General features: G+C 69.3%; 53 protein-coding genes and 2 pseudogenes (2 of these 55 only partly in view). 25 read left to right on the plus strand and 30 right to left on the minus strand.

All coding sequences use genetic code 11. The features are described 5' to 3' along the window. Nucleotides 1–187, plus strand: partial view of a DUF58 domain-containing protein gene (locus AAEX57_RS04330; protein ID WP_342090970.1) — the end only. 1,076 nt of this gene lie to the left of the window's left edge; the window shows 187 of its 1,263 coding nt (coding positions 1,077–1,263); the start codon falls outside the window, past its left edge; it ends in the stop codon at nt 185–187. Beyond that, a complete protein-coding gene (locus AAEX57_RS04335) occupies nt 187–2,442 on the plus strand; it encodes a transglutaminase family protein (protein WP_342090969.1) in 2,256 nt (751 codons plus the stop codon). The genes AAEX57_RS04330 and AAEX57_RS04335 overlap by 1 nt, the downstream gene beginning before the upstream one ends. Before the next feature lie 68 nt (nt 2,443–2,510). Here the strand turns inward: AAEX57_RS04335 and AAEX57_RS04340 are convergent, their stop codons facing one another. The 4 genes from AAEX57_RS04340 to AAEX57_RS04355 all read right to left on the minus strand — a co-directional run bounded on the left by AAEX57_RS04340 (nt 2,511) and on the right by AAEX57_RS04355 (nt 8,432). Next, nucleotides 2,511–2,873 (minus strand): DUF3040 domain-containing protein, encoded by a 363-nt coding sequence (locus AAEX57_RS04340; RefSeq protein ID WP_342090968.1) that lies wholly within the window; start codon nt 2,871–2,873, stop codon nt 2,511–2,513. Between the two features lie 103 nt (nt 2,874–2,976). Then, a complete protein-coding gene (gene dinB / locus AAEX57_RS04345) occupies nt 2,977–4,170 on the minus strand; it encodes a DNA polymerase IV (RefSeq protein WP_342091026.1) in 1,194 nt (397 codons plus the stop codon). 59 nt (nt 4,171–4,229) lie between these two features. Continuing rightward, entirely contained in the window at nt 4,230–8,135 is a 3,906-nt protein-coding gene (locus tag AAEX57_RS04350; protein WP_342090967.1) for a DNA polymerase III subunit alpha, read from the minus strand. 3 nt (nt 8,136–8,138) lie between these two features. Next, nucleotides 8,139–8,432: a DUF6504 family protein gene (locus tag AAEX57_RS04355; protein ID WP_342090966.1), complete on the minus strand. Its 294-nt coding sequence runs from the start codon at nt 8,430–8,432 to the stop codon at nt 8,139–8,141. Between the two features lie 171 nt (nt 8,433–8,603). Here AAEX57_RS04355 and AAEX57_RS04360 point away from each other — a divergent pair, with 171 nt between their 5' ends. From AAEX57_RS04360 to AAEX57_RS04375, 4 genes are read left to right on the plus strand one after another with little or no spacing between them, the layout of a single operon-like run. Next, entirely contained in the window at nt 8,604–9,497 is an 894-nt protein-coding gene (locus AAEX57_RS04360) for a helix-turn-helix domain-containing protein (RefSeq protein WP_342090965.1), read from the plus strand. A gap of 33 nt (nt 9,498–9,530) precedes the next feature. Next, complete coding sequence (locus tag AAEX57_RS04365; RefSeq protein ID WP_342090964.1) at nt 9,531–10,151, plus strand: DUF4126 domain-containing protein; 621 nt, start codon at nt 9,531–9,533, stop codon at nt 10,149–10,151. Beyond that, nucleotides 10,148–11,503 carry a hypothetical protein gene (locus tag AAEX57_RS04370; protein WP_342090963.1) on the plus strand — a complete coding sequence of 452 codons (1,356 nt, stop codon included), beginning with the start codon at nt 10,148–10,150 and terminating at the stop codon, nt 11,501–11,503. The genes AAEX57_RS04365 and AAEX57_RS04370 overlap by 4 nt, the downstream gene beginning before the upstream one ends. A gap of 40 nt (nt 11,504–11,543) precedes the next feature. Beyond that, nucleotides 11,544–13,778 carry a HelD family protein gene (locus AAEX57_RS04375; protein WP_342090962.1) on the plus strand — a complete coding sequence of 745 codons (2,235 nt, stop codon included), beginning with the start codon at nt 11,544–11,546 and terminating at the stop codon, nt 13,776–13,778. An 18-nt stretch (nt 13,779–13,796) separates the two neighbouring features. Here AAEX57_RS04375 and AAEX57_RS04380 read toward each other — a convergent pair whose 3' ends face one another. The 3 genes and pseudogenes from AAEX57_RS04380 to AAEX57_RS04390 form a co-directional block, all read right to left on the minus strand. Further along, nucleotides 13,797–14,771, minus strand: coding sequence for a DUF979 domain-containing protein (locus AAEX57_RS04380; RefSeq protein WP_342090961.1), 975 nt, complete (start codon nt 14,769–14,771; stop codon nt 13,797–13,799). After that, nucleotides 14,761–15,511 (minus strand): annotated as a pseudogene (locus AAEX57_RS04385) (DUF969 domain-containing protein); the annotation flags it as partial. The gene AAEX57_RS04380 and the pseudogene AAEX57_RS04385, both read right to left, overlap by 11 nt. 101 nt (nt 15,512–15,612) lie before the next feature. Further along, on the minus strand, nt 15,613–16,272 hold the full coding sequence (locus AAEX57_RS04390) for a GntR family transcriptional regulator (RefSeq protein WP_342090959.1): 660 nt from the start codon (nt 16,270–16,272) through the stop codon (nt 15,613–15,615). A 132-nt stretch (nt 16,273–16,404) separates the two neighbouring features. Between AAEX57_RS04390 and AAEX57_RS04395 the strand changes: the two genes are divergently transcribed. Genes AAEX57_RS04395 through AAEX57_RS04405 form a run of 3 tightly spaced genes read left to right on the plus strand, consistent with a single transcriptional unit; the run spans nt 16,405 to nt 18,682 of the window. Further along, nucleotides 16,405–17,175, plus strand: coding sequence for a LamB/YcsF family protein (locus tag AAEX57_RS04395; protein WP_342091025.1), 771 nt, complete (start codon nt 16,405–16,407; stop codon nt 17,173–17,175). Next, the gene (locus tag AAEX57_RS04400; RefSeq protein WP_342090958.1) at nt 17,172–17,801 is read left to right on the plus strand and encodes a 5-oxoprolinase subunit B family protein; all 630 of its coding nucleotides are present in this window, start codon (nt 17,172–17,174) and stop codon (nt 17,799–17,801) included. The genes AAEX57_RS04395 and AAEX57_RS04400 overlap by 4 nt, the downstream gene beginning before the upstream one ends. Then, nucleotides 17,801–18,682, plus strand: a complete 882-nt coding sequence (locus AAEX57_RS04405) for a 5-oxoprolinase subunit C family protein (RefSeq protein WP_342090957.1) — start codon at nt 17,801–17,803, stop codon at nt 18,680–18,682. The genes AAEX57_RS04400 and AAEX57_RS04405 overlap by 1 nt, the downstream gene beginning before the upstream one ends. Before the next feature lie 26 nt (nt 18,683–18,708). On the opposite strand, the gene AAEX57_RS04410 is transcribed toward AAEX57_RS04405, so the two are convergent. After that, nucleotides 18,709–19,602: a methylenetetrahydrofolate reductase gene (locus AAEX57_RS04410; RefSeq protein WP_342090956.1), complete on the minus strand. Its 894-nt coding sequence runs from the start codon at nt 19,600–19,602 to the stop codon at nt 18,709–18,711. Between the two features lie 84 nt (nt 19,603–19,686). Here AAEX57_RS04410 and AAEX57_RS04415 point away from each other — a divergent pair, with 84 nt between their 5' ends. Then, nucleotides 19,687–20,796: a polyprenyl synthetase family protein gene (locus AAEX57_RS04415; RefSeq protein ID WP_342090955.1), complete on the plus strand. Its 1,110-nt coding sequence runs from the start codon at nt 19,687–19,689 to the stop codon at nt 20,794–20,796. Nucleotides 20,797–20,812: 16 nt separating this feature from the next. On the opposite strand, the gene AAEX57_RS04420 is transcribed toward AAEX57_RS04415, so the two are convergent. Further along, nucleotides 20,813–21,142 (minus strand): barstar family protein, encoded by a 330-nt coding sequence (locus tag AAEX57_RS04420; protein ID WP_342090954.1) that lies wholly within the window; start codon nt 21,140–21,142, stop codon nt 20,813–20,815. 4 nt (nt 21,143–21,146) lie between these two features. After that, nucleotides 21,147–21,914, minus strand: coding sequence for a thiamine phosphate synthase (locus AAEX57_RS04425; protein WP_342090953.1), 768 nt, complete (start codon nt 21,912–21,914; stop codon nt 21,147–21,149). 140 nt (nt 21,915–22,054) lie between these two features. On the opposite strand from AAEX57_RS04425, the gene pknB reads away from it, so the two are divergent. Further along, on the plus strand, nt 22,055–24,193 hold the full coding sequence (pknB, locus tag AAEX57_RS04430) for a Stk1 family PASTA domain-containing Ser/Thr kinase (protein ID WP_342091024.1): 2,139 nt from the start codon (nt 22,055–22,057) through the stop codon (nt 24,191–24,193). A 15-nt stretch (nt 24,194–24,208) separates the two neighbouring features. Here pknB and AAEX57_RS04435 read toward each other — a convergent pair whose 3' ends face one another. Further along, nucleotides 24,209–24,850 (minus strand): MBL fold metallo-hydrolase, encoded by a 642-nt coding sequence (locus AAEX57_RS04435; protein WP_342090952.1) that lies wholly within the window; start codon nt 24,848–24,850, stop codon nt 24,209–24,211. Between the two features lie 104 nt (nt 24,851–24,954). On the opposite strand from AAEX57_RS04435, the gene AAEX57_RS04440 reads away from it, so the two are divergent. From AAEX57_RS04440 to AAEX57_RS04450, 3 genes are all read left to right on the plus strand, one after another. Next, a complete protein-coding gene (locus AAEX57_RS04440) occupies nt 24,955–25,611 on the plus strand; it encodes a hypothetical protein (protein ID WP_342090951.1) in 657 nt (218 codons plus the stop codon). Further along, nucleotides 25,608–25,847 (plus strand): helix-turn-helix domain-containing protein, encoded by a 240-nt coding sequence (locus AAEX57_RS04445; RefSeq protein WP_342090950.1) that lies wholly within the window; start codon nt 25,608–25,610, stop codon nt 25,845–25,847. Before AAEX57_RS04440 ends, AAEX57_RS04445 begins: the two co-directional genes overlap by 4 nt. Before the next feature lie 219 nt (nt 25,848–26,066). Further along, a complete protein-coding gene (locus AAEX57_RS04450; RefSeq protein WP_342090949.1) occupies nt 26,067–26,237 on the plus strand; it encodes a hypothetical protein in 171 nt (56 codons plus the stop codon). On the opposite strand, the gene AAEX57_RS04455 is transcribed toward AAEX57_RS04450, so the two are convergent. Next, on the minus strand, nt 26,209–26,793 hold the full coding sequence (locus AAEX57_RS04455) for a hypothetical protein (RefSeq protein ID WP_342090948.1): 585 nt from the start codon (nt 26,791–26,793) through the stop codon (nt 26,209–26,211). The two genes, AAEX57_RS04450 and AAEX57_RS04455, sit on opposite strands and share 29 nt — an antisense overlap. A 156-nt stretch (nt 26,794–26,949) precedes the next feature. On the opposite strand from AAEX57_RS04455, the pseudogene AAEX57_RS16215 reads away from it, so the two are divergent. Continuing rightward, nucleotides 26,950–27,571, plus strand: a pseudogene (locus tag AAEX57_RS16215) (DUF3885 domain-containing protein). Nucleotides 27,572–27,574: 3 nt separating this feature from the next. On the opposite strand, the gene AAEX57_RS04460 reads toward AAEX57_RS16215, so the two are convergent. Both AAEX57_RS04460 and AAEX57_RS04465 read right to left on the minus strand, forming a co-directional pair. Next, nucleotides 27,575–28,597, minus strand: a complete 1,023-nt coding sequence (locus AAEX57_RS04460; RefSeq protein WP_342090947.1) for a threonine aldolase family protein — start codon at nt 28,595–28,597, stop codon at nt 27,575–27,577. A 62-nt stretch (nt 28,598–28,659) separates the two neighbouring features. Next, nucleotides 28,660–30,075 (minus strand): class II 3-deoxy-7-phosphoheptulonate synthase, encoded by a 1,416-nt coding sequence (locus tag AAEX57_RS04465; protein ID WP_342090946.1) that lies wholly within the window; start codon nt 30,073–30,075, stop codon nt 28,660–28,662. A gap of 98 nt (nt 30,076–30,173) precedes the next feature. On the opposite strand from AAEX57_RS04465, the gene AAEX57_RS04470 reads away from it, so the two are divergent. Next, the gene (locus AAEX57_RS04470) at nt 30,174–31,214 is read left to right on the plus strand and encodes a hypothetical protein (protein ID WP_342090945.1); all 1,041 of its coding nucleotides are present in this window, start codon (nt 30,174–30,176) and stop codon (nt 31,212–31,214) included. 9 nt (nt 31,215–31,223) lie between these two features. Here the strand turns inward: AAEX57_RS04470 and AAEX57_RS04475 are convergent, their stop codons facing one another. The 3 genes from AAEX57_RS04475 to AAEX57_RS04485 are packed head-to-tail and all read right to left on the minus strand — an operon-like array spanning nt 31,224 to nt 34,032. Then, on the minus strand, nt 31,224–31,886 hold the full coding sequence (locus AAEX57_RS04475; protein ID WP_446721067.1) for a response regulator: 663 nt from the start codon (nt 31,884–31,886) through the stop codon (nt 31,224–31,226). Continuing rightward, nucleotides 31,883–33,028 (minus strand): MacS family sensor histidine kinase, encoded by a 1,146-nt coding sequence (gene macS / locus AAEX57_RS04480; RefSeq protein WP_342090944.1) that lies wholly within the window; start codon nt 33,026–33,028, stop codon nt 31,883–31,885. Before macS ends, AAEX57_RS04475 begins: the two co-directional genes overlap by 4 nt. After that, nucleotides 33,025–34,032 carry a lysophospholipid acyltransferase family protein gene (locus AAEX57_RS04485; protein WP_342090943.1) on the minus strand — a complete coding sequence of 336 codons (1,008 nt, stop codon included), beginning with the start codon at nt 34,030–34,032 and terminating at the stop codon, nt 33,025–33,027. Before AAEX57_RS04485 ends, macS begins: the two co-directional genes overlap by 4 nt. A 110-nt stretch (nt 34,033–34,142) precedes the next feature. Between AAEX57_RS04485 and AAEX57_RS04490 the strand changes: the two genes are divergently transcribed. Beyond that, nucleotides 34,143–34,913 carry an alpha/beta hydrolase gene (locus tag AAEX57_RS04490; protein WP_342090942.1) on the plus strand — a complete coding sequence of 257 codons (771 nt, stop codon included), beginning with the start codon at nt 34,143–34,145 and terminating at the stop codon, nt 34,911–34,913. Next, complete coding sequence (locus tag AAEX57_RS04495; RefSeq protein ID WP_342090941.1) at nt 34,910–35,281, plus strand: hypothetical protein; 372 nt, start codon at nt 34,910–34,912, stop codon at nt 35,279–35,281. The genes AAEX57_RS04490 and AAEX57_RS04495 overlap by 4 nt, the downstream gene beginning before the upstream one ends. Nucleotides 35,282–35,290: 9 nt before the next feature. Here the strand turns inward: AAEX57_RS04495 and AAEX57_RS04500 are convergent, their stop codons facing one another. Further along, a complete protein-coding gene (locus tag AAEX57_RS04500) occupies nt 35,291–36,337 on the minus strand; it encodes an ROK family glucokinase (protein ID WP_342090940.1) in 1,047 nt (348 codons plus the stop codon). Nucleotides 36,338–36,341: 4 nt separating this feature from the next. Continuing rightward, on the minus strand, nt 36,342–37,517 hold the full coding sequence (locus tag AAEX57_RS04505; RefSeq protein WP_342090939.1) for a C40 family peptidase: 1,176 nt from the start codon (nt 37,515–37,517) through the stop codon (nt 36,342–36,344). Nucleotides 37,518–37,693: 176 nt separating this feature from the next. On the opposite strand from AAEX57_RS04505, the gene AAEX57_RS04510 reads away from it, so the two are divergent. After that, nucleotides 37,694–39,478, plus strand: a complete 1,785-nt coding sequence (locus tag AAEX57_RS04510) for a DEDD exonuclease domain-containing protein (protein WP_342090938.1) — start codon at nt 37,694–37,696, stop codon at nt 39,476–39,478. Here AAEX57_RS04510 and AAEX57_RS04515 read toward each other — a convergent pair. Together AAEX57_RS04515 and AAEX57_RS04520 are read right to left on the minus strand one after the other, a co-directional pair. Continuing rightward, entirely contained in the window at nt 39,437–39,712 is a 276-nt protein-coding gene (locus AAEX57_RS04515) for an Lrp/AsnC family transcriptional regulator (RefSeq protein ID WP_342090937.1), read from the minus strand. The genes AAEX57_RS04510 and AAEX57_RS04515 overlap by 42 nt on opposite strands. A gap of 89 nt (nt 39,713–39,801) precedes the next feature. Further along, complete coding sequence (locus tag AAEX57_RS04520) at nt 39,802–40,314, minus strand: peptidylprolyl isomerase (RefSeq protein WP_342090936.1); 513 nt, start codon at nt 40,312–40,314, stop codon at nt 39,802–39,804. 191 nt (nt 40,315–40,505) lie between these two features. On the opposite strand from AAEX57_RS04520, the gene AAEX57_RS04525 reads away from it, so the two are divergent. The 3 genes from AAEX57_RS04525 (at nt 40,506) to AAEX57_RS04535 (ending at nt 42,881) form a co-directional block, all read left to right on the plus strand. Next, complete coding sequence (locus tag AAEX57_RS04525; protein WP_342090935.1) at nt 40,506–41,459, plus strand: sunset domain-containing protein; 954 nt, start codon at nt 40,506–40,508, stop codon at nt 41,457–41,459. A gap of 253 nt (nt 41,460–41,712) precedes the next feature. Then, entirely contained in the window at nt 41,713–42,198 is a 486-nt protein-coding gene (locus AAEX57_RS04530; protein WP_342090934.1) for a hypothetical protein, read from the plus strand. Beyond that, nucleotides 42,195–42,881 (plus strand): leader peptidase (prepilin peptidase)/N-methyltransferase, encoded by a 687-nt coding sequence (locus AAEX57_RS04535; RefSeq protein WP_342090933.1) that lies wholly within the window; start codon nt 42,195–42,197, stop codon nt 42,879–42,881. The genes AAEX57_RS04530 and AAEX57_RS04535 overlap by 4 nt, the downstream gene beginning before the upstream one ends. A 107-nt stretch (nt 42,882–42,988) precedes the next feature. Here the strand turns inward: AAEX57_RS04535 and qcrB are convergent, their stop codons facing one another. The 4 genes from qcrB to ctaE are packed head-to-tail and all read right to left on the minus strand — an operon-like array spanning nt 42,989 to nt 47,260. Next, complete coding sequence (gene qcrB, locus AAEX57_RS04540; protein ID WP_342090932.1) at nt 42,989–44,647, minus strand: cytochrome bc1 complex cytochrome b subunit; 1,659 nt, start codon at nt 44,645–44,647, stop codon at nt 42,989–42,991. Beyond that, nucleotides 44,647–45,750, minus strand: coding sequence for a cytochrome bc1 complex Rieske iron-sulfur subunit (qcrA, locus tag AAEX57_RS04545; protein ID WP_446721066.1), 1,104 nt, complete (start codon nt 45,748–45,750; stop codon nt 44,647–44,649). The genes qcrB and qcrA overlap by 1 nt, the downstream gene beginning before the upstream one ends. Next, nucleotides 45,717–46,523 carry a cytochrome bc1 complex diheme cytochrome c subunit gene (gene qcrC / locus AAEX57_RS04550; protein WP_342090930.1) on the minus strand — a complete coding sequence of 269 codons (807 nt, stop codon included), beginning with the start codon at nt 46,521–46,523 and terminating at the stop codon, nt 45,717–45,719. The genes qcrA and qcrC overlap by 34 nt, the downstream gene beginning before the upstream one ends. 26 nt (nt 46,524–46,549) lie before the next feature. Then, a complete protein-coding gene (gene ctaE / locus AAEX57_RS04555) occupies nt 46,550–47,260 on the minus strand; it encodes an aa3-type cytochrome oxidase subunit III (RefSeq protein ID WP_446721376.1) in 711 nt (236 codons plus the stop codon). 181 nt (nt 47,261–47,441) lie between these two features. On the opposite strand from ctaE, the gene AAEX57_RS04560 reads away from it, so the two are divergent. Genes AAEX57_RS04560 through AAEX57_RS04570 form a run of 3 tightly spaced genes read left to right on the plus strand, consistent with a single transcriptional unit; the run spans nt 47,442 to nt 50,386 of the window. Further along, a complete protein-coding gene (locus tag AAEX57_RS04560; protein WP_342090928.1) occupies nt 47,442–47,861 on the plus strand; it encodes a response regulator in 420 nt (139 codons plus the stop codon). Next, a complete protein-coding gene (gene trpD / locus AAEX57_RS04565; protein ID WP_342090927.1) occupies nt 47,861–48,898 on the plus strand; it encodes an anthranilate phosphoribosyltransferase in 1,038 nt (345 codons plus the stop codon). Before AAEX57_RS04560 ends, trpD begins: the two co-directional genes overlap by 1 nt. Nucleotides 48,899–48,925: 27 nt before the next feature. After that, the gene (locus AAEX57_RS04570) at nt 48,926–50,386 is read left to right on the plus strand and encodes a GuaB1 family IMP dehydrogenase-related protein (protein ID WP_342090926.1); all 1,461 of its coding nucleotides are present in this window, start codon (nt 48,926–48,928) and stop codon (nt 50,384–50,386) included. 85 nt (nt 50,387–50,471) lie between these two features. On the opposite strand, the gene AAEX57_RS04575 is transcribed toward AAEX57_RS04570, so the two are convergent. The 5 genes from AAEX57_RS04575 to AAEX57_RS04595 all read right to left on the minus strand — a co-directional run. Further along, nucleotides 50,472–50,873: a cytochrome c oxidase subunit 4 gene (locus tag AAEX57_RS04575; protein ID WP_342090925.1), complete on the minus strand. Its 402-nt coding sequence runs from the start codon at nt 50,871–50,873 to the stop codon at nt 50,472–50,474. Beyond that, nucleotides 50,870–52,534 (minus strand): aa3-type cytochrome oxidase subunit I, encoded by a 1,665-nt coding sequence (gene ctaD / locus AAEX57_RS04580; RefSeq protein ID WP_342091022.1) that lies wholly within the window; start codon nt 52,532–52,534, stop codon nt 50,870–50,872. The genes AAEX57_RS04575 and ctaD overlap by 4 nt, the downstream gene beginning before the upstream one ends. Before the next feature lie 59 nt (nt 52,535–52,593). Beyond that, nucleotides 52,594–53,460, minus strand: a complete 867-nt coding sequence (gene ctaC, locus AAEX57_RS04585) for an aa3-type cytochrome oxidase subunit II (protein WP_446721065.1) — start codon at nt 53,458–53,460, stop codon at nt 52,594–52,596. 206 nt (nt 53,461–53,666) lie between these two features. Beyond that, nucleotides 53,667–54,020 carry a HesB/IscA family protein gene (locus AAEX57_RS04590; protein ID WP_342090924.1) on the minus strand — a complete coding sequence of 118 codons (354 nt, stop codon included), beginning with the start codon at nt 54,018–54,020 and terminating at the stop codon, nt 53,667–53,669. A 135-nt stretch (nt 54,021–54,155) separates the two neighbouring features. After that, on the minus strand, nt 54,156–54,825 hold the 3' portion of the coding sequence (locus AAEX57_RS04595; protein WP_342090923.1) for a glycerate kinase. 311 nt of this gene lie beyond the right edge of the window; 670 of the gene's 981 nt are visible here — the last part of the coding sequence; its start codon lies off the right edge, out of view — the gene reads right to left on this strand; it ends in the stop codon at nt 54,156–54,158.

Consider the following 54,825-nt stretch of genomic DNA (forward strand, 5'->3'; position numbering starts at 1 on the left):
GGCCATCGTGCTGGACGTCGACTCCTTCACCATCCGTGGCCTGCGGGCCGAGCCCGAGGTGATCGCCCAGCACGAGCAGTGCTGCCGGCAGCTCTCCGAGGCCCAGTGGCGGGTGGTGCAGGTCAAGCGCGGCAGCTCCGTCGCCGAAGCCTGGGCCGAACTCGAACGACGAACAGGAGGCGTCTGATGCGCTCATCCGACCGCCTGTCCATTGCCGTGGCGATCGCCATGGTGCTCGGCTCGATCAGCCTGATGCCGCTGACCCTGGACCAGCACTTCATCGCCTACGGCGCGGTCCTCATCGCGGCGCTGCAGACCATCTCCCTGCTGCTGCGCCGCTTCGGGGTAACCGGCGGATTCGTCGCCCTCACCCAATTCCTGGTGCTGCTGGCCGCCGGGATCGGCTGGGGCTACTACGCCCAACCCGCGGCCACCCGCAGCTTCGGCAACCTGCCCACGCTCTTGAACTCCGGGGTGATGCAGATCCGCACCGAGGTGGCACCGATGTCGGAGAGCCCCGAGGTGCGCTGGATCTTCCTGCTGCTGATCGGCCTGGTCACCATCATCGCCGACCTGCTGGTGATCACCCTGCAGGCCACCGCATGGATGCTGGCCCCGCTGCTCAGCCTCTACCTGATCCCCGCCCTGGCGTTGAAGACCGACGTCGTCTGGTGGGTCTTCGCCCTGCTGGGCCTGGGCTACCTGATCGTGCTGATCGCCGACGGGATCAACGACAACTCCGCCTGGACCAGGAACCTGGCCAGCGATTCCGCGCAGAACGCCCACTCCTCGGCCGGTGCGCTGCGCCTGGCCGCCCTGGTGGGCATCCCCGCGCTGGCGCTGGCCCTGCTGCTGGGCGCCATCACCCCGCGGATCGGCAACCTGGACATCGAGTCGGCCCGCCCCCGCGGCACCGGGCCGCTGCAGATGGCCGACCCGACGATCGACCTGTCGAAGAACCTCAACCTGCCGGTGGACCGCACCGTGCTCACCTACAAGGCCGACCAGCCGCTCTACCTGCGCACCGCGTCGCTGACCGTGATGGACGCCGACGGCTGGCACATGGCCCCGGCGCAACTGAAGGACGGTGCGCTGCCGACGGCGCCCGGGCTGACCGAGGCCGGCAAGCCGGTCAGCGCCGAGATCTCGGTGAAGGACCTGGGCGGCGAGTACCTGCCCGCCCCCTACGCCCCGCAGAACTACACCGCCGAAGGCCGCTGGCGCTATGACCCGCAGACCCTGACCATCCTGTCCACCGAGGACAAGGACCGGGGTGAGGCGATCCGCAACAAGACCTATCAGGTCAACGCGGTGCTGAATGACCCGGTGGCGGAGAACTTCACCCTGGCCAAGCCCGGCACGCCGTCGGACGCCAAGGTGACGGCCGCGGTGCCGGACGACGTGCCGAAGCCGATCATGGAGATCACCAACCAGGTGACCCGTGACGCCTCCACCCCGGTGCTGAAGGCGGCCGCGATCCAGGCCTTCCTCTCCGATCCGGAGAACTTCAACTACTCCACCACCGCCCCGGCCGGTGACGGCTTCGAGGTGCTGACCAACTTCCTCACCAAGGACAAGGCCGGCTACTGCGTGCACTTTGCCTCCTCGATGGCGCTGATGGCCCGGCTGGAGGGCATCCCGTCGCGGGTCTCGGTGGGCTTCCTGCCCGGCGAGAAGAAGGGTGACCACTACGAGGTCAAGGCCAGCAACATGCACGCCTGGCCGGAGCTCTACTTCGCCAACTACGGCTGGGTGCGCTTCGAGCCCACCAGCCGGGTGGCCTCCGCGCCGGAATGGTCGCTGGTGAACAAGGACGTCAAGCCGCTCCCGTCGGCCACCGCCTCCAGCGGCGCCAGCTCCAAGAACCCCAGCCAGTCCCCCAGCGCCACCCCGAGCGCCAGTGCCAGCGCGAGCACCTCGCCGGCGCCCGGCCCGACCACCCGGATCCCGTGGACCAAGGTGCTGGGCATTGCCCTGGCCGTGCTCGGCCTGCTGGGCCTGCTCAGCCTGCCGGCGATCATCCGGCTGGCCAGCCGTCGCCGCCGGCTGAACGCCGCGGGCGACCCGCACCAGCGGGTGGCCCATGCCTGGGCCGAGATCCGCGACACCCGCTACGACCTGGGGCTGCCCTGGCCCAATGGCACGCCGCGCGAGGTGGCCCAGGACGTCTCCGGACAGTTGGAGGAGACCGGCGCCGACGCCCTGGACCGGGTGGCGATGGACGTGGAACGATCCCGCTACGCCCGCACCTTGGGCGACGTCGACGACGAGCTGGCCGAGGACACCCGTCTGGTGCGTCGCCAACTGCTGGACGGATCCAGCAAGACCGACCGCTTCCTGGCGCTCTGGGCACCGCGCTCGCTGTGGCTGCGGCTCACCGGCCGGGCCGATCGGCGCGGCATCGTGGTGGAGAAGGTGGAGGAGCGGGAGTACATCTCCTGATCCGGTCAGGACAAGGGCCAGGGCGCATCCGCGGTGGATGCGCCCTGGCTGCGTGTTCGGTTCTGTGCTCAGCGATCGTGACTGCGATCCGGCCCGTCGGTGTGCGACGGCTGCCCGGGAAGCCGCGGATCCAGGTCTTCCCGGAGGTCCGAGGCGCCACCCTGCCCGCGCAGCTGTTCGGAGAGCAGCACCGCGGAGACCAGCATGATCACGAAGCCCAGCACGCTGACCACCGGATGCACCTGCATCCCGCCGACCAGGCCTGCCAAGCCCACCAGGAAACCCAGGACGAGCACGCCGGTGCGCCGTGGCGGCAGCAGCTTCGGCGCCGCGGAGTCGCCGCGCAAGGTGCGGGCGAGCGACGGATCGTCGGCCGCAAGCGAGGCCTCCAGTTGGTCGAGCAAGCGCTGTTCCTGCTCCGAAAGAGCCATCGCCGCCTCCTGGGGTTCATTGGGCCACCGGCCATTCGGCCACCTGGGTAAAAGCAAGTCTAGGTCCGCTTTCGACGGCGCGAAAGGGATGGTGCCGTCCTCATCAGCGACGGGTCAGCGTCGCCCGCTGCACCGCCGCCGGGCCAAAGCGGTTGACCACCTCATCGGCCACCAGTTCCACCTCCCGCATCCCCTTCTCTGGGGCATCCAGCGGCAGTTGCTGGAAGGCCTGCCCCTGCTCCACCAAGCCCTCCACCCGCACCCCCACCCGTCGGATCCGGGCCCGCTGCAGGTTCAGCTTGCGGTAGGTGCGCCAGGCGCCGTCGAAGATCTCGTCGGTGACGTCGGTCAGGCCGGTCAGCGTGGTGGAACGGCTCAACGTGCTGAAATCCGCAAAACGGAGCTCGATGGTGACCACCCGGCCCAGCATCCGGGCCCGACGCATCCGGGAGGCCACCCGGGCGCACAGCCGCAACAACTCGGTGCGCACCACCTGCGCGTCGTCGGTGTCCCGGGCGAAGGTCTCCTGCGCACCGATGGAACGTTCCGTCTGCTCCGGCACCACCCGTCGGGCATCCCGCCCCCAGGCAAGGTCATGCAGCAACCCGCCCTGATTGGCGCCGAAGGCCCGCTGCAACGTCGCCCGCGGGGTGTGCGCCAGATCCGCGATGGTGAGCAGCCCCAGCTTGTGCAGCTTTCCGGCCGTCGACGGCCCCACCCCCCACATCTTCTCCACCGGCAACGGATGCAGGAAGTCGATCACCTCGTCGGGGCGCACCAGCACCAGCCCGTCGGGCTTGGCCTGCTTGCTGGCCAGCTTGGCGACGAACTTGCTCGGCGCGATCCCCACCGAACAGGCGATCTGCTGCTCGTCGGCCACCTGCGCCCGCAACCGCTCCCCGATCAACGCCGGATCCCCCAGCCGACGAAGCGCTCCGGTGATGTCCAGGAAGGCCTCGTCGATGCTGCCCGCCTCCACCTGCGCCGTGATCGTCTCGAAGATCGCGAAGACACCTTGCGAGACCAGCTGGTAGCTGTCGAAATCCGGCGGCACCGCCACCGCCTGCGGACACAGCCGACGCGCCTGCGTCGAACTCATCCCACCCTCGATGCCATACCGGCGGGCCTCGTAGTTGGCGCTCAGCACCACCCCACGCTGCGCACCACCGACGAAGAAGGGCCGGTTGCGCAGCTCCGGACGACGGGCCAGCTCGACGCTGGCGTAGAAGGCATCCATGTCCACGTGCAGTATTACGCGAGGGGGGACGACCCCCCTCGAACCCCCCGCGCTCCGCACGGCATCCAACTGCGCTCGCCCCTCGCGCCATGCCGACTGTGCTCCGCCAACCGAGCGATTCATCGGCCGGAGCTTCCGGGCGAGGAGTGCCACAGCTTGCGCGGCGGCTGGCTGGCGGGCACGCCGGCCGGTTTCACGTCGGCATAGGGCGACTGCTTGAAGCCACTGGCGTGCACCAGCACCCGACGCTGGCCCATCCCGCCGGCCCTGGTCTCGTGCTCGGGGCCGCCGGTGGCGGCGGGCGGCGAGGTGCGCCAGTCGGTGTAGGCCTCCACGTCTCGCCCCTCGACAGGCTCGGGGATCGTGGTCTGGTTGGCATCGGGGATCCGGTCGAGCACCTCCAGCACCGCGGCCAGGGCCGCCCGTCGCCCATCGCCGGAATCCAGCCGGGAACGCCAGATCTGGTGCAGCTCGGCCAGGTCCCAGGCGCCGGTGGCGCGCAATGAGACCCCGCGCGGGCCCGTGCGCCGCAACTCCCCGCGCACCACCAGCAGCCAGGAGTTGAAGACGGTGGCGGCATAGGGGCCCTGCGCATCCTCGAAGAAGGTGCAGTCCACCGGCCCGGTGGCGTCATCCAGGGTGAGGAAGACCACCCGTCGCCCGGACCGCACCGGCGGGGTCTGGGTGGCCACCTTCACCCCGGCCACCAGCAGATCCGCCTTCTGCCGCCGCTTCAGCAGATCGGCCGAGGCGGTGGTCCGCAGCTCGTCCAACAACTCCCGGTAGCCCTCCACCACATGCCGGCTGGCATCCAGCCCCAGGATCTCCAGCTCGGCGGCCAACCGCTCGTCGTGGTCCATCTCCGGCAGGCCGGTGGCGACGACGTCAGTGGGTGGGGCTTCGACAAACCCAGCCAGCGAGTTGTCGACAAACCCCTCGACCGGCTCGGGGATCGTGGCTGGGTCGGCCTCCCCATCCTCGACCGGCTCGGTGAAGTCCAGCGCCAGCTGCACCCCGGCGAGCCGCTCGGCGGCCCGGCCGGGGATCACCTCTCCCCGGGCCTGGCGCCGGGCCAGGTCTCGCGGATCGTCCCCGGCGGCAGCTGTCGGCAGGCTGGCTCGGCGCAACCCCCGGGCCCGGCTGGCGGTGCGGGCATCCACCCGGGCCTGGCGCACCAGATCCGCCAGCGCCAGCAACAGGTCGCGCCGGGTCAGCCGGCCGTCCCGCAGCACCGACGACGGCCGCCCCACCCCGTAGAGCTCGTCGAAGGCACCGGCCAGCACCAGATTCTCGGCCAGCGGCGCCGCTGGCTGCGCCCGGGCCCAGAAGTCACTCAGGCTGGTGTAGGGCTGCCCGGCCACGATCCGCGCGATCTCGGTCTCGCTGATCCCCTTCACGTCGGCCAGGCTGAGCCGGATCGCCCAGCCCGAGCCGTTGGGCAGACCGGCGGCGGGCCTCTCGACAGGCTCGGGGACCGTGGCCGGGGCGGGCTCGGGGTGCGTGCGTTCCACCCGGTAGCTGGCGGCGCTGCGATTCACGTCGACACCCAAGACGGTGATCTTGCAGCGGCGAGCCTCTTCCAAGATCAACCTCTTGGGATACATCCCCGGGTCATGGGTGAGCACCCCGGCCAGGAAGTGCGCGGGGTGGTACCACTTCAGCCAAGCGGACTGGTAGGTGGGCAGCGCGAAGGCGGCCGCGTGCGCCTTGCAGAAACCGAAGCTGGCAAAGGCTTCCAGCACCTGCCAGATGCGCTCCACCAGCTCGGCGGAGTAGCCGCGGCTCCGGGCCAACGGGACGAACCAGTCCTTCACGTCCAGCTGACCGGCCGCATCCCCCAGTGCTCGTCGAGCCTCATCCCCCTGGGCCAGGCTGCATCCGGTGATGATCGAGATGATCTTGATGATCTGTTCATGGAAGACCACCACCCCGCCGGTCTCGGCCAGCGCCGGAACAAGATCAGGATGCAGGAAGCTGGGCGCGGACCAACCCTGCCGGGCATTCAGGAAGGGGACCACCATGTCGCTCTTGACCGGCCCGGGGCGAAAGAGCGAGATGTCGATGATGATGTCGTTGAAGGTGCTCGGCCCGAACTTGCCGACCAGTTCGCGCTGACCGGGCGACTCGATCTGGAAGCAGCCCAAGGTCTGGGCGTGGCCGATCATGTCGTAGACCGCCGGATCGTCGAAGGGGGCCAGGGCGTCGATGTCGGGCGCGCCGCCGGTGGTGCGTTCCAGTTCGGTCAGGGCGTGCGCCATCGATGACTGCATCCGGATGCCCAGCACGTCCAGCTTGAGCAGGCCCAGGTCCTCCACGTCGTCCTTGTCGAACTGGCTCATCGGGAAGCCGCCGAAACTGGCCTCCAGCGGGGTGCGGCGGGCCAGGCTGGAGTCACTGAGGATCACCCCGCAGGGGTGCAGCGCGACATGCCGGGGCAGCCCGTCGAGGGATTCCACCAGGCCGAACAGCACGTCCAGCCGGGGTTCGGCCAGCCCGGCGGCGCGCAGCTCCGGCAGGTCGCGCAGCGCCTTGCGGGCGTCGCGGGCACGGATGTGCGGGAAGGCCTTGGCGATCGCGTCGGCCTCGGCGGGCGGCATGCTGAGCGCGGCGGCGACGTCGCGCACCGCATGCCGCACCCGATAGGTCTCCAGCATGGCGACGCAGGCCACCCGGCTGCCGCCGAAGGTCTCCAGCACCTTCTGGTAGATCTCGGTGCGACGAGCGGATTCCACGTCCAGGTCGATGTCCGGCAGCGCCTGGCGCAGCGGGGAGAGGAAGCGCTCCATCACCAGCCCATAGGCCAGCGGGTCGACGCCGGAGATCCCCAGCAGGTAGTTGACCAGGCTGCCGGCGCCCGAGCCTCGGGCGGCGCAGCGGATGCCCAACTCCCGCACCAGGCCGACCACCTGGGCGACGGTGAGGAAGTAGGCGGCATAACCCAGCTGGCCGATCACGTCGAGTTCCTCGTCCAGCCGGCGACACACCTGATCCGTGGACCGGCCGTAGCGTTCGGCGATCCCGGCCTCGCAGTGGGCCCGCAGCTCGGCCATCGCCTGCCCGGTGGTGGTGCCCAGCATCTCGAACTCGGGCAGGTGCAGTTCCCCCAACCCGATGTCGGCGCGCGGATCCAACCGGCAGCGCAACGCGGTGAGCCGAGTGTCGGCCAGCAGCCGCTCAGCGCCGGTGCTGCCCCGCCCAGCCAGCCGCGCGACATCCTCGGCCAGCCGCAGCATCTGCTTGCCGCTCTTGAGGTGGGCCTCGGCATTGCGCCGGTCCACATTGCGTGCATCCAGCGGCACCAGCCGTCGGGCGGCATCCAGCACGTCGATGGTGGCGGCCTGGCGACGTTCGGCCATCCGCACCTGGTTGGTCAGCACGGCGGTCAGCCGGTGCTCGTCGGCCAGCGCCAGCATCCGCCCGGCCTGGTGGGCGCTGGCCACCCCGTCGCCGCCCACCTGGTGATTGGTGACACCCACCAACAAGCACTCGGGGCCCACCAGATCCAGCCAGTGGTGCAGTTCGTCGCGGGCCAGATCCGCCCGGCCGGCGGCGATGTGCAGCCCGAACTGGCTGTCCGCCCCCAAGGTGACCAGCAGGTTGCCGTCGGCGGCGTGCCGGGCGACCAGCTCGGGAGTGGCGACGGGTTTGCCACGCTCCCCCGCCAGGTGGGTGTCGGTGACCAGCCGGCACAGGTCTGCCCAGCCGTCGCGACTGGTGGCGGTGGCCACCACCCGGGGCAGCCGGGCATCGCGCAGTTCACCGCCGCGGGCCGCGGTGCGCCGACGGGTGGCCGGGCGCGGCTGACCGGCGAAGGGCACGGCCAGATCCACCCCGACCACGGGAGCGACGCCGGTGCGCAGGCAGGCCTTGGCAAAGCGAACCGCCCCATAGAGCCCGTCGCGGTCGGTCAGGGCCAGGGTGTCCATGTCCTGCGCGGCGGCGGCCGCCACCAGCTCGCCGGGGTGGCTGGCGCCGTACTGCAGCGAGTAGCCCGAGGCCACCCGCAGGTGGACGAAGGGATCCATCGCTCAGTCCACCACGGTGCGCAGCCGCCAACTGCCATCGGCCCAGGCATGGTCCAACTCGTAGACGCCGCGGCTGAGGTACTGGCCAGCGGCGGCCTCCACCCGCCACACCTCGCGCTCACGCAACAGGTCATCGCTGCCGGATTCGGCGTGCTCCCACCAACTGCCCGACTCGATCCAGCGTTGCTGCACCGTCAGCACCCGCCAGAGCTTGTTGCGCCACAGGAACTGGCTGGGCCCCTCGTCGTCGCCGACCCGCCCCAGCCGCACCTCGATGGCCTCATCACACCTGCGCACGGCGACCTCCAGACGATCATGAATCGAACATGATTTCGATCAAGAGCCACTATAGACGCCGCCACCGACAGAAGACGAGGGCCGAGGACCAGGGGCCGTGCTGAGGGGGCAAACATGAGACTGGTCACAATTCACTGGGCCTGACCCCAATGTGAAAGCATGTGGGGTGAGATGACCGAAATTCCCCCGATCGGCCGCCGAGACCCCTCGTCCTCGCCGAATCTGTTTGCCGACCGTCTGAGTGAGGCCATCACCCAGCGGGGCCTCTCGCTGCACCGGATCCAGAACAAGCTCGCCGCGCAGGACCTGCGGGTCTCCACCGCGACGCTGAGCTACTGGGCCACCGGGCGTTCCCGCCCCACCCGCAACCGTTCCCAGGACGTGGTCAACGCGCTGGAGAGCATCCTGGGCGTCGATCCCGGTCACCTGTTGTGGGCGATGACCGGCGACCCCGGCTGGCAGAACATCAACGACCTGCTGCCCCAGGCCGACTACCTACCCCCCGATCTTGAGGAGATCACCCACAAGCAGGCCAAGAACTGGCGACGGATGATGGTGCATGACGTCTCCTACATCGGCTCCGACCACATCGAGACCCACACCATCACCACGCAGGTCTCCCGCGCCGAGGTGGACAATGTGGACGGCTGGACCTCCGTGGTGCAGGCCGAACCCGGGCAGAGCGCCGGCATCCAGCCGCTGTCGGGCATGACCATGCAGAACATCCGCACCATGCCCGGTGACAACCTGACCCTGGCGGAGGTGAAGCTCCCCCGAGCGCTGCGTCGCGGCGAGTCGATCCTCACCACCCAACGCTGCGACTACGGCCCCGGCGGCAAGCCCACCACCCGGATCGGCCGGGCCGTCCCCGCCCCGACGGACCTGCTGGTGCTGGAGGTGCATTTCCAGGGCAGCCCGCCCAAGCACATCGAACGCAGCTTCACCGATCCCAACACTGGCCAGGTCACCCGGATCAGCAAGTCGCTGTTCATCGCGCCCGACCAGGCGCACTGCGTGATCACCAATGCCGCCGTCGGCACCCACCTGCTGGTCCTGGAGTGGTGAGGGCAGGCCGGAGCACCCTCTAGGCTGGGAATCATGGAACTTCTTCCCCTCACCTTCGCCTCCGGGTGGGCCTCCGGGCTGAATGCCTGGGCGACGGTGCTCGTGCTGGGGCTGCTCGGCCGCTTCGCGCACGTCGGGGAGGTTCCCACCGGTTTCCAGCGCGCCGACGTGCTGATCGTGATGGCGGTGCTGGCGACGATCGAACTGCTGGCGGACAAGATCCCGCTGCTGGACTCCACCTGGGATGCCGCCTCCACCGTCGTGCGTCCCGTGGCCGGCGCGGTGATCGCCGCCCTGATCGCCGGGCAGACCGGATCGCTGACCACCATCGCGCTGGCCAGCATCGGCGGGGTGAGCGCGCTGCTCAGCCACATCACCAAATCCGGCCTGCGACTGGCGATCAACACCTCCCCCGAGCCAGTCAGCAATGTGGCCGCCTCGGTGGCCAATGACGTCTCCCTGGTGACCGTGCTCGCGCTGGCCGCCGAACACCCCGTGCCCGCGGCCGTACTGGCCGGGGTGCTGTTGGTGACCGGGCTGGTGCTCTTCGCCCTGGTCTTCACCCAGATCCGACGCGGGGTCGCGATGGTGCGGCGCAACCTGGCCGGCCTGCGGGGATCGACCGAGCGCGGAATGCACGAGGACGGCCGGTGACCCCACCCGACCAGACACCGGCCACCGTGCTGGTGCGGGGTGCCACCCTGACCGGGATGGCCGCCGCCGCCCGGCTGGCGAAGGCCGGTCACCACGTCGTGCTGGACGCCGACGGACTGCCCGACGGCGGCCACTGGGCCAGCCACCCGCACCTGGGCGTCGAGACCGATGAACTGCCGCAGCACTTCCGACTGCCCGCCAGCTGGCGAGACCTGTTCAAGAAGTCCGGCCGGGCCTTCGACGCCGAACTGACCCGGCACGGGCTAAACCTGATCCCCGCGCCGGAGCAGGTGCACCGCTTTGCCGACGGACGCCAGTTCGTGCTGCCCAGCGAACGCGGCGCCCAGTTCCACGCCGTCGAGCACGCCTTCGGCCAGTCCGCCGCACAGCGCTGGACCGAGCTGCTGGACGATCTCGACGAGTTGTGGCAGCGGCTGCGGCTGGTGGGGCTGGAACGCCCCGTCGAGGACGACACCTTCACCCGGCAGACCCGGGCCGGCCTGTCCTGGCGCACCAGCCTGGACGAGCTGGCTGAGCGCACCGGTAACCCTCACCTGGCCCGGATCGTGCGGATCCAGGGAGACCTTGCCGGCGCCTCCCCCGGCCGCAATCCGGCGCTGCTGGCCATCCGGCTGGCCATCCATCGTCGCTTCAGCCACTGGCAGCTGGTGGACGACGACGGCGTCAGCCAGCGCGCCTCCCGGCTGGTGGAACTGTTGGCCGAACGGCTCGAGCTGCGCGGGGTGGAGCGCATCGGCGCCCCCGCACCCCTGCTCGGCTCCGGCCTGCCCGACCTGTCGGACATCACCCCCGCCCCCAGCACCGACGCCGACATCCTGCTGGACACCATCCCCCACCAGCAGGTTGGGCTGCTCGGCCGTCCGCTGGGCCGGCCCGCGATGGCCCCCACCGTGCGGCAGGAACTGCTCGACGGCCTGGACGACGAGTTGCGTCCGCTGGCCCGTTGCCCGGAGAACCCGGCGGTGGAACTGGGCATCGTCGAGCTGGTGGACCACACCGCCGGCACCCCGGTGGTCAGTTGGCATCGCCCGCTGGCCGACGGCCGGGTGCTGCGCACCGTGCACGACCACAACCATCCCCGGCCGGACCTGTCCTGGGGGCTGGCGCCCAGTACCTTCAAGGACTGGCAGCACCGCCCCAAACTGAAGATCGACCAACACCGCTGGGCGGCCTCGTCGGCCAGCCACGCCGGCCCGGACCCGTGGGGGGAACTGCTCAGCGCGGCACTGGCCGCCTACGGCATCCATGAACAGCTGACCGGGGAGGACATTCGTCCCACCAACCGGAATCCCCCACCGCCGCGGCGACAGGCCAGACCCGGCCGTCGGTAGCGTAAAGTGGTCAGGCAAGTCTTCAGTGAGGAATAGCCCCTTGACCGATCCGCAGCGCCCCGAGACCACCACCGACCAGCAAGCCCTGCTGGACAGTGAACTGGCCGTCGAGCAGCGCCACGTCGACCGCGTGCACGCCCAACTCGAGGTGGCCACGGCCTCCGCGAAGCAGGTGGAGGCCGAAGGTCGCAACAAGTTCGTCACCGACCGCGGCAACTGGATGCGCGAGGAGGACGGCACCGCCCTGTTCGAGCGCGACGCCTTCGCCTTCCAGGCCGCCAAACGGCTGGCGGTGCTGGACGCGGAGCACGAGGGGCTGGTCTTCGGCCGACTGGACCTGCGGGGCGAGGAGCACCGCTACATCGGCCGGATCGGGGTGCGAGACGACGACTACGAGCCGTTGGTGATCGACTGGCGCGCGCCCGCCGCGGAGCCCTTCTACCGGGCCACCGCCAACAACCCGATGGACGTGATCCGCCGTCGGGTGCTGCGCTGCCGCGACGACCGGGTGATCGGGATCGAGGACGACCTGCTGGACGACTCGGTGCCCACCGACCTGCCGGTGATCGGCGAGGGCGCCCTGATGGCGGCGCTCAGCCGGGCCCGCGGGCACCAGATGAAGGACATTGTCGCCACCATCCAGGCGCAGCAGGACGAGGCGATCCGCGCCCCCTACCAGGGTGTCACCGTGATCGCCGGCGGGCCGGGCACCGGCAAGACCGTCGTCGCGCTGCACCGCGCCGCCTACCTGCTGTACTCCAACCGCAAGCGGCTCGAGAAGGGCGGCGTGCTGGTGGTTGGCCCCTCCAGCGTCTTCATGAACTACATCGAGCGGGTGCTGCCCAGCCTGGGCGAGGATTCGGTGACGCTGAAGTCGATCGGTTCGGTGGCCAGCGACGTGCTGCGCACCGCTGTCGACCGGGTGGATGGTGCGCAGGCAGCGACGCTGAAGGGCTCGCTGCGGATGCTGCCGCTGCTCAAGCGGCTGGTCGTCTCCCCCGCCGTCGAGTATGACGAGGCCTTGCAGCTGCGGGTCAGCGTCAAGGGCGAGGTGCTCACCCTGAAGGCCGACAAGCTGCGCCGGATGCGCGCCGACCTGCTGGCCAGCCACAAGAACAACCGCTCACGCGAGGTGGCCGAACAGGCCGTCGTGAACGCGCTGTGGAGTCGCTTCCCCGCCGACGAGCACGACCTGGACCGTGACCAGTTCGAGGATGCGGTGACCGGTCAGGCCGCCTTCCAGATGATGATGAATGCCTGGTGGCCGCTGCTCTCCGCGCCCCGGGTGCTGGCTCGCTGCGCCGATGCCGCGCTGCTGCGCCGCGTCGCCGGCGACCTGCTCAGCGAGGACGAGTGCGAGGTGCTGGCCGAGAGCTTCGCCGCCACCACCTCCAACGAGGACGACGACCGCTCCACCGGCTGGTCGGTGGCCGACATCGCGCTGCTGGACGAGCTGGTCAGCATCATCGGCCCCACCCCCCGCAGCGAGGAGCGTGACGAGCCGCTCTTCCTCGAGGGGATGGACCAGGTGGCGGAGATCGTCACCACCGCCGACCTGCTGCGCGACGAGCGCGAGGACAGCCTGGACGACGAGCCGCACAACACCTATGCCCACGTCCTGGTGGACGAAGCGCAGGACGTCACGCCGATGCAGTGGCGGATGCTGCGCCGCCGCGGCCCGCAGGCCTCCTGGACACTCGTCGGTGACCCGGCGCAGTCCTCCTGGCCGGTGCCCGCCGAGACCGAGCAGGTGATGCGCGAGCTGATCGGCACCGCCCCGCACCGCACCTTCCGGCTCACCAAGAACTACCGCTCCCCCGCGGAGGTCTTCCGGCTGGCCGCCAAGGTGATCACCCCGGTCTTCCCCGACGCCGACCTGCCCGAGGCGGTCCGCTCCACCGGCAACGACCCGCTGCTGGTGACCGCCCCGCGCGGTGACCTGATGACGGCGATCGGCGAGCAGGTGGCCACCCTGTCCGAGCAGGTGGACGGCACCATCGGGATCATCGTCCCGCCGTCGCTGATGCGCACGGTGCGCCGCCAGGCCTCCGCGCAGCCGCAGATCGTCGAGAACCTGGAACGCTGCGTCGTGGTCACCCCGTTGGAGAGCAAGGGCCTGGAGTACGACGGCGTGCTGGTGGTCAGCCCCGACGACATCGTCGAGGAGACCCCGGGCCGGGAACGAGTGCTCTACGTGGCGCTGACCCGCCCCACCCAGCGGTTGACCATCCTGGACGTCGACGGACGTCCGGGCGCCTGGCGACGGGTGCTGTGAGCCGCCGCCTGTGCTGGGTCAGTGGAAGCAGAGCAGGTACATCAGGACGATGTTGCCCGCCAGCAGGATGGCAGCGGTGGGCAGCTGCGCCTTGATCGGGCCGTAGCTGTCCTCCAGTTCCAGCAGCGCCGCCGGCACCAGGTTGAAGTTGGCGGCCATCGGCGTGCACAGCGTGCCACAGAAGCCGGCCAGCATGCCGATCGCGAAGATCGAGGCCGGGGTGCCGTCGAACTGCTGCACCAGCACCGGCCAGCCGACGGCCGCGGTCATCACCGGGAAGGCGGCGAAGGCATTGCCCATGATCACGGTGAACATCGCCATCCCCAGGCAGTAGACCACCACGGCGGCGAAGAGCTTGCCCTCCGGCAGGATCATGGTGGTGATCCTGCCGACGGCATCACCCACACCGGCCGCCTTGAACAGCATTCCCAGCGTGGCCAGGAATTGCGGCAGGATCGCAGCCCAGCCGATGTGACCCAGCAGCCGGTCGCCCTCCCGGAAGGGCTCGGCGATGTCGCGCACCCGGAAACGCCAGCAGGCCACCGCCAGCGCCACCAGTGCGGCGATCCCCAGGCCGATGATGGTGGCCATCGACGGCTCGAAGAGCGGGCGGCCACCCAGCGAGGCGTGGTTCAGGCCCAGCGCCGCCGCGATCCCGGCCACGACGGGGATCATCAGGGCCGGTACGAAGAGCCAGTTGCCGTAGCGGGCGGCGGTGAGCTCCCGCTGCTCGTCGGAGGTTGAGTCCAGGGTGCCGCGCCCGGGGAAGCCGAGACCGGCCAGCGCCACCAGCAGCAGCACCGCGATCCCCTCGATGAAGGCGGATCCGGTCTTGTCCACCACGAAGGTGCCGTAGACGAAGCAGAAGGCCACCAGCGTCCAGAAGGCGGCCGAGCCGAAGCGCTTGGCGTCGCTGCGGTCGCGCAGCCGGATCAGGGCAATCAGCAAGAAGATCGCAGCGCACAGCCAGTAGAACCATTCGACCTTGATCATCGTTCGGCTCCTTCGGTGGTGGGAGCCGGTTCCCCGGCCTCGGTCGGGGCGTCGGCCGGGGCGGTGTCACCCTCGGCGGCCATTGACGCAAGCGAGCGGTCGAGCAACAGCAGCCGTGGGGTGTGCACCAGGAAGGCCAGGATGGCTGTGGGGATGGACCACAGGGCGATCTGGATCGCCTCCAGCTTGAGCCCATAGGTGGCGTCGACGAAGCCGGTGATCAGCAGGATGGAGCCGATCGCGATGAAGACGTCCTCGCCGAAGAAGAGTCCGATGTTGTCAGCGCTGGTGGCGTAGGAACGCAGCTTCTCCCGCATTCGGGTTGTGTAGCGCGGGTGGCTGCGCTCGACGGCGGCCTCGGCCATCGGGACGATCAGCGGCCGAACGGCCTGTGCCGGGCCACCGATCGCGGCCAGACCGAGGGCGGCGGTCGCCTGGCGCAGCGCGAGGTAGGCCACCAGCAGCCGACCGGCGGTCATCCCCTTCAACTTGCCCATCAGCCGTCGAGCCTGTTGCATCAGACCGTAACGTTCCAGCAGACCGATCACTGGCAACACGATGATGAAGACGCTGACCGAGCGGGAACTGGCGAAGCCGGTGCCGAAGGCCTCGACGATCTTCACCGGCGAGATGCCGCCCAACAATCCGGCGGCGACACCCGCGGCGGCCACCACGAGCATGGAATTGATGCGCAATGCGAAGCCGATCACCACGATGGCGACGGCCAGGAGTACCCACATGTTGTGCTCCTCGTCGAGCTCGGCCCAAGGAGCCGGGCGCCGCGCTTCGGCACCGCGCCGCAATCTAGATGTTGTTGAACAATCTTGGCAAGACCTCAGCCTCAGCTGAGTTCCTCCTCGGCCCGCAAGAGGTAGAGCTCCAGCACTCCCCGGGCCCGCGCCAGCTGGCCGGCCCGCAACAGGTCCGCAATCCGCTGGTTCTCGTCCAGGAAGCTCTCGTGCACCGCTCGCGGATTGCCCAGCGTCAGGTAGCGCAACCGGGTCTGGGCGGTCACGATCCGCATCAACCGGCTTGCCACGGGATTGTCCGCCAGCTCCACCAGCGCCATGTGGAAGAGCGCATTGGCGGTGCCCACCCCCACCCAGTCGTCCCGGTCCCGGGCGCGAGCGGCCAGCACGACGGTGTGCACCAGCCGCTCCAGCGCCGCGGAATCTGGGGCCAGCTGGCACTGGACCGCCCGCGCGGCAAGGTCATCCAACGCGCCCAGCTCCAGGTGGCGACGGACCGCGAAGAGGTGCCGGGACTCCTCGGGCCCGATCCGGCGGACGAAGACACCTCGGTTGGGGTGGTGCTCCACCAGCTGCTCATGGGCCAGCATCCGGAAGGCCTCGCGCAGGGTGTTGCGACTGACCGCCAGGCGCTCCCCCAGCTGCACCTCGTCCAACCGCTGGCCGGGTTGGTAGCCGCCGGCGAGGATACCGTCGGCCAGACGGACGAAGCAGCGTTCCACCCGGGGCGGTTCGCGATGCTCCATGGCCATTGGTTCCCTTCACGACATCCCCTGCAGCGCCCGGCGGACACCCGCCATCAGTCTCCCAGACCCCGACCCAACGGGGGTGTGCATCTTGACAGGGTCGAGATCGTTGAACAATCTTGGCCCATGACGCAAGCGCTGCGAACCATCGACCTGAACGCCGACATGGGCGAGAGCTTCGGCCAGTGGCGGATGGGTGATGACCGGGCCCTGCTGGACGTGGTCACGTCGGCCAATGTGGCCTGCGGTTTCCATGCCGGCGATCCCCTGGTGCTCGCCGAGACCCTGCAATTGGCCGCCGAACGAGACGTGGTGGTGGGGGCCCACGTCTCCTACCGGGATCTGGCCGGCTTCGGCCGCAGCTTCATCGACGTCGACCCCGGCCAGTTGCGGGCCGAGCTGGTCTACCAACTGGCCGCCATCACCGGGGTTGCCCGCACCGTGGGCGCGCGAGTGGCCTATGTGAAACCGCACGGGGCGCTCTACAACACGATCGTGCACCACCAGGGGCAGGCCACCGCCGTCGTCGAGGCGGTCCAGGTCATCAACCAGACGTTGGAGTCGCCGCTGGCCATTCTCGGCCTGCCCGGGGCCCTGGTGCTGGAACTGGCCGAGCAGGCGGGGATCGCGACGGCCCGGGAGGCCTTCGCGGATCGCGGCTACACCCCCGAGGGGAGGCTGGTCTCGCGTCGCGAACCGGGCGCGGTGCTGCACGACGCAGATGAGGTGGCCCGGCGGATGGTGGAGCTGGTCACCACCGGCAGCCTCACCGCCGTCGACGGCAGCCGGGTACAGATCCAGGCCGATTCCATCTGCGTCCACGGCGACTCCCCCGGCGCGGTGGCGATGGCCCGGGCCGTGCGCGTGGCGCTCGACCAGGCGGGCATCACCCTGAAGAGCTTCCGATGAGCGTCCAGGCCCGGCTGCTCAGCGCTGGCCGGACCTCGGTGCTGGTGGAACTGCCCGATGCCACCACCCGACGCCAGCTGCACCAGACGCTGCTGAACCACCCGGCACCCGGCGTGGTGGATCTGGTGCCGGCCGCCCGCACCGTCAGCCTGCAGTGCGCCGACGCCGAGGCCCTGCCCGCGGCCGTCGCACACCTGCGGGCGCTGCTGGCCGCCGGGCTGGACGCCGCCCAGGCCACCGACACACCCCCGACCACCATCGACGTGCGTTATACCGGTGAGGATCTGGCACAGGTGGCCGGGCTCCTGGGCACCGACACCGCCGAGGTGGTGCGTCGGCACACCGGCCAGCTGTGGACCGTCGAGTTCGCCGGCTTCATGCCCGGCTTCGGTTACCTCAGCGGCGAGAACGGCGGGTTGGAGGTGCCCCGGCTGAAGACGCCCCGCACCCGGATCCCGCCGGGCAGCGTCGCGCTGGCCGGGGAGTTCACCGGCATCTACCCGCAGGCCTCGCCCGGCGGTTGGCAACTGATCGGCAGCACCGACGCCGTGCTCTGGGATCCGCAGCGCACACCCCCGGCCCTGCTGGTGCCGGGTGCCCGGATCCGCTTCCGGGAGGTGCGCTGATGGCAGGCCTGGTGGTGGAACGCGCGGGGCTGCGCACCCTGGTGCAGGATTTGGGCCGCCCGGGCCTGGCCAGCCTGGGGATCAGCGCCAGCGGCGCGTGGGATCGGGCAGCCTTCGCCCTGGCCAACCGGATCATCGGCAATGCACCCGGCCTGGCCTGTCTGGAGGTGGTACTGGGCCAGCTGGCGGTACGCGCCGTCGACGGCGACCTGCTGGTGGCGCTGACCGGCGCACCCTGCCCGCTGACGGTGGACGGCCGCCCGGTCGACGCCTTCAGCCCGGTGCTGTTGCGTGCTGGACAGCTGCTGGAGGTGGGTCAGCCGGTGGTCGGGCTGCGCAGCTACCTGGCAGCCCATGGCGGGCTGGATCTTCCCCCGGTCTTCAACAGCCGCTCCTGTGACCCGACCCGCGGGATCGGCCCCGCCGTACTGCAAGCCGGCGACCTGGTGCCCGTCGGTGCCCGGGGCGGCCGGACCATCGTCGCCAGCGACCTGTGCGTGACCAGCACGGCCCAGCGCGACGAGCTCACCCTGCGGGCGGTGTGGGGGCCGCGGCAGGACTGGTTCACCGCCGCCGCCCATCAACTCTTCACCGGGACCGCCTGGCAGGTGACCAGCGAGTCCGATCGGGTGGGGACCCGGCTCAGTGGCCCCGCCCTGGAGCGGGCCGTCGACGGTGAGCTGACCAGCGAGGCGGTGGTGCGGGGATCGGTCCAGGTGCCCAGCTCCGGCCAGCCTCTGGTCTTCGGACCAGACCACCCCACCACCGGCGGCTATCCGGTGATCGTCGTGGTGGACGGCCCCGACGCGGACCTGCTGGCCCAGGCTCGGCCGGGGCAGACCGTGCGCTTCGCGGTCAGCCGACCACGGATCCTGGCCTGATCACTGGGCCAGTGACCAGGGCCGCATCACCAGCGCCGTTCCAGCAACATCGCGAAAATCTCCCGCGTGGCCAGCGAGCGGTTCTGGGTGAAGAACTGCAGCCCGGGCGCGCCGCCGCGCAGCAGCGTCACGGCGATCTCCGACGCGATCCTGGAGCCCACCCGGCGCACCCCGGCCGGGTCGTCTGCCACCTCGGCCAGCCGCAACTGCACCTGCTGCGGCACCGGCGCGCCGGAGAGTTCCGCGAACCGCTTGACCTGGTTGATGTTGGTGATCGGCATGATGCCGGGGATGATCGGGATCTGGCAGCCCAGGTCCCGCACCCGCTGCACCAGGTCGAAATAGGCGTCGGGATTGAAGAAGAGCTGGGTGATGGCGAACTCGGCGCCGGCCTCAGCCTTGTCCACCAGGATCCGGGCATCCAGCGCGGCATCGCGCCGCTCCGGATGCACGTCGGGGAAGGCTGCCACGCCGACGCAGAAATCCCCCGCTTGCTTCACCAGCCGCACCAGCTCGGTGGCATTGGCCAGACCCTCGGGGTGCTGTTCCCACGGCACGGTGGGGCCACCCGGCATGTCACCGCGGATCGCCAGCACATGCTTCAACCCCACCTCGGCATAGGCGCCGATGGTGGTCTCCAGCTCCGCGCGGCTCTGCGAGGCGCAGGTCAGGTGCCCCATCACCGGGATCGACGAGGCCGCGGCGATCCGCCGGGTGGCGTCGATGGTGCGCTCGCGGGTGGACCCCGAGGCGCCATAGGTGACCGAGACGAAGTCCGGGCCGAGCGGTTCCAGCCGTTCGATCGCGCTGCGCAGCTGTTCCTGGGCGGCGTCGTCGCGCGGCGGGAAGAACTCGAAACCGAACAGCGGGCGATCGGCTGTGGCCAGCAGTTGGGCAATGGTGGGACGCTCCTGGGGCATGGTTTTCACCCTAGGGGCGTCGGGAATCCGACTGGCCCATCGATCCATTCGTGGACAACCTCGCCGGGAAGTAGGCTCGACGTCGTGGCCACTGCTGAGCTCCCCTTCTCCCCTGCCGATCCGGCCGGTGCGGACTTCCGCGCCGCCATCGGCACCGCGATCACCACCTTTCTGGACGAGCGTCGCGACGAGCTGTCAGCCATCGGCCCGGAACTGGACCTGCCGCTGGAACTCGCCACCGTCTTCACGGGCGGCGGCAAGCGCGTCCGCCCCGCCTTCTGCTACTGGGGACGGGTGGCCGCCGGCGGCGCGCCGACCGATCCCGACGCGCTGGTGCGCGCCGCCGCCAGTCTGGACCTGCTGCACGTCAGCGCCCTGATGCACGACGACGTGATGGACGCGTCCGACACCCGACGGGGGGTGCCCGCGGCCCACCGCCAGTTCGAGCAACTCCACCGGGCCCGGGGTGGCCGGGGCGATGCCGGGGCCTTCGGCCGGGCCGGCGCGATCCTGCTCGGCGACCTGCTGCTGGTCTGGAGCGAGCAGCTGCTGGCCAATGCCGGGGTGCCCGCCGAGCGGCTGACCGTCGCCCGCCCGCTGATCGAGGCGATGCGCACCGAGGTGACCTGCGGCCAGTTCCTGGACGTGATTGCCCAGTCCGCCCCGGCCACCGCGGATCTGGAGCAGGCCCTGATCACCGCCAACCGGGTGGTGGAGTACAAGACCAACCGTTACACGGTGCAGCGGCCGCTGCAGTTCGGTGCGGCGCTGGGCGGGGCCGACCAGGTGCTGCTGGACCAGCTGGCGCTGTTTGCGTCCCCGATCGGCCGCGCCTTCCAGTTCCGCGACGACCTGCTGGGGATCTTCGGCGACCAGCAGCTCACCGGCAAGCCCGCCGGCGACGACCTGCGGGAGGGCAAGCGCACCGTGCTGGTGGCGCACGCCCTGGCCAAGGCGCCGGCCGCCGACGCCGCCGAACTGGACGCGATGCTGGGCGACCCGTCGCTGGGCGCCGAACAGGTGGCCCGCGGCCGGGAGATCATCACCGCCAGCGGTGCCAAGGAGGCGGTGGAGAGCACCATCGACGCCGCCTTCGACCAGGCGATGGCGGCGCTGGATGCGGCAACGGTGACCGACGAGGGCCGCACCGCCCTGGTGAGACTGGCCGAGGCCTGCGTCCGTCGCGAGTACTGAGCAGAGCCCGCGGGCGCTACTGCAGTGCCGGGTTCCCCTCGCGGGAGATCGGCCCGTGCAGCACCTCGAGATGGTCATTGGCGACGACGGCCCCGTCGAGCACCGCACGAAGCGCCGCCCACGCGCCCGGATCCTCCACCGCCAGGTATTGCCAGCCCACCAGCACCAGGCTGAGCGGCTCGTCCAATCCGCGCAGGGCGGTGGTCAGGGCATCCAGTTCGGCCCCGGCCGGGTTCGGTAGGTCCAGGGCGGTGGCCAGGTCGGTCAGGTTCTGCCGCAGGCCGTCGCCCAGCTCCACCACCACGCGGCGGCCGGGTGCTTGATCGGGAACGAAGGGATGGCTCATCGGTTCACAGCTTGTCGCGGTCGATGGTGTCGGGGTCGATCGTGTTGCGGTTGATGAACTGTGCGTCGCCGCCGCCGAAGGCGGCCAGCGCGTAGCCCTCCATCTCCGGCCGGTCATCCCAGGCCTGCTGCAGCACCTGCTTGAGAGCGGCGGCGGTGGCCTGCGGGTCGTCGGCGACGGTGATCGCGGAGGAGACGGCCACCCGCAGCGCGCCGGCACCGATCACCTGCTCGATGGTGCTGGGCCTGATCCCGCCCACGGCAAACCACGGCGTCGCGTCGCGCTCCCCCAACGGCTCGCGCTGGGCGGCCTCGCGCACCAGATCCAGCCCCGGGAAGTCGACGCCGCCGCGGGAACCGCCGAAGACCGGCCCGACGAAGAGGTAGTCGGCCTGTGCCGTGCGCAGCTGGTCGGCCGAATGCACCGAGCGCCCCACCAGACTGTGTTCCGGCAGCGCCGTGCGGGCGGCCAGGATGGATTCGTCGGCGGCGCCCAGGTGCAGCACGTCTGCGCCGAAGGTCCTGGCCACGGCCAGGTCATTGCCCACCACGACAGTGGCGTTGAGCTGCAGCGCGGCGCTCTGTGCGATCTCCAGCGCGGCCAGCAGTTGCTCGGGCGTGGCGTCGGCGTCGCGCACCTGCAGCAGGTCGACGCCGCCGCGCAGCGCCTCGACGACGAAATCGCGGAAATCACCCTGCGTGGTGCGCACATCGGTGATCAGGTGCAGCTTGGCCACCTTGAGTCGGCTGGAGAGTCCCATGAGAGCAGTCACCCGCCCAGAATAGGGCGGATGGGCGGGGCGTGGATCCGTTTTGGCCAGCACGCCGCCTACACTTCACCCTGAGGGAACTTGGCCCTCGGGGCTGACACGGCCTTTCTTCCCCGACCGTGTATGGAGCTGTTGTGACCACGATGAGCATGAGCGATCCCTTGGTGGGCCGCGTGCTGGATGGTCGCTACGAGATCTTGGCGAAGCTGGCTCGTGGCGGCATGGCCACGGTCTACCGCGCACAGGATCGTCGGCTGGCTCGCACCGTCGCCATCAAGGTGATGCACGACGGCCTGGGCGACGACGCGGAATTCGCCCGCAAGTTCGACCGCGAGGCCCGCTCGGCCGCCACCCTGAGCAATCCCCACGTGGTCAGCGTCTTCGACCAGGGAATCGACCACGGCCGGCCCTACATCGTGATGGAGTTCGTCACCGGATGCACCTTGCGGCATGTGATCACCCGGGAGTCGCCGCTGCCGCCGCTGCGCGCCCTGGACGTGATGGAGAATGTGGTCAGCGCCCTGTCCAGCGCCCACGAGGCCGGGCTGGTGCACCGCGACGTCAAGCCGGAGAATGTGCTGATCAGTGACCGCGGGCAGATCAAGGTGGCCGACTTCGGCCTGGCCCGCGCCGTCACCAACCAGACCGCCACCGCCACCCAGGGCCTGTTGATCGGCACCGTCAGCTACCTGCCGCCGGAGCTGGTCACCACCGGCCGGGCCGATGCGCGCAGCGACGTCTATTCCGCCGGCGTCGTGCTCTACGAGATGCTCACCGGCAAGAAGCCGCACACCGGAGAGACGCCGATCCAAGTGGCCTACAGCCATGTGCACAACGACATTCCGGCGCCGTCGGCGGCGGTCAACGACAATGATCCGCGATCGATGGATTCCCGTCGGATCATCCCGCCCTATCTGGACGCTCTGGTGGTGGCCTGCACCCGTCGCACCCCCGCGGAACGCCCGCACGACGGCCGGGAACTGCTGCACCTGATCCGGACCGCCCGACGCGCGCTGCAGCACGGCATCCTGGATGATCCGGCACTGACCCAGCAGATGAGCGCCTCGATCGAGCGGGGCCGGGCCGAGGCCCAGACCCAGGCCATCGCCGCCTCCCCGGTGAGCCCGGTCGACGAAGCCACCACCGTCCTGCAGCGGCCGCAGGACGCCACCCGGGTGGACCTGCCACCCGTGGCGCCCTCACCGGCCACTCGGGCCCCCCAGCCGACCGTCAATCCGTACAGCCCGATGACCCCGCCGTCGCAGTGTTCCCAGCCGGTGCCCCGTCCCCAGACCGGGCCGCAACCGTGGGCTCCCATGCCGACGGGCGGTTCGCATCCCGCGCCGCACCCGAGCAGCGTCGACGCGGTCGCGGAGCAGCGGCGCCGCACCCGGCGTCGCCGTCGCGGACTGGTCTACCTGCTGCTGGTGCTGGCCCTGGCGGCCGCCCTGGCCTTCGGTTCGTGGCGCTGGTTCGGCGGGGACGAGTACGGCTCCGCCCCCAGCCTGGTCAACCAGAAGCAGTCGCAGGCCGTCGCGCTGACCCAGGCCAATGGGCTCTCCCTGGATGTGGTGCAGGAGTATTCGGAGACCGTGCCCAAGGGCGTCGTGATCCGCTCCGAGCCCGACGCCGGAAGCCGGGTTGCGAAGAATGCCACCATCACCGCCTGGGTTTCCCGCGGGCCGGAGCGGCACACCATGCCGTCGGTGGTGGGGATGAACCTGGACCAGGCTCGGGCCGCGATCGAGAAGGCCGGACTGACGGTCGGCAATGCCGGGGAGGACTACTCCTCCACCGTGCCGCAGGGGATCATCGCCACCGTCTCGCAGCCGCAGGGCGCCGTCCTGAAGCGCGGCGCGGTGATCAACCTGGTGGTCAGCAAGGGCCAGCGCCCGGTCGCCATCAAGGACTACACCGGCAAGAGCGTCGAGACCGCCCGACGTTCGCTGGAGACCGCCGGCTTCGCGGTGAAGGTCGTCGAGCAGCAGTCCGACGACGTGGACCAGGACAAGGTGATCTCCCAGAACCCCAGCTCCGGCGAGGGCAAGAATGGCCAGACCATCACCCTGACCGTCTCCAAGGGGTCCGAGAAGGTGACCGTCCCCGAGCTCTCCGGCAAGACCGAGGGCGAGGCGGCGACGGCGCTGAACACGGCTGGGCTGCAGGTGAAGGTGGTGCACGTCACCCCCCACGCGGTCCGGGAGGACAAGGTGCAGGCCAGCTACCCCACCGCCGGTGACAAGGTGAAGAAGGGCGAGACGGTCACCATCTGGATCGTCTGATTCCGCATCCGCCGCTCACACAATCCAGGGCCGTTGGTCGCGATGGTCGGCGAGAGTGGTGTTGCTCATCTCTCCCATCCGGTTGAAGGACAGGCTCCAGCCGCGCTCGTTGAGCAGGCCGTCGTGGATCAGGAAGCCCTGCGCGGCGTCGACGTCGCGGACGAAGTCGACCGTCTCCTTCATCGCCGCCCACGGGCCGTAGGCGGGGATCGCGAGCACGTCGATACCGGCCGGGACGGTGGCCAGCGAGTCGCCGGGATGGAAGAAGGTGGGCTCTCCCTCCGCCTCCAGCACCAGACCGACATTGCCGATCATCGGGATGTCACGGTGGATCACGGCGTGGGTGCCGCCGACCGCAGAGACCTTCAGCGCGCCCAGCCGCACGGAGCTGTCGGCATTGATCCCCTCGCCGCGGCCGGCCAGGTCGACGGTCTCCAGCACGCCGGGTTCGGTCAGCACCTTCGCGTCGGGATTGGCCCTGACCAAGGCCGGGAGGTGTTCCGGGTCGGCATGGTCGGGGTGCAGGTGGGTCACCAGGATCGCGTCCAGATCGGTCAACCCGTGCCATGCTTCGCTGAAATTGCCGGGGTCGATCAACAGGCGAACCCCTGCCGTCTCGACGAGCACCGCGGAATGTCCACAATGGGTGATCTGCATGGCCCCAGTCTGGCCGCCGCACGCGACGCTGTCGAGGGTCTTGACGTCCGCCCGTCCCGGACTTATCGTTTTTCATTAATACCGACAATCGATAAGGACGGGCCATGCCACCCACCCGACGCCGCGATCCGCTGGGGCCGATCGACACCATCACCTGGTTGGCCATGGTGCTGCTGTTTGCCTTGTTCGTGCTGATGGCCTCTTCCCCCATGCTCGGCGGGCACCCGGCTATCGGCAATTGGGGCACCAGTCATCCCTGCATCGAGGTGCCGCACACCGGGCTGTGGATCGGTGGTTCCGGTGAGGGCACCGACGGGGTGCAGAACCTCCGCCCCGGCGTGGAACAGGGCTATCCGGACCGCTTCCGGCTCTGCCAAGAGTCGATGTCCGCCACCGATCGTGCTCTGTCCAGCGTGCCGGTGCTGCTGGACCTGCTGTGGACGATCGGCTTCCTGCTCCTCACCCGCCAGATGATCAAACGGGCCCGACGCGGTGGCCTGTTCACCAGCCAGCTGGCCAGCGCCCTGCAACGGCTGGGCTGGTACGTCCTGGCTGGCTGGGTTGCTCTGCAGGCAATCGGCGCCACCTGCATGGTGCTGGTCACCTCCCACTTGGTGACCGACTACAGCCCGGCCGCCGCCTGGTCGGCCCACTGGCACTGGAGCTGGGCCACGGTGATCGGTGGCTTCGGCCTGCTCACCATCGCCCGCGTCATCCGGGAATCCATTCCCTTGCGGGAAGAGGTGGAGGCCACCGTATGACGCCCACCGACTCCTCCGAGCGGGACCACGGCGTCGAGATCCATCTGGACGAGATCCTGGAAGCGCGCGGCATGACCCTGACCGAGCTGGCCAGCCGGGCTGGCACCACGCTGGTCAACCTCTCGGTGTTGAAGAACGGCCGCGCCCGCGCCATCCGCTTCACCAGTCTCACGGCGATCTGTCGGGCGCTGGACTGTCAACCCGGCGACATCCTGACCGTCCGTCGGGAAGATTGACCTCGCCCTGCTCCCCGAACGGTCACTTTGCTCCGCGAACGCTTGCCTTGGTCCTTGGACGCTTGGCCTGCGCGCACGTTATTGCCGTGGCAGGGCGGCGGTTGATGGAGCAAGGAGCCGTGTGGTGGAGCAAGGCGACGGCTCGAGAGGGCACGGTGAACGGTGTCGTCACCAGAGCATGAGAGGCTGGCCCCGACGTCGACCCCGAACGGAGCCCCGATGCTCAAGTCCCCCACCGCGGTTGCCCTGGGCTGCACGATTGCGGTCACCTGGGCGATGTACGCCAACGGCTACTCGATCCTGCCGACGGTGGTGGTCGGGATGATCGTGATGGCCCTCGTCACCCGGCTGTGGGCCGCGATCAGGGGTTCAGACGACCAGCGAAACTGACCACCGCGCCGGTCAGCTCCGCCAACACCTCCAACTCACGACGCCAGTCATCGCACTGCCAGCCGTGGTCGGGGCCGTCAATCAGGTGCACCGGGAGCTTCGTACGAACGGCCGCGTGGGCATCCCACGCCCTGTCGTCGGTGCCGGCCACCAGGAGCGCGGGAGCTGTGGAGCGGGCCAATGCCTCCACGCAGTCCGGCACGGTGAGCAGCGGGGTGGTCCAGATGGCCGGAATGCGGTTGGCGGCGGTCCAACCCGCGGCCCGGGTGCCCACCGACTTCGCGAGCAGCAGGTCCGGCAGCCCGTGCCGGTCGACGAAGGCGGCGATGGCCTCGTCCACCAGTTCCTGTGCCTGTTCCGGGGCGGTGGACGGTCCCATCGTCCAGCGAGCGACGTGGGCATTCCACCCGTCGAGGGTCAGCGCCCGCAGCGGCAGCGCCAGGCCCGGCAGCTGCGCGGGGTAGTTCGCCCCGGGAAGCACCAGAACCTTGGGGGCCTGCTCGTCGGCCAGGTTCCCCTTCCATGGCTCCACGCCGTGGAGCACGTTCTCATCCATGGCCTCAGCCTCCCATGGCAACACCATTCCCGGGTGTCTGTACAAATCCACACCAGCGGAAATCTGGTGGCCCACCGGGCAGGCGCGTCAGTACGCTGCGGTCATGCTTGGTCTCCTGCGCTTTTGGCTCGTCGCGCGTGGCTGCGGGCCAGCGGCATGTCCGGAGCCTTCCGAGACCCGGAGCACAGTGAGCGGTCTCGCGCCCTCACCGAAGCGTGGACGGCCTGCTGGCAGGACACCCCGGTGCTGGGCCATCGACTCCGGTGCGCCCACGAGGAACGGTGGATCCGCTTCCACAGCCTGCCTCAGCCCAAGCAGTTCGCCGAATCTGCCGACGAGCGCGCAGAACTCCTGCACCGCCAGCGAACGCTGCTCACCGAAATCTCCGACGGTCGCCCGAGCAGCGAATTCTTCGTGGTTGCAGAGGACTACGGGTCGGTTGACACGAGCTCGGGATGGAGCCGCAAGGCACTCCCGGGGGCGTGGCCGTGGTGGCGGTTCGACGAAGTCGATGACAGGGACCGCATCACCAGGTACTTCTGGGTGAAGGGTGGCCTCACGGACAGCGAGATCGACGCACTCCTGCTGTCCGCGGCAGCCGACTCGGCCCAGATCCGTGCTGACCGCCCCGGACTGCGCGTGGCTCTTCTGCCCCTACGACGGGGGCGTGGACCTGATTCTGCGCGACGCGGCCAGCAGGGATGCTCTGGGCGCCAAGTATCCGGGCTGGCTGCCGCCGAACGACGGAATCCGGGCCAGGCTGGGCCCGCTGTCCTAGCTCTCACCCCAGCAGGGAACCCAGGATCTTCCCGGCCTCGCGACACTCATCGAGGCCGACGTCCAGGTGGGTGACGGCGCGCACCAGGTGAGCACCGACGGCGCTCAGCGCGACGCCCTGGGCGGCCGCCGCGGACGCCACCTCACCGGCCGGGCGCTCGCCCGTCTGCACCACCACGATATTGGTGGGCACCTTCTCCGGCTCCACCGATCCGGGCGCCGCCAGGGCCACGGCCTCGGCAAAGGCCCTTGCCGCTGCGTGGTCGTCGGCCAGCCGCTCGACGTGGTGGTCCAGCGCATACAACCCGGCCGCGGCCAGCATCCCGGCCTGCCGCCAGCCACCGCCCAACCGCTTGCGCTGAACCCGGGCCCGGGCAATGTTCTCGGCGGAACTGACCAGCACCGACCCCACCGGAGCGCCCAGGCCCTTGCTCAGGCACACGCTGACGGTCTGGAAGAGCTCGCCGTACTCCCGCAGCGGGGTGCCGGTGGCCACATGCGCATTCCACAGCCGCGCGCCGTCCAGGTGCATCGCCAGCCCGGCGTCGTCGGCCACCCGTCGAATCTGGCGCAACGACTCGATGGAGTGCACCGTGCCGCCACCGAAGTTGTGGGGGTTCTCGATCTCGATCGCGGCCGTGCGGACCAGGAAGGGCCCGTTGTCGGGCGCGAGCGCCGCGGCCACCGTCGCGGCATCGGCAATCCCGTCCGCGGTGGTCCAGGTGCGCGAGGTGATGCCGTGCAGCTGGGCGTGCGCCCCCAGCTCCGCCCGGACGATGTGCGCCTGCCCATCGCACACCACCTCGGCGCCGCTGGGCACCAGCAGCCAGATGCCCAGCAGGTTGGCCATCGAGCCGGTCGGCACGAAGAGCCCCGCCTCGTGCCCCAACAGGCCGGCGACGCGATCCTCCAGCTCACCGACCGTCGGGTCCTCGCCGTAGACGTCGTCACCCACCGGGGCGTCGAGCATGGCCCGGCGCATCTCCTGCGTCGGTCTGGTCAGGGTGTCGGAACGCAGATCGATCATCTGGGTGCTCTCTTCCCCTCGACAGGCTCGGGGGACCGGGGTTGGGTTGTGCTCGGGGACCGTCAGAAGTCCAGGTTGCGGAATTCGTCGATCAGGTTGGGCCGCTTGATCCGTCCGTCGCTCAACCGCTCGGCCACCATGAAGGCCAGCTCGAGCGACTGGTTGCGGTTCAACCGCGGGTCACAGGTGGTCTCGTAGCGGTTGGCCAGATCACCCTCGGCCAGTTCGAAGGCGCCGCCGAGGCATTCGGTGACATCGTCGCCGGTCAGCTCGATGTGCACACCACCGGGCCAGGTGCCCAGCTCGTCGTGGACGTCGAAGAAGCCGTTGAGCTCCTCGACGACGTCGGAGTAGGAGCGGGTCTTGTAGCCATTGGCGGCCTCGAAGGTGTTGCCGTGCATCGGGTCGCAGACCCAGACCACCTTGCGGCCCGAATCCTGGATCGCCTTGACCAGGGGCGGCAGCTTCTCCCGCACATTGGCGGCGCCCATCCGGGTGATGAAGGTGATCCGGCCGGGAATGCGGTCGGGATCCAGCGCGTCAGCCAGCGCCAGCGCGTCCTCGGGAGTGCTTGTGGGGCCGAGCTTGATCCCGATCGGGTTCTGCACATGCCGCAGCAGCTCCACGTGGGCGCCGTCCAGCTGGCGGGTGCGCTCCCCGATCCAGATCATGTGACCCGACGTGTCGTAGGGCAGCTGGGAGCGCGAGTCGATCCGGGTCATGGCGTGCTCGTAGTCCAGCAGCAGCGCCTCGTGGGAGGCGTAGAAGTCGACGTCGGACAGCGACGAGTCGCTGACGCCGCAGGTCACCATGAAGGCCAGGGCGCGCTCGATCTCGTCGGCCAGCTCCTCATAACGGGTCTCCACATTGGAATTGCGCACGAAGTCGGCATTCCAGGAGTGGATGGTGCGCAGGTCGGCGAAGCCGCCCTTGACGAAGGCCCGCACCAGGTTGAGCGTGGCGGCCGACGCGTTGTAGACCCGCAGCAGGCGCTGCGGATCGTGCCGCCGGGCTTCCGCGGTGAACTCGAAGCCGTTGACGGCATCGCCGCGGTAGGTGGGCAGGGTGACATCCCCGCGGGTCTCGGTGTCCTTGCTGCGCGGCTTGGCGTACTGGCCGGCGATCCGGCCCACCTTCACGATCGGCAGCTGGCCGGCATAGGTCATCACCACGGCCATGCTCAGCAGCACCCGCAGTTTGCCCTTCACGTTGTCGCCGGTGACGGTGTCGAAGGTCTCGGCACAGTCGCCGCCCTGCAGCAGGAAGGCGCGCCCCTCGGCCACCTCGGCCAGCTTCTCACGCAGCTCGTCGCACTCACCGGCAAAGACCAGCGGCGGCAGCTTGCCGAGCGTGCCGAGCACCGACGCAAGTTCTGCCGGGTCGTCATAGGTCGGCTGCTGGATCTGGGGGAGGTCGCGGAGGTGATCTCGTGAAGGCACGGCAGACATGCGGCTCAGGATAGCCGCAGACCCAGACATTTCCCGCCCGGTCCCATCAGGCGTAGTCTGGTGGACACCGCGGGGCACCACGCCCCGCCGATGATGGCCCGGCGCTGCCGCCAAAAGGCGCCCATCAGATGAACGAACGCACCGCCGTGAACACCCTCTCCTTGCGCACCGTCCAGCATGAACGCGGGTGGAGCCCCGGCTTCTTCGATCCGGTCGTCGAGGTCACCATCGACGGGCAGGAAGTCACCCGCCAGGCCGCTGGAATGGGCATCTCCGTCGAGCAGGTCGTGCGGGACGGCCGCCACCGCTGGACCGCACCGGACGAGCCAATCACCGTGCCCTTCGCGCGCTGCGGCTGCGGCGAATACGGGTGTGCTTCCACCGACGTCACGATCCGCCGCGACGGCGACCTCGTCCGCTGGCACTTCACCGGCAAGACTCCCCCGCTGCAGGACCCTGCCTTCGAGGCCGCCGCGTACGACGCCGAGATCGCCCACCACCTGGCCGACCACTCCTGGGAGCTGCCCGGCGACACCGCCGAGCGTCTGCTGCGCGCCCAGTTGCCGACGAGCCTGGCCGCCGACCGACTGACGCTCGACTACGCCGGCACCGACGGCCGGGGCCAGTTCACCGTCGGCCTCACCCTTACCGAGGAGGACGGTCGCCACTACCAGGCCTTCCTCGACGTCCCGGAATCCAGCGATCCCGCGCGGATGGCGGACGAGATGACCGCTCTACTGGCCACCGACCCACGCGAATGGGAGTGCCGCTGGATCACCAATGATCGCTCGGTCAGGCCCCCGTCGCTGATGGGCTTCCGCTGGCACCGGAAGTCCAGCCTGCCCGAACGAGTCCCTGAAACCCAGGAAGTGACCGACCTGCTCACTGCAGGTCTGCGCGAGCTCGACCCGGCCGGCGTCGGGCCCGAGGCCCCCGCCGACGAGTATGCGAACGAGGCCGAGATCGTCGCCGATGAGATCTTCTGCTGCGAGAGCGCCGACGACCTCGCGGGCCTGCTGCAGGAATGCGTTGACGGCTGGTTCCGCCCTCTGACACTGCCCCCGCTCTCGGCCTACCAGCCAATGGCCGAGCAAGTATGGGCCCGGTGGCTGGACATCCGTCCCGAATGGAGCCGCCCGTCGCCCCAGATGCCCCAACCGCCCCACTAGGCTGCCGGCTCAGCCCTCGCCGAAGCCCTGCTCGATGGCATAGAGGGTGAGCTCGACGCGATTGTGCAGTTGCAGTTTGCGCAGCACATTCTGCACATGGTTCTGCACGGTGCGGTGGCTGACGAACAGTTCCTCGGCGATCTCCCGGTAGGCCATCCCCTTGGCCACCCGCCGCAGCACGTCGATCTCCCGGGCGGTCAGCTGCGGGGTGGCCTCGTTGCGCTGCTGTGCGACGGTGGCCATCCGGCGGAACTCCCCCAGCACCAGCCCGGCCAGCCCGGGGGTGAAGACGGCGTCACCCTCGGCGGTGCGCAGCACCCCCTCCACCAGCTCGGCGCGGGAGGCGGACTTCACCAGGTAGCCCTTGGCACCGGCCTTCACAGCGCGTAGCACGTCGTCGCGCTCACCGGAGGCGGAGACCACCAGCACCTGGGTGTCGGGGAATTCCCGCAGCAGCACCTCGGTGCAGGTGGCGCCGTCGGGTTCGGGAATCCGCAGGTCCATCACGATCACGTCGGGGCGGGTGGCACGGGCCCGTCGCAGGCACTGGTCGCCGTTGTTGGCGACGGCGACGATCTCGAAGCCCTCCCCGATCAGGTCCTCGGAGAGCGCGTCGATCCACATCGGGTGGTCGTCCACCAGCATCACGCGTCGTCGGGCGGTCGTCGTCACTGTGCCTCCATCGGAATCCGGAACTCCCATTCCACACCACGCCCCGGTTGCGAACGGGCCACGGCCACGCCCCCGATGTCACCGATCCGCCCCATGATGGAGTCGTGGATGCCCATCCGGCCGGTGGTGGAGGCCACCTCCACCTGCTCCCGGCTCATCCCGACCCCGTTGTCGCGCAGCGAGATGATCAGCTGGTCGCCCTCCATCTCCAGCAGCACCCAGGCCTTTGCCTGCGGACCGGCATGCTTGGCGACGTTCAGCAACACCTCGCTGACCGCGGCATCCAGCTCGACGGCCCGGGCCGCATCGATCGGGGCCTCACCGGCCATCACGGAGACGGTGACGGTGTCGCTGGCGTGGGTCTCCAGCAGGGCCGCGACGTCGGTCTGGCTCGGCTGGACGCCGGTGGGAAGCTCCACATCACGATCCTGCAGCAACCTTCGCAGCAGGGTCTCCTGCTGCCGGGCCACTTGCGCCAGGTGTTGACCCTTGGGGCCCAGCTCGGGCCCCTCGCGTTCCACCAGCGCCAGCACCTGCAGCGCACCGTCGTGCACGATCCGGTTCAGTCGGTCGCGTTCGGCCAGCGCCGCCAGCCGGGCATGGTGGGCGTCGCGGTCCTTCATCGACTCGCGCAGCGTGTCCACGATGCAGCCCAGGCCCCAGGCGCAGAGCCCCATGATCACCGCCGACGCCCAGATCCGGGAATCCGGCCGGGGTTCCTGGACGAACTTCCCCAGGCTGAGCGCCACCGCACTGCCCAGCCCCCACCAGCCCCCGCGGCGCACCGCCAGCACCAGCGGGGCCGCGGCCATCCAGAAGACCGGCACGGCCAGGTAGCTGGCCATCAGGGCATCACGGCCCAGGATCCAGCGGGAGCTGAGCACCAGCAGCACCGTGACCAGGAAGTCGGCCAGCATCACCTGGGCCGTGCGGGTGGCCTGCCTGGACTGCCAACGGCCGATCAGCGGGGTCCAGACCAGCATCACCAGGCAGGCCAGCAGCAGGGCGCCCGGATGGACAACCTCGTCCAGGCGCAACGCATTGACCATCAGGGCATGCGCCAGCAGCACCCAGCGCAACCGATTGGTGACGGCGTAGACCGGGTGCAGGACGTCGTTGTCCGGCCGGACGCTGGCCCTCACTCGATGCGCTCCATCTTGTCGGTCACTTCCGACGGGTCGACGTAGCAGGGATCGGTCTGCAGGGGCCGACGCACGTCCCGCGGCTCGGCGGGCTGGTGGGTGCTCTGGCGCGTGGCGCGTACCCCTCGGCGTCGGGCCTCCTGCTCGGCGGCCAACTTGCGGGCATGCTCCCGGGCCGCCCGGGAGGCATCGACCTGGATCCGGTCCAGCTCCGCCGCCTCGGCCTGCCGGTCGGCGATCCGCTGCTGCGCCTCGGCCCGTTCCTTGGCTCGACGGGCCTTGGCCGCCGCCTTGGCCGCGGCGCTGTTGGTGCGGCGTTCCGCCTCCAGTTGCTCCCGACGCTGGGCCACCGGCACGTCCATGTAGGTCTGCCCGGTCATCTCCAGCAGCGAGTACATCACCAGGTCGGTCGCGGCCTGCAGCGCCTGCTCGTCGTCGGGGACGGACGAGAAGCGCGCCAGGTCAACCGGCGCCCCCACCACCAGCGTCGGTGCCACCGAGCGGGCCAGCAGCGATGTCTGGGGCAGCACCGCGACCGGGATGACCGGGGCGGTGTTCTCCAGGGCCAGGCAGGCGACGGCGACGTCGCCGCGGTAGAGCCGACCATCGGGGGAACTGCCACCCTCCGGGAAGATCCCCAGCAGGTCACCACGGTCCAGAATCGCCTGTCCCTCCCGCACCTGCTCGGTGCGGCTGGGCACGGCCCGACTGGCCAGCACCCGCGACCACGGTTGCCGACCCGCTCTGGTGACGAAGTGCACCTTGCGGCCGCCGAGCCTGAGCCCGAGCCGGTCCACCGGGGCGACATGGTTGAAGACCAGGATGGCGGGGCCAGTGGTGGGCACCAGATCCTCGCCCTCCACCTGCGGCCGCACCGCTTCCGAGGCGGCGGCCAAGGCGGCCCTGGTCTTCTCCACGGCGGATCCCACCGTGGCCGGCCCTGGTGTGATGGGTTCTGGTGTGATGGGTTCCGGTGTGATCGGCTCCTCCTGCGTCCTGCTCATGTTCCCCACCCTAGGGAATCTCCGACCGATCCTGCCCTGCCTGCCGCGTGTCGGATCGGTCGATCTGCCGGCCGCTGGGGTGGCGTTGCCGGAGCGCATAGGCTGCACCCGTGAAGTGCGCCACCATCGACCCTCATGCCCAGCCCTGGAGCGGCGGCCCGGCCGGCCCGGCCGGGGTGCTGCTTTGCCACGGCTTCACCGGTTCACCAGCCTCGATGCGACCCTTGGCGGAGTTCCTGGCCGACGCCGGGCTCCGGGTCGAGCTGCCCCGGCTGCCCGGCCACGGCACCGACTGGCGCGAGTTGCAACTCACCAACTGGACCGACTGGTACCACCACGTGGAACGCAGCTTCCTGGCGCTGGCCCGGGAGTGCCGCCAGGTCTTCGTCGTCGGTCTGTCGATGGGCGGGGCGCTGGCGCTGCGGCTGGCCGAGAACCACCCGGTGGCCGGCCTGGTGTTGGTGAACCCGGCGATCGGCACCGACGATCGCAGCTTCGCCGCCCTGGGCACCGTGCAGCACCTCAAGGCCAGCCTGGCCGCCATCGGCAACGACATCGCCAAGCCGGGCGTCGACGAGCACGCCTACCCGCGCACCCCGCTGCATGCCGCCCACTCCATGACCCTGCTGTGGCGAGAAGTGGTCCGTGACCTGTCCGAGGTGGATTGCGACGTGCTGCTGTTCACCTCCCGGGTGGACCACTGCGTCGACGGCGCCTCCGCCCGGATCCTGGCCGAAACGCTGCCCCGGCTGGAACGGGTGGTGCTGGAACGCAGCCACCACGTCGCCACCCTGGACCACGATGCCGACCTGATCCAGCAGCGCAGCCTGGCCTTCGTCGAGGCGCACCGGGGCACGTCGATGGGAGGGGCGCAGCAGTGAGCACCCGCGACGACGAGACCCACGCCCGCTTCGAGCAGATCATGGCGGCGGAGTTCGGTCAACCGGCCAAGAAGCTGCCGATCGAACCGTTCAACCTGACCCAGGCGATGGACGAGGTGGAACCGGACGAGCCGGATGAACCCTTCGTGCCCCCCACTCCGCGCTGGAAGATGCCGACGGGGGTCTGGCTGGCCTGCACCATACTGCTCGGTTTTGCCGTGGTGGTGGCTCTGGGCTGGCTCTTCGGCGCCCCCTGGCGGCACCTGGGAGGTTGGGCGGTCGCCAGCTTCGTCGCCGGTCTGGTGCTGCTCTTCGCCAACCTTCCTCGGCACCCCCGGGACCCCGACGACGACGGCGCCCGGGTCTGAGCCCGCACCTCAGAGCTGGGTGGGGCCGGTCAACTCCCGCAACCGCTCCCCCAAGGGCCGACGCTTGCGGCGGCGCCGCGGCCAGAAGCCGCGCGCCACGCCCGGCGGCTCGTCGATCGAGTGCCGCGCCAGATCCGCGGCGCCCACCAGGCCCGCGTCATTGCGGAATTCGGCGACCACCAGCCGGGCCGGCGGGCGGAAGCCACGGCCGGTCAGGGTGCGGTCGAAGGCCTGCTGCGCGGGTTGCAGCAGCAGGTCCCCGGCGGCGCTGACGCCGCCGCCGATCACGAACAGGTCGGGGTCAAGGGCGGCGGCCAGGTCCGCGATCCCGCGACCCAGCCAGGTGCCGACGTCGGCGATCAACTCGGTGGCCATCGGGTCTCCGTCCATCGCGGCGGCGGTGACGTCCGGGCCCACCAGGGCGTCGATGTCGCCGTCGACCCGCTCCAGCAGGGCCTGCGCCCGCGGCGAGTGCTCCCGCAGCAGCGCCTTGGCGTCGCGCACCAGCGAATTGCCCGACGCGTACTGCTCCCAGCAGCCCCGGTTGCCGCAGGGGCACCAGTGCCCGTCGGGCACCACCCCCATGTGACCGAACTCGCCGGCCATGCCATAGCGGCCGCGGAAGAGCTTGCCATTGATCACCACGGCGCCACCGATGCCGGTGCCCAGGGTGAGGCAGATCATCACCCGGGCGTCGCGGCCCGCGCCGTAGCGGAATTCGGCCCAGGCCGCCGCATTCGCGTCATTGTCGACGATCACCGGCAGGTCGATCCGCTGGTTCAGCCGCGCCTTGAGCGGTTCATTGCGCCAGGCCAGGTGCGGCGAGAAACGCACGACGGCCTGATCGGTGTCCACCCAGCCGGCGGCGCCAATCCCAACCGCACCCACGTCATGGCTGCCGGCCAGATCCTCCACCACCTCGACGATGGCATCCTCCACCGCCTCCGGGCTGCGCGACGGCGTGGGGCGTTGCAACCGGCGCAAGACCTGACCCTGCTCATCGACCACTCCGGCAGCAACCTTGGTGCCGCCAATGTCGATCCCAATGCTCAACACGCGGTCAGCCTACTCGTCTGGCCCCCATCAGCGGCATGGAGTTGAGCGAGGACACCTTCACCCCGGAGCTCGGATTGGCCGCGTGCACGATCATCCCCTTACCGAGGTACATCCCCACGTGGGTGATGCCGGAGTAGTAGAAGACCAGGTCACCGGGTTGCAGTTCCGACGTCGGGACCGCCTTGCCCGCGCCGTACTGGTCCTGCGAGGTGCGCGGCAGGGATACGCCCGCGGAATTCCAGGCCTTGAGCATCAGCCCGGAGCAGTCGTAGGAGCTCGGGCCGGTGGCCCCCATCACATAGGACTTGCCCACCTGGCCCAGCGCATAGCTGACCGCTCCCGAGGCACGCCCCGAGGAGCCACCCGTGGTGGTGGACTTGTTCGGCTGGCTGGGCTCGCTGGCCGTGGCGGAAGCCGACGCAGACTCGCTGGCGGAAGCCGACGCTGCGGCCTGTGCGCTGGCCTCGGCGGCCGCCCGTTCCGCCTCCCGGTCGGCCTCTTCCTGTTCGGCCTGGCGCTGGCGCTCCTGGGCCTCCTTGATGGCGGCCTCGGCCTTCGCCTTGCGCTCGGCCTCCTTCTTGCGCTCGATCTCGGCCAACCGCGCCTTCTCCTCGGCGGTGAGCTTGTCCAGCACCGCCTTCGCCTCCGCCTCCTTGCGGTGATAGGCCTCGGCCACCGTGGCCTGTTCGGCCTTGTCGGCGGCGATCTTCTTGCGGGTGGTGGCAGCCGTCTGCCTGGTTGCGGCCAGATCGGCCTGGGCCAGTTGCAGCCGCTGCACCTGCTTGTTGGCACGATCGGTGACCCGCTGGATGGAGGCGAGCTGGTTGAGGAAGTCGGCCTCGTCGTCGCTGGTCAGCAACTTGGTCGTGACGTCGACGCCGCTGGTCTGGTAGCGCAGCATGGCGAACTGACCCAGATTCCTGCTCAGGGTGCTGACCTTGGTCTGCTGCCTGGCCAAGTCCTTGTCAGCCGTCGCCAGCGCGGTGGTGGCGTCGTCCAACTGGGCCTGCAGCTGGATGTAACGGGCATCCATCGCGGAAGCCTCTGCCTCGATCTTTGCCAACTGCTCTTGGGCCTTGCGCACGGCGTCGGGATCGGCGGAGGCGGTGGGCACCAGACCACCGGCCAGGATGCCGGACACGGCCAGCGCAGCAAGCGCCCGCCTGATTGTGCTCCTCATGGGTCTCCCGTCGTCGCCGCTCCCGGCTACCCCGAAGTCTAGATGGCTCACCGATCACCTCCAAACAGTTGACCAACTTACCCGTACGACGTCACCTGCCCCTCAGCTTGGTCGCCTGCGGCCCCAGGAGAACCCGATCCGAAAAAATGTCAGTGCCGCTGTCTACCGTCTGGGGCATGACGACCGCCGCCTATCGCGCCCACCAGCCCAGCTTCGAGGATCTGGGGACGCCGCTGTTCGATGTCACCTTCGTGGTGGTGGATCTGGAGACCACCGGGGGCGCCGAGGACAGCGCCATCACCGAGATTGGCGCCGTCAAAGTGCGCGGTGGCGAGATCCTGGGCGAATTCCAGACGCTGGTGAACCCGGGCGGGCACATCCCCGGGGTGGTGGCCGTGCTCACCGGGATCACCGACGCCATGGTGGCCGGTCAGCCGCGGATCGAGCAGGTGCTGCCCAGCTTCCTGGAGTTCAGCCGGGGATGCGTACTGGTGGCCCACAACGCCGGCTTCGACATCGGCTTCCTCAAGCGGGCCTGCGCGGCCCAGGGCACGCCCTGGCCCGGCAACACGGTGGTGGACACCGTGGCGTTGGCCCGGCAGGTGCTGCTGCGCGACGAGGTGGCGAACTGCAAGCTGGGCACCCTGGCCGCCCACTTCCGGGCCACGACGATCCCCAACCACCGGGCGCTGTCGGATGCCCGGGCCACCGTCGACGTGCTGCACGGCCTGCTGGAGCGGATCGGCAACCTGGGCGTGGACAGTCTGGAGGATCTGCTGGAGTTCACGCGTCGGGTCTCTCCCCAGCGACGCGCCAAGCGGGTCTGGGCCAAGGACCTGCCCACCGCCCCGGGGGTGTACTGCTTCTACGCGGACCACCAGGAGTCCGACGGCACCCGCCGGGAGATCCTCTACGTCGGCAAGAGCAAGAACATCCGCACCCGAGTGCGCAGCTACTTCACCGCCAGCGAGAAGCGCGGCCGGATGGAGGAGATGGTGCGGGTGGCCACCGGGGTGGAGGCGCATGTCTGCGCCACCCCGCTGGAGGCCGAGGTGCGGGAGCTCCGGCTGATCCGGGCGCACCATCCGCGCTACAACCGGCGGTCCCGCAACCAGGATCGCCTGCTGTGGGTCAAGCTCACCCGGGAGGCCTTCCCCCGCCTCTCGGTGGTGCGACGGGTGTTGGATGACGACTGCCAGTACTGGGGCCCCTTCGGCAACCGACAGACTGCCGACGAGGCGGTCCTGGCGCTCCACGACGCCTTCGCGCTGCGGCAGTGCACCAAACGGCTCTCCCTTCGCTCCCCCAGCCAGTCCTGCGCGCTGGCCGAGATGTCGCGCTGCATGGCGCCCTGTGAACTGGGCGCTGGTGCCGAGGCCTATCCGGAACTGGTGGAGCGGGTCCGGCGGGCGCTCAGCAGCGACGTCCGGCCGGTGGTGCAGACGGTCACCGCAAGACTGGTCCGGCTGGCCGAACAGGAACGCTTCGAGGAGGCAGAGGTGGTCTCCGGCCGCTTGCGGCAGTACCTCAGGGCCACCATGCGGGGCCAGCGCTTCGGGTCCGTGGCTCGCTGTCCGCAGATCGTGGCCGCGCTGCGCGATGACTCGGGTGGTTGGCAGATCCACGTCCTGCGGTACGGCCGGTTGGCGGCCGCCGCGCTCAGCGCCCCCGGCGAGGTGGCGCAGCGGGTGGCGCGGGAGGCCGTCGCCGCCGCGGAGACGGTGCTGCCGCCGCGAGCGGGAATGCCGGCGGCCACGATCGAGGAGTGCGAACTGCTGGCCGCCTGGCTGGAACGCCCGGGGGTACGGCTGATGGAGCTGGACGGGGAGTGGAGCTGGCCGATCCATCTGGGTCCGCGCGACGCACTGCGGCTGCCCGAGCTGGTCGGCCCGGAATCCCTCGGCTCGGAGCGCGGCGCCTCACAGCCCCAGGGAGAAGGCTGCCTCGAGGTCGTGCGGTGAATAGGTGCGGAAGGCGATGTGGGTCTCGGTCTCCAGCACGCCGGGCACCTTGTTGAGGTGGTCGGCCACCACCTCGGCAACGGCATCGGTGTCGCGTACCCGGACCATCACGATCAGGTCGATCGCGCCGGTGACCGAGTAGACCTCGCTGATCCCCTCCAGGGAGGCGATCTCCTGGGCAACCTCGGGGATGCGGGCAACGTCGGCCTTGACGAAGGAAATGGCGGTGATCATGGCTCGATCCTAGGGCACGGACGGGATGCGCCGCGGGCCGCCGACCCGGAGGTCGACGGCCCGCGAACGGTGCTGCTACGTGGTCTTCGTCAGGCGATCTCGACGGACTCGATCACGACGGGCTCGACCGGGCGGTCCATCCGGCCGGTGGGAACCTGGGCGATCTCGTCGACGACCTTCTTGCTGGCCTCGTCGGTGACCTCTCCAAAGATGGTGTGGCGACGATTGAGGTGCGGGGTGGGCGCGACGGTGATGAAGAACTGCGAGCCGTTGGTGCCGGGGCCGGCATTGGCCATCGCCAGCAGGTACGGCTTGTTGAAGACCAGCTCGGGGTGGAATTCGTCCTTGAACTGGTAGCCGGGGCCGCCGGTGCCGGTGCCCAGCGGGCAGCCGCCCTGGATCATGAAACCGTCGATCACGCGGTGGAAGCCCAGGCCGTCGTAGAACTTGCCGGTGGTCTTCTCGCCGGTCTTCGGATCCAGGTACTCCTTGGTGCCGTCGGCCAGGCCGACGAAGTTCTCAACCGTCTCGGGAGCCTGGTCGGCGAACAGCTCGATCACGATGTCGCCGTGGTTGGTGTGCAGGGTTGCAGTGGATGCCACTGGGTGTCCTCTCGTTGCCGGGCCCGTGTGGGCCGTCTGCTCGAGACTATCCGGTCGGGCGCTCGCGCAGGCACCCCCAGCTGTTCGCTGTTGGTGGAGCCACCGCCGATTTCGTGTTCTGCGGCTCCCCGGCCGGGTAGCGTGGTGGCGGTGCTCGATCACGAGCCCTATCAACGAACATCGGAGGAAACGTGACCCGAAAGACCAAGCACGAGGCCGCCGCAGAGGATCGTACGGCCGTCGACCGCGCCGTTCAGCTCGTGGAGCAGGTTCTGGGAGTCACCAACCCGGTCCTTGGTCAGGCCGTCAAGGCTGCCGACAACGCCCGGCGCAATGCCGGTGAGCATGTGGCGCCCCTGGCCGAGCAGGCCAAGCACACCGCCGCTACGAAGGTCGCCCCGCTGGCCGCCACGGCCGCCGCCGTGGGCGCCGCCAAGAAGGAGCAGCTGCAGCCGCATCTGGACACGGTTGCCGAGAAGGTGCAGCCCGCCGCCGACCAGGCCCGAGCCAAGGTTCAGGAGGAGCTGGTGCCACAGCTGATGGAGTTGCTGCACCAGGCCGAGAACCACCCCGCCGTCAGCGAGGCCAGCAAGCGCAGCGCCGCTGCCAGGGCCGCCCTGAAGGGTGAGCTGGAGCTGCCGGAGAAGAAGAAGCGCAACGTCGGCGGAACCGTCGCCAAGGTTGCCGCCGCCGGTACCCTGCTGGCCGCCGCCACCGTCGCCGTCCGCCAGTTCCTGGCCAGCAAGGACGACGCGTGGACCGCCCACGAGCCCAGCACCGCCTATGTTGCCGAGGATCGCCCGGCCGGCGCCGACGAGACCCTGGACGGCGCCGAGGTGGAGTCCCCCGTCTCGGCCCAGCCCGACGTGGACAGCGAGCCGAACCCGCAGGAGCAGATGAGCGCCGAGGGCGGTCCGGTCGACGGTGCGGAGTCCGTCGCGGAGAGCCTCAACGTGCTCAACGAGTACGGCGAGGGATCCTACGTCGGTGACGAGCCGCCGAGCGGCTACGACGTCAAGGGCAATGAGCGCTCGATGAAGTTCCACACCGCCGGCTCGGACAGCTACGAGCGGACCATCTCCGACGTGTGGTTCAACTCCGTGGAGGCCGCCGAGAAGGCTGGTTTCACCCGCGCCCAGCGTTGACCGGCTGAGCAGCGCCCGCAGGTCCACGCGGTGCCCGTTCCCCTTCTGGGGAGCGGGCACCGCTGCGTTCACCCGGCGGGGTTCGCGCGTCGCGCCACCTCCGGCACCCCGCACCTCCTCCGGCACTCTTGGGCACTCGCCCAGGTGTTGTCCGAGTGTTGTCCATTTGTTGTCCGTCCCCGCCAGGGGATGGTCTTTGCCCCCGACGAGGGCAAGGCTGGGACAAGCCACCCCACCAGCCGAGGAGAACCCGATGTCGACGACCGTGCAGATCAAGCAACAATGGGTGACCTCCGCACCCTTCCGGGCCCACTTCCAGCTGATCCTCGAGCAGACCGGCCTCCCGTGGCGCGTGCTGGCCCTCGCGATCGGCCTGCCGATCCCGTTGGCTCGACGCCTGGCCCTGGCGCCGCCGGGACGCCACCGGATCCGGGTGGAGGACGCGCGACGGTTGATCGCCGTCAGCCCGGAGGATCTGGCCGGTCTGTCCACCGAGCTGGTCGGCTGCCGGACGCTGTCGAGGCGCCTGCGGGAGTTGCAGGATGGTGGCATGGACGCGCTCACCATCGCTCACCGGGCGGGAGTCACCCCGTCGCAGGTGCAACAACTCGCCTCCGGCGCCGTCGTGCGCTGCTCCCGGCTCACGCTCCTGCGGATGCTCGCGCTGATCGACGAGCTCGACGAGGTACCGGGCGCAGCCCGCCGCCGACCGACCTCCCTGCCCGACCGGGCCGCATGACTCCCGTCGCGCCGTTGCTGGGGGCGCTGGTGGCAGCGGGGTCCGCCATCGCGGTGATGGGCCTGCTGGTACCACGGCTGCCCGAGCCCGCCCGGGATGAGGGCCCAGACCAGGCCTGGGCCAAACCGCCCTACCGCGCGCTGGCGACCCCCCAGAACCTCGCCGCGGCCGGCGTCCTCGGTGCCGGAGCCGGGGCGCTCACCGGTGGTCAGCCCGTCGGGTCCTGGCCGCTGCTGCTGGTGCTGGCCGGCCCCACCGCCGCCCTGGTGCTGGTGGATGCGCTCACCACCTACCTGCCCTTGCGTCTCACTCAGCTGTGCTGGCTGCTCGCCGGGCTCGCCATGGTCGCGGAGCTGTTTCCGGCCGGTCCGCAACGCCCTGCCCTGCTGATCCGCTGGCTGGTCGCCGGCCTGGTGAGCCTCGCGATTTTCTGGGCGGTCTGGCGGCTCGGCGCCGGGCTCGGCTTCGGCGACGTCCGACTGGCGCCCCTGGTGGCAGTGGCCGCCGCCAACGACTCCTGGCAGGCCTGGTACCTGGCCCTGTTGTGCGGAACCACGATCGGCGCGCTGTGGGGGGTGACCACCACGCTGTGGCGGCGCCGCCACCCGCACCCGCTGGGCACGGTCTTCCCCTATGGCCCCAGCCTCTGGCTCGGTCTGTGGCCCGCGCTCTTGCTCACCTGAGATCGGCACGAACACGGCCTCGACGACGACGAAAACGGGCTGGAGCCCCGGTTTGCCCGGGGCTCCAGCCCTTTGCTCTGCGTTGACCAGTCAGGTCCGGTGCTGCCTCAGTGGCTGGGCAGCGCGGGGACGTCGTCGTCGTGGTCGTCGTGGTGGTGCGAATCCTCGATCTCGCCCGCGGTCGGCTTGGCGATCTCGTCACCCACCAGGAAGCGGCTGCCACGAGCCCGCCACTTGCCAGCGCCTTCGTCGCCCGCCTCGACCATGTCGTACTGCTTGTGCTGGGTGAGGGTGAAGGCCTCGTCCTCGCTGATCGGTGCGTGCGCCTCGGAGTAGCCACCGTCGGGATTGCGCACGATGATGCCGCTCTCCGAGCCGTGCAGCACCCGCTCGGCGTCGCGTCGCTGCAGCGAGAGGCAGATCCGCTTGGTGATCAGGAAGGCGATGATCGGGGCGATGAGGACGGCCGCCCGCAGGAAGTAGGTGATGGCATTCAGGCTGATGCTGAAGGTGGTGGCGATGATGTCATTGCCGCCGCCCAGCCAGAACATCGCGTACCAGGTCATGCCGGCCACGCCCAGCGCGGTGCGAGTCGGGGCATTGCGCGGACGATCCAGCAGGTGGTGCTCGTCCTTGTCACCGGTGATCCACTGCTCGACGAAGGGCCACAGCGCCAGACCGGTGAACAGGATGCCCATCAGGCCCACACCGGGCAGGAAGATGTTCCAACTCCAGGTGGTGCCACCGATGTGGCTCTCCCAGTTCGGGATGATGCGGATGGCACCCTCGACCCAGCCCATGTACCAGTCGGGCTGCGAACCGGCGGTGACCTGTGCCGGGTTGTAGGGGCCGAACTTCCAGACCGGATTGATCTGCATCAGGGCGCCCATCAGCACCGACACACCGAAGACGACGAAGAAGAAGCCGCCGGCCTTTGCCATGTAGACGGGGAAGAGCGGGAAGCCCACCACATTCTGCTCGGTCCGGCCCGGGCCGGGGTATTGGGTGTGCTTGTGGTAGACGATCATGCTCATGTGAGCCGCCACCAGGCCCAGCAGGATGGCCGGGATCAGCAGGATGTGCGCCATGTAGAGCCGCGGGATGATCGCGGTGCCCGGGAACTCGCCGCCGAAGACGAAGAACTCGGCCCAGGTGCCGATCAGCGGGATCGAACGGATCAGGCCGTCGACGAAGCGCAGGCCGGTGCCGGAGAGCAGGTCGTCGGGCAGTGAGTAGCCGGCGAAGCCCTCGATCAGGCTCAGCGCCATCAGACCAACACCGATCAGCCAGTTCAGCTCACGCGGCTTGCGGTAGGCACCGGTGAAGAAGACGCGCAACATGTGGGCCACGCCACCCGCGACGAACAGGATGGCCGCCCAGTGGTGGACCTGGCGAACCAGCAGGCCACCGCGGATGTCGAAGCTCAGCGCGAGAGTCGAGGCCATCGCCTCGGACATCGGAACGCCCCGCAGCAAGGCATAGGACCCGTGGTACTCCACCTCGGCCATCGACGGCTTGAACCAGATGGTGAGGAAGATGCCGGTCAGCAGGCAGACGATGAACGAGTAGAGCACGATCTCGCCGAGCAGGAAGCTCCAGTGGTCGGGGAAGATCTTGCGCAGGTTGTGCTTGCCCAGGCGGGCGAAGCCGAGCCGGTCGTCGAACCAGGTGTAGGCACCGCCACGCTTGGCGGCGACGCTGGCACCGGTCGGCGTCCGCGGTTCGAGGGAATCGGAATTGCCGGCAACGTCGGCGGGGCGGGCCATCAGTTGTCACCCTTCTTGAAGTCCTTGCGCGAGTCGCGCTCGAAGTAGCTGGGGCCGGTCGGAACGGTGAAGTCGCTGCGGGCAACCAGGTTGCCCTCCGCGTCCGTGGTGATCGGCAGCTGAGGCAGCGCGCGGGCGGCGGGTCCGAAGACCACCACACCGGAGTCGCCCAGGTCGAAGGTCGACTGGTGGCAGGGGCACAGCAGGTGGTGCGACTTCTGCTCCCACAGCGAGATCGGGCAACCCACGTGGGTGCAGATCTTGGAGTAGGCCAGGATGCCGTTGACCTGCCAGTCCTTGCGGCTCTCGGGAACCTTGATCGAGCTCGGATCCATCCGGACGATGATCAGCGCGGCCTTGGCCTTCGCCTTGTTGTACTCCACCGGGTCCTCGTGCATCAGGTGCTCGAGCACGTCGGGCTCGGCGTTGACCAGCTGGCCGATCTCCATGTCCGACGCCTTGATCGGCTTGTAGGTGATGTCGTTGACCAGCTTGACGCCCTCGGCCCACACCGTCTTCTCGATGGTGGCGGCGCGGGTGCCCTTGCCCGGGTGCGGGCCCATGTCGGCCAGGGTGACCACGGCGGGGACGGCCACCAGGCCGGCGGCACCGGCGAGCATGCCGCCGATGATCTTGCGACGACCGATGCCGGAATCCTCGACGCCAGCGCCCCAGGACTCGGCGAGTTCGGCGTGGTCCTCCTCGCTGGAGGCGATCGGGTGCCGGACGTCGATGGCCTCTTCGTCGTTCATCAGCTGCTTGGCCCAGTGGATGCAGGAGAAGCCGATCAGCAGGACGGCGAGCCCTCCGGTCAGGCCGAGCAGCGTGGTCTGCGCATTGCTGTGGATGGGGCCGAAGCGCAGGATCTCGTCACGCGGGATGGCGAAGTAGATCACCACGAACAGGATCGAGCACAGCATGGACAGGGCCAGCATCATGACGATCTGCCGCACCACCCGGGCGGCAGCCGCGGGCTCCACGTCCGTGTAGCGCTCGACGTGCTCCTCCACACCGGGATCGGCGATCGGGTGGTAGGCCACCTGATCCATCGTCTCAAGTTCTGTCGACTTCATCGGGCACGAGCCCCCTTCTTTGCGAGCCACACGGCGACGAGCACCAGCGAACCGATCCCCAGGATCCAGCCCCAGAAGCCCTCGGCGACCGGGCCGATGCCGCCCAGCGCGAGACCGCCATGCTGCGGCTGCTGCTCGGTGGCGGCCAGGTAACCGATGATCTCCTTGACGTCCTGATCGGACAGGGCGCCCTCACTGAACAGCGGCATCTGCTGCGGGCCGGTGCGCAGAGCCTCGTAGATGTGCTTAGACGCGACACCCTGCAGTTTCGGAGCGTAGGCACCGCTGGGCAGTGCGCCACCGCGACCCTCGATGTTGTGGCAGGCGGAGCAGTTGGTGCGGAAGAGCTCGCCACCGCGGGCGATCTGCTCGTCGGTCAGGCCGGCCGGGGAGTACTTGCTCTCCTCCGGGACGGCGGGGCCGGCACCGAGCGAGGCGACATAGGCGCCGATCGCGGCGATCTCGGACTCCGAGTACTGCGGCGCGCTGTCCCGCGGGGCCTGGGCGGCCGGCTTGGCCATGGGCATGCGACGGGTGCCCATCTGGAAGTCCACCGCGGCGGCACCGACGCCGATCAGCGACGGGGCCTGGCTGGAGCCTTCACCGTTCAGACCGTGGCAGGACGAGCAGGTGACGTCGTAGAGCCCCTTGCCCTGCACCACCTGCGGATTGGTGTTGCCGTCGGCAGCGGACTGCGGAGCGGGGGTGACCACCGCGTACACGGCGCCCATCAGGAACAGGGCGAGCAGCAGGGTCAGCGGCTTTGCCGCTGGGTGCCTGCGCCGCGAGGACAGGAATCGCACGTCGATCGCCTCTCTGTACGGGTGGATTAGTTGGGAAGCAGGTAGATGACCGCGAACAGGATGATCCAGATCACGTCGACGAAGTGCCAGTAGTAGCTGATCACCATCGCGCTGACGGCCTGCTCGTGGGTGAAGGTGCGGGCCAGGTAGGTGCGCCCGAGCACGAAGAGGAAGGCCAACAGGCCACCGAAGACGTGCAGACCGTGGAAGCCGGTGGCAAGGAAGAAGGCGGACCAGTAGGCATTGGTGCTGATGAAGAAGCCCTCGCTGAACAGGTTGGCGTACTCCCAGATCTGACCGGCCACGAAGACCGAGCCCATGATGAAGGTCAGGATGTACCACTCACGCATGCCCCACTTGAAGATGCTCAACGGGCCGCCGGAGCGCTTCACCTTGCCGTGCTCGGCTGCCATCACACCCAGCTGGCAGGCCACCGAGGAGAGCACCAGGATGCTGGTGTTGATCGCCGCGAAGGTCTTGTCCAGGTGGTGCGAGTTGGCCGCGAACAGGTTCTCCTGCCCCGCCGGCGTGTTGCCCGTGGTGAACTCACGAATCATGAAGTACGCGGCGAACAGTGCCGCGAAGAACATGAGCTCGGAGGCCAGCCAGACCCAGGTTCCGAGCGGAACCATGTCGGGACGACCCTTGGGCGCGTGCAGGCGCGAAGGGGCAATGGGGTGCACTGCCCCCACTGGCTTGGCAGAAACGGCGCTGGTCGCATGCGGTGAAGTAGCCACGGGAGCATTATTGCCTCAAAAACTACATTTGGCACGTCGAAAGCCAGCCATGGACCGATTGGCCCCAATCCGCCATCCACAAGGGCGTGCCGCCGTCGTCGACGGGGCGCGGTAGCATGCAGCCAAAGACCGGCTGCCGCGAGCAGCCCCAACCTGCTCGACGAGGGAACAAGGATCACCGATGAGCGACGAGAATCACGGCGAGCGCACGCTGAAGGTGCTGCTGTACTCCGACGACCGCAGCACGCGCGACAACGTCCGGCTGGCCCTGGGCCGCCGCATCGCCAAGGACCTGCCCGAGATCGAGATCTTCGAGACCGCCACCGCCCCGGCGGCGCAGAAGGCCGTCACCAAGGGTGCTTTCGACCTGTTGATTCTGGATGCCGAAGCCGTGCCGTTGGGCGGAATGGGGCTGAGCCGCCAGTTCAAGGACGAGCTGCCCGACTGCCCGCCGATCGTGCTGCTGGTGGCCCGGGTGGCCGACGCATGGCTGGCGACCTGGTCCAATGCCGACGCCATCGTGCCGCTGCCGATCGATCCGATCCGGCTGCCGAACACGGTTGCCGAGGTGGCTCGCAAGCGGATGTCCACCGCCGTCTGATGGGCTCGCCCACCTGGCCCAACCTGCTCACCGGTCTCGTCGAGGGACGTCACCTGAGTGCACAGGAGACCTCTTGGGCGATGGACGAGATCCTCACCGGCAATGCCTCCCCGGTGCACATCGCCGGCTTCGCCGTCGCCCTGCGGGCCAAGGGCGAGACGGTGGAGGAATTGCGGGGCCTGGCCGACGCGATGACGGCACGCGCCACCCCGATTGACCTGGCGACGGAGGCTGTCGACATCGTCGGCTCCGGCGGCGACCGGGCCAATACGGTGAATGTCTCCACCATGGCGGCGCTGACGGCCGCCGCGGCCGGGGCCCGGGTGGTCAAGCACGGCAACCGGGCCGCGTCGTCGATGTGCGGTACCGCCGACTGTCTGGAGGCGCTCGGCGTGAAGCTGGAGGTCTCCCCCACCCGTCAGGCCGAGGTGCTGCAGCAGGCCGGGATCGTCTTCCTGTTCGCGCCCTTGTACCATCCGTCGCTGCGTTTCGCCGCGGGTCCGCGCAAGGAGTTGGGCATCCGCACGCCCTTCAACCTGTTGGGCCCGCTGACCAATCCGGCACGTCCGGTGGCACAGGCGATCGGCGTGGCCGACTCGCGCGCGGCCGAGCTGATGGCCGGTGTGCTGGCGGCCCGGGGATCTCGCGGCATGGTCTTCCATGGCGGTGACGGCCTGGACGAGCTGACCACGACGACCACCAGCGATGTCTGGCTGATCGGGGACGGCCGGGTGGTGCGCACCGTGCTGGACCCCGCCGAACTGGGGCTCTCCCCCGCCCAGCCGGAAGACCTGGTGGGCGGACCGCCGGCGCACAATGCCCAGGTGGCCCGCGACGTCTTTGCCGGGCAGACCGGCCCGGTCCGAGACATCGTGCTGGCCAATGCCGCCGCCGCCCTGCTGGCCTACCGCGGGATCGACCTGAATCGGGAGCTGGCGCCGCAGATGAGCGGCTGTCTGGGCGATGCGGCACGGGCCCTGGACGATGGCGCCGCCACCCGGCTGCTGGAGACCTTCGTCGAGGCCACGAACGCCTGACGCTGGCGGTGTTGGCAAGATGGTTCCGTGAGATTCCTGACGGACAAGCCCAGCTATGACCTGACCTACAACGATGTCTTCATGGCACCCAACCGATCCTCGGTGGCCAGCCGACGCGACGTCGACCTGACCTCGACCGACGGGATCGGCACGCCGTTGCCGCTCGTCGTGGCCAACATGACCGCGATCAGTGGACGCCGGATGGCGGAGACCATCGCCCGACGAGGCGGGATCGCCATCCTGCCCCAGGACATCCCGACCGACTTCGTGCAGAAGTCGATCGACCGGGTCAAGGCGGCCGACACCATCTTCGACACCCCCGTCCGGGTGACCCCGACGACCACCGTCGGCGAGGCCATGGCCCTGGTGGGCAAGCGCTCGCACGGGGTGGTGATCGTGGTGGAGGACGGCGCCCCGGTGGGCATCGTCTCCCCCAGCGAGGCGCTGGGCGTGGACCGCTTCGCCCAGGTGCACGAGGTGATGACCACCGACCTCACCCTGCTCCACCCCGACACCAGCCCACAGGACGTCTTCGACACGCTCTCGGCCCACCATCAGAAGGTCGCCCTGGCCGTGACCGACGACGGGCAACTGGTGGGCATCATGACCAGCAAGGGTGCGTTGCGCGCCGCCCTCTACCAGCCCGCCGTCGACCCCTCCGGTGCCCTGATGGTGGGAACCGCGGTGGGGATCAACGGCGACGTCGCAGGCCGGGCCAGGGCCCTGCTAGATGCCCGCGCGGACGTGCTGGTGCTGGACACGGCCCACGGTCACCAGGAGAAGATGCTGGAGGCCCTGGCCACCGTGGCGACAGTGCGCGACGAGCACCATGCCGCCACCGGACGCCGGATCCCGATGGTGGCCGGCAATGTGGTCACCCCCGCTGCGGTGCTGGACCTGGCCGAGGCGGGCGCCGACGTGCTCAAAGTGGGCGTCGGCCCCGGCGCGATGTGCACCACCCGGATGCAGACCGGCGTCGGCCGCCCACAGTTCTCTGCCGTGCTGGACTGCGCCGAGGCCGCCCAATCAATCGGTCGGTCGGTCTGGGCCGACGGCGGGGTGCGCCACCCACGTGACGTGGCTCTGGCCCTGGCGGCGGGTGCCGGCAGTGTGATGGTGGGTTCATGGTTCGCCGGCACCCACGAGTCCACCGGTGACCTGCTGACGGACGCCCATGGCCGGCAGTACAAGGAGTCCTTCGGGATGGCCAGCGCCCGCGCCGTGAAGTCCCGCACCCGGCAGCAGTCGGCCTTTGACCGGGCCCGCGCCGCGCTCTTCGAGGAGGGGATTTCCAGCTCCAAGATGTACCTCGACCCCTGCCGGCCGGGCGTGGAGGACCTGGTGGACTGGATCACCTCCGGGGTGCGCTCGGCGTGCACCTATGCGGGTGCCCGCACGTTGGCCGAATTCTCGGAAAAGGCCGTCGTCGGGGTGCAGAGCCCGTCGGGCTACGACGAGGGCCGGCCCCTGGCCCAGAGCTGGAGCTGAGCGACCCCAACTCCCCGGGAATGGGCAAAGGCCCCGGACGACTGTCCGGGGCCTTTGCCCATGGCTGTTGCGCTGGTGACTGGCCTCAGTGGGCGTAGTCACCGCGGTAGTACTCAAAGACCCAGCCGGAGACGGCCCAGATGCCGGCGCCGAAGGCGAGGATCGAGATCCACCAGCCGAAGATCGGGCCGAGCAGCATCATCGAGGCGACCAGTGCCACCCAGAAGGGCCAGACGCTGTGCGGCGGGAAGAAGCCCAGCGCGCCCGCGCCGTCGGCGATGGTGGCATCCTCGATGTCCGACAGCGGGGCATCGTTCTTGGCGCCGACCACCGCCAGGTAGCCGGCGATCATCAGCGACATCGCCGCCGCCAAGGCGAGGACGAAGAAGCCGACCCACTCCTGCTTCGCGAAGATGAAGAAGTAGACCAGGGCGCAGGCCAGGTAGAAGACGCCCAGGAAACCGAAGATATTGCGTTCAACCTTCATCGGATCTCACCTGCATTCTGCTTGGCTTCGGCGGACTCGGCGCGCACCATCACGCCCTGCAGACCGGTGTCCGCGTGGTCGGCCAGTTCGGGGTGGTTGGCGTCGAAGGCCGGGTAGGGCGAACGAACGCGCGGCAGCGAGCTGAAGTTGTGCCGCGGCGGCGGGCAGCTGGTGGCCCACTCCATCGAGCGGCTCCAACCCCAGGGATCGTCGACCTCGACCTTGGGGGTCTTGAAGGACTGGTAGACGTTGATCAGGAAGGGGATGAAGGAGACACCCAGCAGGAACGAGCCGAAGGTGGAGACCTGGTTCAGGAAGGTGAACCCGGTGCCCGGCAGGTAGTCGGCGATACGCCGCTGCATGCCCTCGACACCCAGCCAGTGCTGCACCAGGAAGGTGGTGTGGAAGCCGATGAACAACAGCCAGAAGTGCGCCTTGCCCAGACCCTCGCCCAGCATGTGGCCGGTGATCTTCGGCCACCAGAAGTAGTAGCCGGCGAACATCGCGAAGACCACGGTGCCGAAGAGCACGTAGTGGAAGTGGGCCACCACGAAGTAGGAGTCGGTGACGTTGAAGTCCATCGGCGGGCTGGCCAGGATGATGCCGGTCAGGCCACCGAAGAGGAAGGTGGTGAGGAAGCCGATGGCCCAGGTCATGGGCATGTCGAAGCTCAGCGATCCGCCCCACATGGTGCCGATCCAGTTGAAGAACTTCACGCCGGTGGGAACCGCGATGGTGAAGGTCATGAAGCTGAAGAAGGGCAGCGAGACCGCGCCGGTGGCGAACATGTGGTGGGCCCACACGGACACCGACAGGGCGCCGATCGAGATGGTGGCGAAGACCAGGCCCACGTAGCCGAAGACCGGCTTGCGGCTGAAGACCGGCAGCACCTCGGTGATGATGCCGAAGAAGGGCAGCGCGATGACGTAGACCTCGGGGTGACCGAAGAACCAGAACAGGTGCTGCCACAGGATCGGGCCGCCGGAGGAGGCGTCGAGGATGTGGGAGCCCAGCACGCGGTCGCTCGCCAGCACCAGCAGGCCAGCGGCCAGCACCGGGAAGACCACGATCACCATGATGGAGGTGACCAGGATGTTCCAGGTGAAGATCGGCATCCGGAACATGGTCATGCCCGGGACGCGCATGCTGATGATGGTGGTGATGAAGTTCACCGAACCGAGGATGGAGCTCAGGCCCAGCAGGTAGAGGCCCATGATCCACAGGTCACCGCCGACGCCGGGAGAGTTCAGCGCATTGGACAGCGGTGCGTAGGCGAACCAACCGAAGGAGGCGGCGCCATCCGGGGTCAGGAAGCCGGAACAGGCCATCAGCGAGCCGAACAGGTAGATCCAGTAGGCGAACATGTTCAGTCGCGGGAAGGCGACGTCGGGGGCGCCGATCTGCAGCGGGACCAGGTAGTTGGCGAAACCGGCAAACAGGGGCGTCGCGAACATCAGCAGCATGATCGTGCCGTGCATCGTGAACATCTGGTTGAAGGTCTCATGGGTCATGTACTGCATGCCCGGGCTGGCCAGCTCGGCGCGGATGGCGAGCGCCATCAGGCCGCCGATGCCGAAGAAGATGAAGCTGGTGATGAAGTACAGCCGGCCGATCTTCTTGTGGTCGGTGGTGGTGAAGTAGTCCATGAACAGCTTGCCCATGGAATGCTCACGGCGCCGAACCTGAACGGCCGGGGCGCCCGTGGTGCGCGTAAGGGTGGTCACTTCTCTTCCTCCTTGGCGGGAGCGGACGGGAGGGCGGAGGCGGCCGACGGACCCGCCAGCTCACCAGTCTGGCCCTTGGCGACCAGACCCTTGACATAGGCGTTGTACTCCTCCTCCGAGACCACGTGCACGGTGAACAGCATCGCGGCGTGGTAGGTGCCACACAGCTCGGCGCACTTGCCGTCGAAGGTGCCGGTCTTGGTGGGCGTGACGTCGAAGGAGTTCGGCTTGCCGGGGATCACGTCGAGCTTGAAGTACCAGGCGGGAACCCAGAAGGAGTGGATGACGTCGGCCGACGTCAGGTTGAAGCGGATCGGCTTGTTCACCGGCACGTACAGGTCCGGGATCTTCTCGATCGTGCCGCTCTCGTGGGCGATGGCACCGATCTGCTGGTTGTCCTTCTCCATGTAGTTGAAGGTCCAGGACCACTTCTGGCCCACCACGTTGATGGTGTGGGCCGGCTCATCCTTGGCGAGCACCCGGTTCTGGGCCTTCACCGTGTAGAAGAAGAGCACGATGATGATCAGGAAGGGGACGATGGTGTAGAGCACCTCGAGCGGCACGTGGTAACGGACCTGCTGCGGAACCTGGTTGTTCTCGCGGCGACGGAACTTGACCATCGAGTAGAAGATCAGGCCCCAGACCAGGGCGCCGATCACTGCGCAGGCGATCCAGGCACCGATCCACAGGTCACCCATGAACGGGGCACGGTCGGAGGCGGGCTCCACCATGCCGACCCGGGACCACTGCCCCCGGCCAGGATCCGTGCTGCAGCCGGCCAGTCCCAGGAGCAGCGCACTGCCCAGAGCGAGGCTCGCAGCCTTCGTCGACCTGCGGCGCCATCCGTTGAGTTCAAGACCCACGTCAATGCCCTTCCAACTGTGTCCGGCTCCCCTGACAGGGAGTGGGGCCACTGGCCCCCGCTGATGCACTTCCCCAGCCGGACCGTCGTCGGCACAAGCGCATGCGGCGGCCCGTGGCTAGTTCGCCCAAAGACTAACCCAAAACAGACCGTCCCGTCGCATCTGTTCTATGCGACGGGACGGCCGAATTGGTTCATGAATTGAACTCAGTGGAAGGAGTCCCCACAAGCGCAGGAGCCCTGCGCATTGGGATTGTCGATGGTGAAGCCCTGCTTCTCGATGGTGTCGACGAAGTCGATCGTCGCGCCGGACAGGTAGGGGGCGCTCATCCTGTCGGTGACCACATTGACGCCGCCGTAGGTCTTCACCACGTCGCCATCCAGCTGACGCTCGTCGAAGAAGAGCTGGTAGCGCAGGCCGGAGCAGCCACCGGGCTGCACGGCGACGCGCAGGGCCAGATCGTCGCGACCCTCGCCTTCCAGCAGCGTCTTGACCTTGGTGGCGGCGACATCGGTCAGCACGATGCCGTCGGTGGTGGGCTGGATGGAGATGTCGGTCATCTGGGTCCTCCTGGAAGGGAAAGTTCAGGTTCTCAACGCCGGTGGGCCGAGCCCTATTCCCGACGGGATGCCTCCACGATACCCGAGGGACACTCCGGGACAATTCAGCGCTGGAATCCGGCCAGACCCGGGGTTTCACCAATTCCAAGTTCGTGCCACGGGCCGGACCGCCTCGGCGATCTCAGCCTCGTCCAGGGAGCCACCGGCCGGGGCCAGGGCATAACCCTGCTCGATTCCCATGGTGCGGGTCTCGCGCGAGGAAATGTAGTTGCGTCGGGCCAGGGCGATCGCCGGACGCATCGCGGCTTCGGCCAGTTCGGCCACCAGCGGCAGCAGATCGCCCCCCTTGGAGCCGAAGTCCAGCTCGTCGTAGCCGGTCACCACCAGATCGCACTGCGCCATGGTGTCGGCCAGGCCGGCCAGGCGAGCGCACTCGGCAGGGCCGGTGACCACGTCGCCCCCCAGGGCCAGCACCGCTGCCCCCAGGCCACCGACCGCACCCGCGCCGGGCGTCGTCCCCAGAGTGGGATCACCCAGCTGCGTGCACCAGTCCACCAGGGCCTGGTCCGCGGCCAGCAGCTCGCCCGGGTGGGCCCCGCTGGCGTGCATGGTGGCGGCGGTGAGGCCGCGCAACCCGGTCAGCTGCTGTTCGGTCTGGGCCGCGGTCACCACCAGGTGCACTCGCAGGCCGGACAGTCGCGCCCGCTCGTCCCCGAGTGTCTGCCAGAAGCCCGCTCCCCCGTCGGCCCAGGTGAATGCCGGTACCTCCAGCCAGAGTTCGGGCAGCGGGCGAGCCTCCTCGCGG

Source organism: Luteococcus sp. H91 (genome assembly GCF_038433135.1).
Lineage (GTDB): Bacteria > Actinomycetota > Actinomycetes > Propionibacteriales > Propionibacteriaceae > Luteococcus.

Coding starts and splice junctions, on each gene's coding strand:
- AAEX57_RS04365 (WP_342090964.1), top strand. CDS start 9,531: ATGGAACTTCTTCCCCTCACCTTCGCCTCCGGGTGGGCCTCCGGGCTG.
- AAEX57_RS04350 (WP_342090967.1), bottom strand. CDS start 8,135: ATGGATCCCTTCGTCCACCTGCGGGTGGCCTCGGGCTACTCGCTGCAG.
- AAEX57_RS04515 (WP_342090937.1), bottom strand. CDS start 39,712: ATGATCACCGCCATTTCCTTCGTCAAGGCCGACGTTGCCCGCATCCCC.
- AAEX57_RS04435 (WP_342090952.1), bottom strand. CDS start 24,850: ATGCAGATCACCCATTGTGGACATTCCGCGGTGCTCGTCGAGACGGCA.
- AAEX57_RS04335 (WP_342090969.1), top strand. CDS start 187: ATGCGCTCATCCGACCGCCTGTCCATTGCCGTGGCGATCGCCATGGTG.
- AAEX57_RS04380 (WP_342090961.1), bottom strand. CDS start 14,771: ATGATCAAGGTCGAATGGTTCTACTGGCTGTGCGCTGCGATCTTCTTG.
- AAEX57_RS04530 (WP_342090934.1), top strand. CDS start 41,713: ATGTCGACGACCGTGCAGATCAAGCAACAATGGGTGACCTCCGCACCC.
- AAEX57_RS04420 (WP_342090954.1), bottom strand. CDS start 21,142: ATGAGCCATCCCTTCGTTCCCGATCAAGCACCCGGCCGCCGCGTGGTG.
- AAEX57_RS04460 (WP_342090947.1), bottom strand. CDS start 28,597: ATGATCGATCTGCGTTCCGACACCCTGACCAGACCGACGCAGGAGATG.
- AAEX57_RS04575 (WP_342090925.1), bottom strand. CDS start 50,873: ATGAAGGTTGAACGCAATATCTTCGGTTTCCTGGGCGTCTTCTACCTG.
- AAEX57_RS04450 (WP_342090949.1), top strand. CDS start 26,067: ATGCTCAAGTCCCCCACCGCGGTTGCCCTGGGCTGCACGATTGCGGTC.
- qcrB (WP_342090932.1), bottom strand. CDS start 44,647: ATGGCCCGCCCCGCCGACGTTGCCGGCAATTCCGATTCCCTCGAACCG.
- AAEX57_RS04390 (WP_342090959.1), bottom strand. CDS start 16,272: ATGGCCATGGAGCATCGCGAACCGCCCCGGGTGGAACGCTGCTTCGTC.
- AAEX57_RS04470 (WP_342090945.1), top strand. CDS start 30,174: ATGAACGAACGCACCGCCGTGAACACCCTCTCCTTGCGCACCGTCCAG.
- AAEX57_RS04510 (WP_342090938.1), top strand. CDS start 37,694: ATGACGACCGCCGCCTATCGCGCCCACCAGCCCAGCTTCGAGGATCTG.
- AAEX57_RS04405 (WP_342090957.1), top strand. CDS start 17,801: ATGGCAGGCCTGGTGGTGGAACGCGCGGGGCTGCGCACCCTGGTGCAG.
- AAEX57_RS04485 (WP_342090943.1), bottom strand. CDS start 34,032: ATGAGCAGGACGCAGGAGGAGCCGATCACACCGGAACCCATCACACCA.
- AAEX57_RS04465 (WP_342090946.1), bottom strand. CDS start 30,075: ATGTCTGGGTCTGCGGCTATCCTGAGCCGCATGTCTGCCGTGCCTTCA.
- AAEX57_RS04445 (WP_342090950.1), top strand. CDS start 25,608: ATGACGCCCACCGACTCCTCCGAGCGGGACCACGGCGTCGAGATCCAT.
- pknB (WP_342091024.1), top strand. CDS start 22,055: ATGAGCATGAGCGATCCCTTGGTGGGCCGCGTGCTGGATGGTCGCTAC.
- AAEX57_RS04560 (WP_342090928.1), top strand. CDS start 47,442: ATGAGCGACGAGAATCACGGCGAGCGCACGCTGAAGGTGCTGCTGTAC.
- AAEX57_RS04535 (WP_342090933.1), top strand. CDS start 42,195: ATGACTCCCGTCGCGCCGTTGCTGGGGGCGCTGGTGGCAGCGGGGTCC.
- AAEX57_RS04340 (WP_342090968.1), bottom strand. CDS start 2,873: ATGGCTCTTTCGGAGCAGGAACAGCGCTTGCTCGACCAACTGGAGGCC.
- ctaD (WP_342091022.1), bottom strand. CDS start 52,534: ATGGGCAAGCTGTTCATGGACTACTTCACCACCACCGACCACAAGAAG.
- trpD (WP_342090927.1), top strand. CDS start 47,861: ATGGGCTCGCCCACCTGGCCCAACCTGCTCACCGGTCTCGTCGAGGGA.
- AAEX57_RS04590 (WP_342090924.1), bottom strand. CDS start 54,020: ATGACCGACATCTCCATCCAGCCCACCACCGACGGCATCGTGCTGACC.
- AAEX57_RS04400 (WP_342090958.1), top strand. CDS start 17,172: ATGAGCGTCCAGGCCCGGCTGCTCAGCGCTGGCCGGACCTCGGTGCTG.
- AAEX57_RS04455 (WP_342090948.1), bottom strand. CDS start 26,793: ATGGATGAGAACGTGCTCCACGGCGTGGAGCCATGGAAGGGGAACCTG.
- AAEX57_RS04440 (WP_342090951.1), top strand. CDS start 24,955: ATGCCACCCACCCGACGCCGCGATCCGCTGGGGCCGATCGACACCATC.
- AAEX57_RS04360 (WP_342090965.1), top strand. CDS start 8,604: ATGACCGAAATTCCCCCGATCGGCCGCCGAGACCCCTCGTCCTCGCCG.
- AAEX57_RS04410 (WP_342090956.1), bottom strand. CDS start 19,602: ATGCCCCAGGAGCGTCCCACCATTGCCCAACTGCTGGCCACAGCCGAT.
- AAEX57_RS04505 (WP_342090939.1), bottom strand. CDS start 37,517: ATGAGGAGCACAATCAGGCGGGCGCTTGCTGCGCTGGCCGTGTCCGGC.